Here is a 54,443-nt window from a genome sequence, read left to right on the forward strand (position 1 = left end):
CTCCTCGTGTGCACACGGTACACGATTGACTCGACACGCTATCACTAGTTCAACGAACTTCTAACTCACGACACTAGGTCGCCACCCGCGCACGCCGGCTGGCCCAGGCCAGCAGCGCCCACCCTGCGAGCACGACGACGACCGCGATTCCCACTGCATAGACTGCCACGCCGCCGTACCCACCCACCTGCGCCGGATTCAGGAAGGGGTAGGGGTACCACCCCACGGCAGCGCCGCGCACCATCGAATACGCGAGGTACAAGCCCGCGAAGCCCACTACCCAGCGCAGCGGCCGCACGCCCACGGCCGGGCGCGGCGGCCACAGCAGCCAGTCGAGCAGCACCACGACGGGCATCACATGGTGCACTACCGAGTTCACCCAAGGCCTCAGCTCGCCCAGATCCACGCCGCGCAGCAGCAGCGCGAACACGACGCCGACCACCAGCATGCAGGTGGCGGTCACGGCGCGCAGCGATTCGAAGGCGGCCGAGGGCCGCGCGTGCGTCCACTGGCGGCATGCACCCGCGATCAAGACGCCAGCGGCCAACAGGTTCGACAGGTTGGTGAAGTAGCTGAAGAAGTTGAGCACGCTGTAACCCAGCCCCACATGCAGCCACAGTTGCCAGCCGACGGCAGCGAGCGTGAGGAGGGCGAAGGCCAGGCGGAGAACGGCGGTGAGGGGTGTGGGGGTCATGGTGGATCGACGTTGGTGGCGACGAAGCTGCCGCGTGGTCGAAATTGCGCAATCGATGCATTCAGCCCGTTAATTTAAGCCCATCGAGGCGACCGTTTGCTCCCACTTTGCGCGTGCAGGGTTGACGGAGGCTTGTGTGCGCGCGCAGCCCCTTGCATCAAACCCGCCACGCCGGCAGCTCCCAATTGCGCCACAGCGCCAGGCCGCGCAGCCCGGCCGTGGCCAGCACGCAGGCCAGTAGCGGGGCCCAGGGGGGCATGTCCATCTGGCGCAGGGCCATGTCGATCCAGCCGCCGGCAAAGGCGCACAGCGCATAAGGCCGGTGGTCGCTGAAGGCCTGGGGCACTTCGTTGCACAGCACGTCTCGCAGCACGCCGCCGAAGACGCCGGTGGTCACGCCCATCATCACGGCAATGATGGGCGGCATGCCCACGGCGGTGGCGGTGTCGATGCCCACGGCGGCGAACAGGCCCAGGCCGATGGCGTCGGGCAGCAGCATGGCGCGCTCGGTGGGCTTGAAATGGCGCTGGCGCATGAACAGCATGGCGCACACGCACAGTGCCAGCAGCCCCCAGATGAAGCCGGTGTGGCGTATCCAGAAGAAGGGACGCTGGTCCAGCAGCAGGTCGCGCAGCGTGCCGCCCCCGAAGGCCGCGACAAAGGCCACCACGCACACGCCGACCACGTCCATGCGCTTGCGCGCCGCGGCGATGATGCCCGACAGCGCGAAGGCAATCGTCGCCGCCACTTCGATGAAAAAGCGCAGCGTGTGAATCCAGGGGGCGTCGAGCAGGTCCATGGGCGCGATTGTGCCGCGCGCTGCCCGGTCCGGGGGCTACGCCAGTGCGTGCACCAACAGGCCCAACACACAGCCGGCCCAACCCAGGGCACCGATGCGCCGCGCCCAGCGCAGGCTGCCTTGAGGCCTTTGGTTCATGGTCAGCACCAGGCCCCAGCCCAGCACCATCCACGAGGCGAGGGCGATGGCGATGCCTGCGGCCAGGCCGGCGGCCACGGTGGAGGCCGTGGCCTGCAGCGCCAGCGTGGCCAGCGCAAGGCCCCAGGCCTTGCGCTGCGTTGGCGGGCCCGCGAGGGCGTCGCCCCAGGCCCGGGTGGCGGTGGCCTGGGCCCAGTGCACCAGGGCCAGCAGGCAGGCGGCGGCCGCGCAGGCCAGGGCGAGGGTGTCGTTCATGCTGCCGGCTCCGCGTGCTGCGTGGGCTGGGCGGGTTGGGTGGCGGGCACCGATGCTGTGTGCTGCCGCCGTTGCCGCCACAGGCGGTGCAGCACTGCGACGCCCATGGCCAGGCACAGGGCCGCAGCGATGCCCCACACCACCATGCCCGATCGCCAGGCCAGACCCGCCAGCGCTGAGGCTGACAGGGCCGCCAGCACGGCGGCGGCACGCGGCCACCAGGCCTGCAGCGTGGCAGCGGGCAGCACCAGAAAGAAGGCCGTGAGCAGGCCCAGCATGCCGGCCCCGCGCGCGGGCTCGCCCGCCGCAAGGGCGATGCGCAAGGACTCGGCCGCCAGCAGGCCCGCAAGCCAGAACGAAAGGGCCTGCGTGGAAGGCATGGAGGGCCAGCGCCACCGCCAGTGCGCGGTGCGGCGGTGTTGGTTGTGATGCGCTCCGTGGCTGCCACCGCTGCTGTCGCGGCGGCGATTCGCCTGCACCCGCGCCCGGCCGATGAAGGCGGCCAGCCCCGCCAGCACAACACCCTGCGTCACCAGGCTGGCCAGCATGGGCCACTGCAGCGGCGCACCCAGCACCAGGCCCGCCGCGCCGGCCAGCCCCAGCAGCACGCCGGCCGCGCCCAGTGACACGCGCCACAGCGCCAGGTGGCGCAGCGCCCAGGCCGCGAGCAGCGAGGTGATGAGCCAGGTGGCGATCAGCGTCCACACGGCCCACACCGGCCGCTGCGCCAGCGGCGGCAGGCCGGCCGGTGGCCACAGGTGCACGAGCACGGCCACCAGCACGGCAGCGGGCACGGTGGCGTGCAGCGCGAGGAAACAGCGCACCACGAAAGAGGTGGCAGTGGCGCCAGGAGTGGCGTGCTTGGTCATGCCTGCAGCCCTGGCGGCACGCCCGCCTGTTGTTGCGCCTCGCGCCGCCGCTGCTGGCGCGAGTCCAGCCAGATCAGCGTGCCCGAGATCGAAAGAAACGCTGGCGTCATGCCCAGAATGAAGTACAGCCACTTCAAGGCCAGCCCGCCGAAGTCACCAAAGTGCAGCGGCTCCATGAGCCCGTTGACCAGCGACCAGAAGCCGGCCGTGCGCGGGTCCAGCGCCTTCTTGGGCGCGCCCGTGGCCGCGTTCATGTCCACCCGCGCCGTGCTGGCCAGGTGGCCGGCCAGGGCGCCGGTGAAGCTGGCCTCGGCCGCGCTGGTGCCCCAGCGGCGCAGCGATACATAGCGTGCCTCCAGCCCCGGCACGGCCTGCTGCGCGCTGCGGTACAGGGCGTCGAGCGACTGCATGAGCGCAGGTTCTGCCGCGGGCGGCTTGCGCGCGGCACTGGCCGCAGGCGCGCTCGCCATCACATACTTGGTGCCTTGCTCAAACAGCGGCGCCAGCCCCAGTCAGGCGCCCGTGGCCGCGATCAGGATGTGAAAGCCCAGCCCCCAGATGCCGGCGGACTTGTGCAGGTCCGACATCACCACCCGAAAGCTGCGGCCCCAGCGCTGGGTGAACAGCTCGGCCAGGATCTTGCGGTGGATGACGATGCCGGTGGCTATCAGCACCAGCATGGCCACGCCCAGGAAGCCCACGATCCAGCGCGGCCCGAAGAACAAGAACACATGCAGCATGCGCAGGTACTGGCCGAGCTGGCTGTCCACCGGGCCCACCACGGCGCCCGTGTCCGAGCGCAGGGCCACCTTGGTGCGCTGGCTGGCGGGGGCGCCGCGCTCGCGCACGTGGGCGAAGTAGTTGGGGTTCACCTCGTCGGGCAGGGCGATGGTCTCCACCGTGGCGCCCGGGTAGCGCGCCTGCAGCTGGGCCAGCACCGCATCGAGCGGCGCGGGCGGCTGCGTGCGCGGCAGCCCGGCCAGCGAGGGGTTGGCCCACAGGTCGATCTCGTTCTTGAACACCACCACCGCCCCCGAGAAGCAGACGATGAACATCAAGAGGCCCGTGACGATGCCCGCCCACGAGTGCAGGACGAAGAGGCGGTTCAGGGTGCGCTGGCTGGTCATGTCGGCTGGCGGTGGGGAGTGAACGGCTTCAGAAGAAGTACGTCAGCCCCAGGCTGAAGTTGCGCGGCAGTGCGGGCGAGACCACGTTGGCGTTGATCGCGCCGTCGTAGTACGCCTTGTTGAACAGGTTCTTCACCCCGGCCGTCAGGCGGTAGTTCGGCCCCGCGTAGCTGATGGAGGCATCGGCCACCACGTACGAGGGCAGGGTGAACGGGTAGGAGCCGATCTGCTCGCTCACATAGCGCCCGCCCAGGCCCAGCGTCACGCGTTGGTACTGCGGCAGCTTGTAGGTGGCCCAGGCCGTGAGCGTGTGGCGCGGCGTGAGGTTGAGCGGCAGGCCCACGATGGCCGCGTTGTTGTCGCGCGTGACCTTGGTCTGCGTGTAGGTGTAGGCGCTGGTCAGCTTCCAGCCGTTCTTGAGGTCGGCGCCCAGCTCCACCTCCAGCCCGCGCGCACGCTGCTGGCCGGTCTGCACGCTGAAGCCGGTGTTCACCGGGTCGGCCGTGGTCACGTTCTCGCGCACCAGGTCGAAGAGGGCCAGCGCACCCGTGAGCTGGCCGCCCGGGGCCTCGTACTTCACGCCCGCCTCCCACTGCTTGCCGGTCTCGGGTACGAACGGCGTGCCGTTGAAGGCCAGGCCCGAGGTCGGCAAGAAGGATTCGCCATAGCTGCCGTACGCTGCCCAGCCGGGCGTGAACTCGTACACCAGGCCGGCCGACAGCGTGGTGGCGCTGTCCTTTTGCTGCGTCTGCACGCGCGTGAGGCGGTTGTCGGTGTCGTTCGTGGACCAGTCGCGGCGCAGGCCCACCAGGGCCGTCCAGCCCTGGCCGAACTTGATCTGGTCCTGCGCATACAGGCCTGCTACGGTGAGCTTGCCGGGCGCATCGCTGGTCAGCGCCGCCGGGCAGTTGGCCTGCACGCCGTAGGCCGGCGCGAACAGGTCCAGCGCCGCGATGGAGCAGCTGCGGCTGGCCAGCAGGCTGTGGCCGCTGCGCACATCCAGGCCCGTCACCAACTGGTGCTTGGCGCCCAGCGCCTCGAAGCGCGTGAGCAGAGAGGTGTCGGTGGCCAGCAGGTCGTAGTCCATGTACTGGCGCGAGGCGCTGCGGTTCTGCAGCCGCTGGTTGGCCTGCAGCGCCTGGTTGGAGACAAAATTGCCCGTGCCCTTCTCGGTCTCGTAGCGCACGTTCTGGCGGAAGGTCATCGCGGGCGAAACCTGGTGCTCCAGCGCATAGCCCAGCGTGGTGCTCTCCACGTCGTACACGCCGAAGGCCGGCTCGCCCGTGAACAGGGTGCGCGACAGCGTGCCGTTGCGGTTGGGCAGCAGCGTGCCATAGGGCGTGATGCCCTGCTGGCGCATCCACTCGCTGCGGCTGTAGGTGGCGAACAGCACCAGGTCGGTCTGCGCACCCAGGTCGACGGACAGCGACGGCGCGAACCAGCGGTCCTTGCGGTAGACGAACTGCGTCGGGTCGTCGGCATCGGTCACCTGCGCATTGATGCGCAGCGCCGTCTTGCCCGACTCGGACAGCGGCCGGTTCACATCGGCCTGCAGCGTGCGCTGGCCAAAGCTGCCCACCTCCACCCCCACCTCGCTCAAAGGCTCCTTGCGCGGGCGCTTGCTCACCGCATTGACGATGCCGCCCGGCTGCACCTGGCCATACAGCACCGAGGCCGAGCCCTTGAGCACCTCGAAGCGCTCGTAGCCATAGGGCTGCAGCTTGGCCCACATGCCGGGGCTCTGCACCAGGCCGTCGACCAGGATCGATTCGGTGGAGCGAAAGCCGCGGATGTTCAGGTCATCAAAACCCCGGCGGCCAAAGTTCACGGGGCTTACCCCCGCCACGGTCTGCAGCGCCTGCTGCACATTGGTGATCTGGCGCGACTCCATCTGCTCGCGCGTCACCACGCTCACCGACTGCGGCGTCTCCAGCCGCCGCATGGGCGCCTTGCCGGCCGTCTGGGCTTCGACCGGGGCAAAGCCCATGTCCTTCTCGGTGCTGGCGTTGATGCGCACCTCTTGCAGTTGGGGGGCTATGGTGGCTGACGTGTCAGCGGCTTGGGCAAAGGCGGATTGCGCCAGGCACAGCGCCAGCGGTGTCAGGGCGAACAGGCCGGCGGTGCGGGCGGGTGTGCGGGAAGCAACAGGCGCGCGCGAACGCAGCGCGGCGCGGGAGGACAAAGAGGGCATGGAAAGGGTCCGAGATGACAACAGGAGCAGCGGGCGCTGGCGGGCATCCTGATGGCGGGACACTTGGCTTGCGAGAGGGTATGAATTGTAATGCGAATGAATCGCGTTTGCGAAGAATTGTAAAGTCGATCTGCTGGCCGGTGGGGCCAACAGCAAGGCGCTATCGCTTCGACCCTTCGGATACTGTCGGCGCTACTCCGTACAAAGGACAACGATGGACCGCGAACACAGGGAGGCACGCTACACAACGCTGATGGTCAGCGATGTCCAGCGAGACGGCATGGGGCTGGAACTGCATTGGACTGTGCGGGGGCAAGCCTCTGTCGTTGCCGAAATCTTCTATTCAGAGGCTGAGCACACCTGGACGTTGAATACGTTTGACTGCGATGTTCCATTGGAAATCATCGAGGAACTGATCGCCGAAGCGAGGCGTCGGCTTCCGCCCAAGGCGGCGGCCTAACCGATCTTCAGCCTTTGTGGGTGTCGGGCGCTCCATCGGCAGGGGGCTCCCCCACCCCATACCCCGGATACCCAGCATTCCCTCCCGCCTCCGCAGCCTCCTGCCGCTCCCTGGCCATCTGCTCCGCCAGCTGATTTCGCCCCTCGCGCGCCACGGCGATCATCTTGGCGCGGTCGCGGTGGTGCGGGTACATGCGGTCGGACAGGGCGATGTTGTGCTCCCTGAAGCGCCGGGTCATCTCGGTGGCCTCGTCGGGTGGCAGGCCCATGAGTTCGAGCACGGTGCGGGCGCTGTGCATGCTCGACTCGAACAGCTCGCGCTGCACCAGGGTCACGCCTTCGTCGCGCAGATTGTTCCAGTGGGTGAGGTCGCGCGCGCGGGCCACCACGGTGAGGTGCGGGAAGTGCTTGCGCGCCAGCACGGCGATCTTCACGGACTGTTCGGGGTCGTCCACCGCGATGACCAGGATGCGTGCCTGGCCGGCACCGGCGATGCGCAGCAGGTCGAGCCGGGTGGCGTCGCCGTAGTGCACGCGGTAGCCGAAGGTGCGCGCCACCTCCAGCATTTCCACGCTGTGGTCGAGCACGGTGGTGCGTATGCCCTGCATCAGCATCACGCGCGCCACGATCTGGCCGTAGCGGCCGAAGCCGGCGATGAGGATGGGCGCGTCCTGCGGCTCCGAGATTTCTTCGGCGGCGGGCGCCTTGAGGTTCGCATAACGGCGCAGCAGCACGCGGTCCAGCACCACCAGCAGCAAGGGGCTCAACAGCATCGACAGCGCCACGGCGCCGATCAGCAGCGAGGCGGTTTCGGCGGGGAACACCTGGGCGCCGGCGGCGGCCTGGAATACCACGAAGGCGAACTCGCCGCCCTGGGCCAGCAGCAGCGTGAACACGGGGCGCTCCTGGTAGGGGATGCCCACCGCGCGCGCCAGCGCATAGATCACCACCGCCTTGCAGGCCAGAAAGCCCAGCAGGATGCCAGCCATGAGCCAGGGCGAGCGCATGAGCACGCCAAAGTCGATGCTCATGCCCACGGCAATGAAGAACAGGCCCAGCAGCAGGCCCTTGAAGGGCTCGATATCGGCCTCCAGCTCGCGCCGGTACTCGCTGTCGGCCAACAGCACGCCGGCCAGAAAGGCGCCGAGCGCCATCGACAGCCCCACCATCACCATCAGCATGGCAATGCCCACCACCAGCAGCAGCGCGGCAGCGGTGAAGACCTCGGGCGTGCGGCTCTTGGCGATCCAGCGCAGCAGGGGGCGCAGCAGCAGGCGGCCGCCAAGGATGATGGCGGCGATCACGCCGACGATCTTGCCCACCTCGAGCAGCACCTCGACCGGTGAGTGGCTGGCGGTGTCAGCGCCCGCTGCGGCGCCCAGCAGCGGCAGCAGCGCCAGGATGGGGATGGCCGCCACGTCCTGGAACAGCAGGATAGAAAAGCCCGCCTGTCCGCTCGCGGTGCGCATCAGGTTGCGCTCGGCCAGGCTTTGCAGTGCGATGGCGGTGGACGACAGCGCCAGCCCCAGCGCGCCGACCAGGCCCACGCGCCAGGGCAGCCCCACCAGGCAGGCCAGAGCGAACAGCACGGCCGCGCAGCCCAGCACCTGGGCCGTGCCCATGCCGAAGATGGGGCGGCGCAGCGCCCACAGCCGGCTGGGCTGCAGCTCCAGCCCCACGAGGAAGAGCATGAGCACCACGCCGAACTCGGCGAAGTGCAGGATGTCCTGCACATTGCTCACCAGGGCCAGGCCCCAGGGCCCGATGGCGATGCCCGCCGCCAGGTAGCCGATGATGGCGCCCAGGCCCAGGGCCTGGGCAATGGGCACGGCGAGCACGGCCGCCGTGAGGTACAGAAAACCGTAGGTGAGCCAGGTGGGTGCGTGTTCCATGGGAGGGTCGGGCGGCTTGTTGTGGTTGGCGATTTGCTGCAGCCTCGCCGCCCATTCTGGCATCGCTTGCGGGTGATCTGCCCATCCCGTCGGAATGCTCCTGTTTTGGTAGCGCGATAGGCCCGCAAACGCCTTGGGCGGCTGGGCATTGATAAGATGCGTGCCCTTGCTTTTTTGTGTGGTGCTTGCTCCATGGAATTCCAGACCTGGTTGGCTTTTTTCGCGGCCTCGTGCCTGATTGCGGTGTCTCCGGGCTCGGGCGCGGTGCTGTCCATGAGCCACGGCCTGTCGTTCGGCGTGCGCAAGACGGGCGCCACCATCCTCGGCCTGCAGCTGGGGCTCTTGCTCATCCTGCTGATCGCAGGGGCGGGCGTGGGCTCGCTGCTGCTGGCGTCGGAGCTGGCCTTCAGCGTGGTCAAGGTGCTGGGCGCCTGCTATTTGATCTATGTGGGCTTCAGCCAGTGGCGCGCGGGCGATGCCTCGCCGCTGCAGGGCGACGAGAAGGAGCCGGCCGGCACCTGGCAAAAGCGCTGCCTCACGGGCTTTCTGACCAATGCCACCAACCCCAAGGGCATCATCTTCATGGTGGCCGTGCTGCCCCAGTTCATGACCGACACGCGCCCGCTGTGGACCCAGCTGCTGGTGATGGCCGCCACCACGGTGGCCGTGGACGTGACCGTGATGCACGGCTACGCGGCAGGCGCCAGCGCCATGCGCCGCCTGATGCGCAGCGCGCGTGCCGTGCGCACGCAGAACCGGGTGTTCGGCGGGCTGCTGATGGCGGTGGGTGCCGGCCTCTTCTTCGTCAAGCGCGGCGGCCAGCACGCATGAGATGAAGCACCCCCTGAGTCGCTTCGCGCCTTCCCCCTCTCTCTCCTCGCTGCGCGAGTCGGGAGGGGGACGCCCCCAGTGCGGCGGGGCGGCCCTTGCACGGGGGCACTGGCCTCGGGCGCGCCAGTTTTTACGGGCAGGGGGCTCACTCGCGGCGCCCTGCAGACCTAAATGCCTTGCGCCTTGCTATCGTTTGGGTAGCATGGCGCAGAGCCGCACCCCGGTGCGCACTTCTTTCCAGCCGATTTCATTGCCAGACCCAACGCAAGGAGTTTCGTGATGCCAGTGATCGTCGTTGCCAACCCGAAGGGGGGCGTGGGCAAGTCCACGCTGTCGACCAATGTGGCGGGCTACTACGCCCGCCAGGGCCACCCCGTGCTGTTGGGCGACACCGACCGCCAGCAATCCGCGCGCCTGTGGCTGGGCCTGCGCCCGCCGGCTGCGCGGCCCATAGGGGTGTGGGACGTGAGCTCCGATGTGATCAGCAAGCCGCCCAAGGGCACGACGCATGCCGTGCTCGACACCTCGGCCGGGCTGCACGGCTGGCGCCTGACCGACGTGCTCAAGCTGGCCGACAAGATCATCGTGCCCTTGCAGCCCAGCGTGTTCGACATCTTCGCCACGCGCGGCTTCCTGGACCAGCTGACCGAGCACAAGCGTGCCGACGGGGTGCAGGTGGGCATCGTGGGCATGCGCGTGGATGCGCGCACGCGCGCGGCCGACCAGCTGCACCAGTTCGTGGACAACCTGGGGTTTCCGGTGCTGGGCTACCTGCGCGACACGCAGAACTACATCCACCTGGCGGCGCACGGGCTCACGCTGTTCGACGTGGCACCGGGCCGCGTGGCGCGCGACCTGGAGCAGTGGCAGGGCATTTGCACATGGCTGGACGAATGAGTGCTGGACGCATGAGGGTTAGTACCTGTCACTCGGCCGACATGGGACGGCGGGGCCCGGCGCTACATTGGGGCCATGAAAATCTTCCGCTCCTACTCCGAAGTCAGCGCCTGCGTGGGCCAGGAGGTCGCCGTGACCGACTGGATCACCATCACGCAGGAACAGGTCAACCTGTTTGCCCAGGCCACGGGCGACCACCAGTGGATCCATGTGGACCCCGAGCGTGCCAAGGCCGGGCCCTTCGGCGCGCCGATTGCGCATGGCTTTCTCACGCTGTCGCTGATTCCGCGCTTCTTCGAGTCGGGCCTGTCCATCGAGGGCGCGCGCATGGGCGTGAACTACGGCCTGAACAAGGTGCGCTTCACCTCGCCGGTGCCTGTGGGCAGCCGCGTGCGCGCACGCCTGACTTTGCAGGCCGCCGAGCCGCTGGCACCCGATGGCATGCAGATGACCTGGCTGGTGACGGTGGAGCGCGAGGGCAGCGACAAGCCGGTGTGCGTGGCCGAGTCGCTCGCGCGCAACTACGGCGCAGCGCCCTGAGCACAGGGCGCCTGGCGCCTTGCAACCACCTGCAGGAGGGCTGAACGATGGACCGCCTGCAAGCCATGAAAGTCTTCGACCGCGTGGTCGACGAGGGCGGCTTTGCCGCTGCCGCGCGCGCGCTCGACATGTCGCCCCCCGTGGTCACCCGCATGGTGGCCGAGCTGGAGCAGCACCTGGGCACGCGCCTGCTGCAGCGCACCACGCGCAAGGTGGCGCTCACCGATGCGGGCGAGGTCTACCTGCAGCGCGTGCGCAGCATCCTGGGCGAGATCGACGATGCCGAGGCCGAGGCCGTGGCCAGCACGCGCGACCTGCGCGGCACCATCCGCATCGTGGCGCCGCCGGTGCTCACCACCAATTTTCTCGCGCCGCTCACGGCGCTGTGGCATGCGCGCTACCCCAAGCTGATGCTGGACATCAGCGTGGACGCGCTGGCCCTGCGCCGCATCGACGAGTTCGACGTGACCATCATGGTGGCGGGCGAGGACTTCGACGCCAACATCGTGGCCCGCGCGCTCATGCATGGCGAGGCCATCGTCGTGGCGTCGCCCGAGTACCTGGCGCGCAAGGGCGTGCCCCAGGTGCCCATGGACCTGCTGCAGCACGAGTACCTGCGCGACACGGGGGCACCCGCGCGCTCGGAGATGGGAGGCGGGCGCAAGCTGCGCCTGCACCCGGCCGTGGGCGACGGCGACTGGCAGGAGGTGGATGCGCCCGCGGTGCTGCAGTCCGACAGCAACGGTGTGCTGCTGCGCGCGGCCATCGATGGCGCGGGCGTGGCGGTCACCGCGCGCCTCTTGATCGAGGAGCAGCTGGCCAGCGGTGAGCTGGTGCAGGTGCTGCCCGAGTGGATCGTGTCGCGCTACACGGTGTATGCGGCGCTGCCCTCGGGCCGCATGCTGCCCGCTCGCACCAAGGTGTTCCTGGACTTCATGTCCGAGCAGGGGCCCCAGGCCATCGCCGACCAGCGCTATCAGCCTGGTTGAACCATCGCCAGCTCGGCCGCCAGCGGGGCCGGTGCCGAGGCGCCCGCGGCACCAAAGCTGTTCTGCCGCCAGGCCTCGAACACCGACACCGCCACCGCGTTCGACAGGTTCAGGCTGCGCTGCCCTTCGATCATCGGCAGGCGCAGCCGCTGGGCGGGCGGGAAGGTCTCGCGCAGCTCGGGCGGCAGGCCGCGCGTCTCGGCGCCGAACACCAGCCAGTCGCCGGGCAAGAAGCAGTTGTCGAACAGGTCCTGCGAGCCATGCGTGGTCATGGCGAACATGCGCGCCGGGTCGGGCTGGGCATCGCGCAAGAAGGCCGTCCAGCCCGCGTGGCGCAGCACGGCCGTGTACTCGTGGTAGTCCAGGCCGGCGCGGCGCATGAGCCGGTCTTCCATGGAAAAACCCAGGGGCTCGATGAGGTGCAGCGTGCAGCCTGTGTTGGCCGCCAGCCGGATCACATTGCCGGTGTTGGGCGGAATCTCGGGCTCGACCAGGACGATATGGAACATGCCTGGTATTTTGCTGCGAACCACGCGCTTTGCGGCCGAGGGTTGTAACAAATTACGGAGGGCTCGCGGCGCCGTCGCCCGGCGCCTCGGTGCGTGCGAACACCACGGCGCACAGCGCTGCCACGCCGGCCCCGCGCAGCGCGGTGGCGGCGGCATGCAGCGTGGCGCCGGTGGTCATCACATCGTCGACGAGCACCACCTGCCGGCCGCGCAGGGCGGCGGCCTGCGCGGGCTCCACCGCAAAGGCGCCGCGCAGGTTGCGCAAGCGCTCGGCGCGCGTGAGCTGGGCCTGGTGTGCATGGGCATCACCCGCGTGCAGGCGCAGCAGCAGGCCGGGGTGCGCCTTGGTCGGCGCCAGCTGCCGGGCCAGCAGCAGGGCCTGGTTGAAGCCGCGCTCGCGCAGCCGCTCGGCTGACAAAGGGATGGGCAGCACCAGGTCGGCCGCGTCGAGCGCGGGCGCCAGGCCCGGGGTGCTGTGCACCAGCGCCGCCAGCGCGGCGGCCCAGCCGGGGTCGCCGCGGAACTTGAAATCGGCCAGCAGCCCGGACCAGGGGTAGGCATAGTCCACTGCGGCCAGGCAGCGGTCGAGCGGCGGTGGTGCCCGCAGGCAGGCGCCGCACACCTGCACGCCCTCGGGCACACGCAGTGCGCAGTGCGTGCAGCGCGGCACCCGCTGCGCGAAGCGGGCCGTGCAGGCCGGGCAGATGCGCGTGGCCGGCCAGGCGTGGCACACGGCGCACTGGCTGGGCAGGGCGCCCGCCAGCGCGCCGAGCCCGCGGCCCAGCCCCCATCGCCTGGATAGCCCCGTGAACGCCTTGAACTGCATGAGTCAATATACTCGTTGGACCCCGCCGGTTCCTACGACATGCCCACAGAGCGCCCCCCCACGATCGACCCCCTTGCCGCGGCCCGCTGGCATGCCACCGCGCCCACCGCCGCCCCCTGGCTCCATGAAGAGGTGGCGCGCCGCATGGAAGACCGCCTGCAGTGGATACGCCAGGCCCCCGCGTCCTGGTGCCACTGGGACCCCGTGCGCGGCGGCCTGCAGGGCCATGCGCTGGTGAGCACCCGCTATCCCAAGGCGGCCTGCCAGGTGGCCGAGACCGCGGCGCACTGCGTGCCCGTGGCCGAGCAGGCGCTGGCCCGGCCCTGGTGGAGTCCGGCGCGCTGGACCGGGCCGGCACCGGCCTTCGGCCTGCCGGCCGACGCCAGCGTGCAGATGCTCTGGGCCAACATGGCGCTGCACATGGCGGCCGATCCGCAGGCCCTGATCGGCCAGTGGCATCGCGCGCTGGCGACGGATGGCTACCTGATGTTCTCGTGCCTGGGGCCCGACACCGCGCGCGAGCTGCACGGCGTGTACGCCGCCATGGGCTGGCCGCCGGCCGGCCATGCCTTCACCGACATGCACGACTGGGGCGACATGCTGGTGCACGCCGGCTTTGCCGAGCCGGTGATGGACATGGAGCGCATCACGCTCACCTTCGCGACGCCAGAGCGCCTGCTGCAGGAGCTGCGCGAACTGGGCTGCAACCTGCACCCCGGCCGCTTCGGCGCATTGCGCGGGCGCGGCTGGCGCGAGCGCCTGCACGCCGCCCTGGTGCAGCACCTGGCCGACCCGGCGCAGGATGGGCAGCTGGCACTGACTTTCGAGATCATCTACGGCCATGCCTTCAAGCCCGCGCCGCGCCTGAAAATGAGCGCCAGCAGCGCGGTCTCGCTGCAGGACATGCGCGCCATGCTGGCCACCGGTACAGGTAGAAGTACCGGGTAGCTGCGTGTCAATGACATGGAACAAGGCACGCTACAATTCAGGGTTATTGGGATTTCGGGCATCTTCCCGCGCAACGTGGCGGGCTGCGCATGCTGCGCCAGTGGCTTTCCTGGTGTGGTCTGCAGCCGGCAGTCTTGTGGGCACCTCCGGTGACAGGCTTGGTTTTTCGTTTTGCCACTGTCTCGGGTCAGCGCATCGATTGGCGCCTGGCCCGCAACTGCTCGGTCACCCCCGCGCAGATGGGCTGGATGTACCTGTCGCTGTGTTCGGTTTCACTGGGCATTGCAACGTTCTTCTGGATGCTCGGAGCCCGTCTGGTCATGCCCTTCGCATGGCTGGAGATGGCAGTTGTAGGTTTGGCATTCGCCATGTACGGACGTCATGCGGCCGATGGCGAGAGGATTTCACTGCAGGGCTCGCGCCTGGTGGTGGAGTTGGAGACAGCAGGCAAGCTCGAGCGCGCCGAATTCGACCGGAGCTGGGTTCGCGTAGAACCCAAGACCGGCGACCGGTCGCTGATCACCTTGTCTGCACAGGGCCGATCGGTGGAGGTGGGGCGCTATGTGCGCCCCGAGCTTCGACCGGCCCTGGCATCGGAGATCCGCATGGCCTTGCGCGCAGCCTGACCCCACGCAGGCGCGCCAGCAGGGATTGGTTAATTTGAGGCTTAGAAGTAAGTGAGAACTATGAAGAGCATTTCCAATAAGCTGGCTTCTCTGCTGCTGATTGCCGGTACATGGGTAGGCGGCGTGGCCCATGCCGTTCAAGACCTGCCTGGCGGTCCCGCAGTCAACCAGCTCAATCTGCATCCTCCGGTCACCAAGATTGCCGAGGAGCAGCATTTCCTGCATTGGATGATGCTCGTCATCTGCACGGTGATCTTCGTAGCCGTCTTCGCCGTGATGTTCTATTCCATCTGGAAGCATCGCAAGTCCAAGGGCGCCAAGGCCGCCAATTTCCATGAGTCCGTGACCGTCGAAGTGGTCTGGACCATCATCCCCTTCATCATCGTGATCCTCATGGCCCTGCCCGCCACCAAGGTGCTGGTGGCGCAGAAGGACACGACCAATGCCGACCTCACCATCAAGACCACGGGCTACCAGTGGAAGTGGGGCTACGACTACATCACCGGCGAGGGCGAGGGCCTGGCCTTCATCTCCACGCTGGACAGCAGCCACCGCGTGATGTCCGACAGCGGCAAGGTCGCCGACGCGCCCGCCGACTACCTGCTCAAGGTGGACAACCCGATGGTGGTGCCGGTCAACAAGAAGATCCGCATCATCACCACCGCCAACGACGTGATCCATGCCTTCATGGTGCCCGCCTTCGGCATCAAGCAGGACGCGATCCCCGGCTTCGTGCGCGACACCTGGTTCCGCGCCGAGAAGATCGGCGACTTCTACGGCCAGTGCGCCGAGCTGTGCGGCAAGGAACACGCCTACATGCCCATCCACGTGAAGGTCGTGTCCGCCCAGGACTACACCGTTTGGGTGGCCGACCAGCGCAAGAAGGCCGCCGCCAAGCTCGACGACCCGACCAAGGTCTGGACGCTGGAGGACATCCTCAAGCGCGGCGAGAAGGTTTATGCCGCCAACTGCGCCGCCTGCCACCAGGCCAACGGCAAGGGCGCAGGCCCGATCAAACCGCTGGACGGCTCTGCTGTGGTGCTCGATGCCGACCATGCCAAGCAGATCCAGATCGTGCTCAAGGGCGCGGCCAACGGTGCCATGCCCGCCTGGGGCCAGCTGAGCGACACGGACATCGCCGCCGTGGTCAGCTACACCAAGAACACCTGGTCCAACAAGACCGGCCAGCTGGTGCAGCCCGCCGAAATCGTCGCCCAGCGTGGCAAGTAATCACCGCCCCAACGTATTGAGGAATTCACAATGAGCGCAGTTCTCGACAACCACGGGCACGGTGGCGACCACGCACACGACGACCATGGCCACCATGGCCCCACCGGCTGGCGCCGCTGGGTGTATGCCACCAACCACAAGGACATCGGTACCCTGTACCTGCTGTTCGCCTTCACCATGCTCATGGTCGGCGGCGTGCTGGCCCTCTTGATCCGCGCCGAGCTGTTCCAGCCCGGCCTGCAGTTGGTCAACCCCGAGCTGTTCAACCAGCTGACCACCATGCACGGCCTGATCATGGTGTTCGGCGCCATCATGCCGGCCTTCGTGGGCTTTGCGAACTGGATGATCCCGCTGCAGATCGGTGCATCCGACATGGCCTTCGCGCGCATGAACAACTTCAGCTTCTGGCTGATGATCCCGGCCGCAGCGATGCTGGTGGGCTCGTTCTTCATGCCCGGCGGCGCACCGGCTGCCGGCTGGACGCTGTACGCACCGCTGACGCTGCAGATGGGCCCCTCGATGGATGCCGGCATCTTCGCCATGCACATCCTGGGTGCTTCGTCCATCATGGGCTCGATCAACATCATCGTGACCATCCTGAACATGCGCGCCCCCGGCATGACGCTGATGAAGATGCCCATGTTCGCCTGGACCTGGCTCATCACCGCCTACCTGCTGATCGCCGTGATGCCCGTGCTGGCCGGCGCCATCACCATGACGCTGACGGACCGCCATTTCGGCACCAGCTTCTTCAACCCCGCCGGCGGCGGTGACCCGGTGATGTACCAGCACATCTTCTGGTTCTTCGGCCACCCCGAGGTCTACATCATGATCTTGCCGGCCTTCGGCATCGTGAGCCAGATCGTGCCCGCCTTCGCGCGCAAGAAGCTGTTCGGCTACGCCTCCATGGTGTATGCCACCTCGTCCATCGCCATTCTGTCGTTCATCGTGTGGGCCCACCACATGTTCACGACCGGCATGCCCGTGACCGGCCAGCTGTTCTTCATGTACGCCACCATGCTGATCTCGGTGCCCACGGCCGTGAAGATCTTCAACTGGATCGCCACCATGTGGCGCGGCTCCATGACGTTCGAGACCCCCATGCTGTTCGCCGTGGGCTTCATCTTCGTGTTCACCATGGGTGGCTTCACCGGCCTGATCCTGGCCATGGCGCCGATCGACATCCAGCTGCAGGACACCTACTACGTGGTGGCCCACTTCCACTACGTGCTGGTGGCCGGCTCGCTGTTCTCGATGTTCGCCGGCGTGTACTACTGGCTGCCCAAGTGGACGGGCCACATGTACTCCGAGACGCGCGGCCAGATCCACTTCTGGGGCTCGTTGATCACCTTCAACATCACCTTCTTCCCGATGCACTTCCTGGGCCTGGCCGGCATGCCCCGCCGCTACGCCGACTACCCCATGCAGTTCGCCGACTTCAACGCCATCGCCTCGGTAGGTGCCTTCGGTTTCGGCCTGATGCAGGTGTACTTCTTCCTGGCCGTGGTGCTGCCCGCCATGATGGGCAAGGGTGCGGCTGCTCCCGCCAAGCCATGGGACGGCGCCGAGGGCCTGGAATGGGAAGTGCCATCGCCCGCACCGTTCCACACCTTCGAGACCCCGCCCAAGCTGGACGCTACCGCGACCCGCGTGATCGGCTGAAGACTATGCCCACGACCCCCGAACAGAAGAAGAGCAACCTGCGCCTGGGCCTGATCCTGGCGTCGATCGCTGCTGCCTTCTTCATCGGGTTCATGGTCAAGATGGTCCTGCTGTCCTCCCGCTGAAGCAGTAGAAGGCCCTGGACCCACGCCATGAACCTGCGCCGCGAAAACGCCAAGATGGTCGGCAAGCTGGTCGTGATCGCGGCCGGCATGTTCGCCTTCGGCTACGTGCTGATCCCCATCTACAAGCACATCTGCGAGATGACGGGGATCAACATCCTGTCGCTGTCCGAGCGCCAGGTGCCCGGCAACGGCGTGGCCGGCAAGGACGTGAAGGTGCCCGCCAACACGCAGGTGGACAAGAGCCGCACCATCACCGTCGAGTTCGACGCCAATGCGCGCGGCCCCTGGGACTTCAAGCCCGCCCAGCGCTCGGTGCAGGTGCACCCCGGCGAGCTGACGACGGTGATGTACGAGTTCCAGAACGTGCAGAACCGCCGCATGGCCGCCCAGGCCATCCCGAGCTACGCACCGCGCCAGGCGGCAGCGCACTTCAACAAGCTGGAGTGCTTCTGCTTCAACCAGTATGTGCTGGAGCCCGGCGAGAAAAAGGAATGGCCCGTGGCCTTCGTGATCGACCCGCGGCTGTCCAAGGACGTCACAACGATCACCCTGTCCTACACCTTCTTCGAAGTCGGAGGCAAGACGCCCGCGGCGCCCGAATCCACGGCGGCAGCCCCCGTGCTGCAGCACCCTGCGCAAGGAGCCGGATCATGAGCGCCCCCTCGCCGGTGCAGCGCAAGGGCTCGCTGCTGCGCACTATCCGCGCGGTGGCCTGGTCCTTCGTCGGCATGCGCAAGGGCAGCGAATATGCGCAGGACGTCGAGAAGCTCAACCCGGTGCACATCATCGTGGTTGGGCTGGTCGCGGTGTTCCTGCTGGTGATCGGGCTGATTGCCCTGGTGAATTTCATTGTGTGACGACGCGGCATAGGCAAGACAGATACCGAGCGTCCCCACGAGTACCGATAACAAAAGATTTTGAGATTCAGGAGCTGAAATGAGTGCATCAACCCCCGGAACGACACCGTACTACTACGTGCCCGCCGAGTCGCGCCATCCGGCGATGGCGGCTGCCGGCCTGTTCTTCGTGATCCTGGGCGCGGGCCAGTGGATCAATGGCCACGACTGGGGCAAGTACTCCCTGGCGCTGGGCCTGGTCTGGTGGCTGTTCGTGCTCTACCAGTGGTTCGGTGATGCCATCCGCGAAAGCGAAGGCGGCCTGTACGGCCACAAGATCGACCTGTCGTACCGCTGGAGCATGAGCTGGTTCATCTTCTCGGAGGTGATGTTCTTCGGCGCCTTCTTCTCGGCCCTGTGGTGGGCGCGTTCGCACTCGGTGCCAGCCCTGGGCAGCCTGGACAATGCGCTGCTGTGGCCCGACTTCAAGGCCGTGTGGCCCAGCATCGCCGCCGGTGCCACGGCCTCGCCCGCCGGCATCGTCGAGCCCTTCCAGACCGTGGGCCCCTTCTGGCTGCCCACCATCAACACCGCGCTGCTGCTGACCTCGGGCGTGACGCTGACCATCGCCCACCACGCGCTGCGCGAAAACCACCGCGGCAAGACCATCGCCTTCATGTGGGCCACCGTGCTGCTGGGCTTCGTCTTCCTGTGCGTGCAGGGCTACGAGTACTACCACCTGTACACCGACCTGAACCTCAAGCTCAGCTCGGGCGTGTTCGGCTCCACCTTCTTCATGCTCACCGGCTTCCACGGCTTCCACGTGTTCCTGGGCATGCTGATGCTGCTGTTCATCACCCTGCGCCTGCAAAAGGGCCACTTCACCCCCGAGAAGCACTTCGGCTTCGAAGGCGCTGCCTGGTACTGGCACTTCGTGGACGTGGTCTGGCTCGGCTTGTACGTGCTGGTCTACTGGATGTAATGTCCGGCACCCATGAAAAAAGCGCCGCGAGGCGCTTTTTTTGTGCCGGCCAGGCGGATAGGGTCAGCGTGTGCTGGCGGGCAGGCCGGTGGGCTGGATATAGCCCAGTTGCCATGCGACGAGAATGCACAGGAACAGTGCGATGGACAGCCCCACCCGGATGGCCAGCGCCCACGCCATGCGGTGGCCCTTGGCCTTGTCGTCGCTGGCATCCTTGCCGCCGCGCATCATGAAGAACAGGGCCGAGGCCAGGCTGGCCAGGATAGCGATGAAGGCCAGCACAACGAGGTATTTCATGGAGCACATTATCCCGTGACCCACACGCAACGCGCCCTGGGCCCGCTTTTCTGGCTGATCCTGCTGGCGGCGCTGGCCGGCATGCTGGCCACGGCCTCGCTCGGGCGCTGGCAGCTTTCGCGCGCGGCCGAGAAAGAGGCATTGCAGGCCCGCATCGACGAGCGCACGCGCCAGCCGGCCATCGGCGGCCAGGCGCTGCTGGCCCCGGCCTCTGCCGAGGCGCAGCAGGCCCTGGTGCACCGCGCCGTGGCCCTGCAGGGCCGCTGGCTGGCCCAGCACACCGTGTACCTGGACAACCGGCAGATGCAGGGCCGGCCCGGCTTCTTCGTGATCACGCCCCTGCAGCTGGTCGATTCCGGTGCCGTGGTGCTGGTGCAGCGCGGCTGGGCGCCGCGCAATTTCCAGGACCGCATGCAGCTGCCGCCGGTGCAGACGGATGCAGGCGTGGTGCAGGTCGCGGGCCGCGTGGCGCTGCCGCCTTCGCGCCTGTACGAGTTCGAGGGCGGCGACAGCGCCAAGGGGTCTTCCCGCATCCGGCAAAATCTCGACCTGGCTGCCTTCGGGGCAGAGACGGGCCTTGCGCTGGCGCCCCTCACGGTCTTGCAGACCGGGGTTGCCGCCGAAGGGCTGCTGCGCGACTGGCCCGTCATCGGCGCGGGCGTCGACAAACACTACGGTTACGCATTTCAATGGTTCGGGCTCTGCGGCCTGATTGCACTTCTCTATGTCTGGTTCCAAATCGTCCGACGCTTCCTTCGCCCACGCCGCCAGCCAGGCGCCTGAGCGCCCTGGCAGCGGCGCGGCCCACCCGCTGGGGCTCACGGTGCACAGCCTGCCCGAGGCGGGCGATGCCGTCGCCGGCAGCCAGCGCACGCGCCATGGCCGCCTGAAGATGTTCGGCGTGCTGCTGATCTGCGCCGCCCCGGTGGTCGCCTCGTACTTCACCTACTACGTGATCCGGCCTGAGGGCCGCCGCGTCTACGGCGAGCTCATCAACCCCCAGCGCACCATGCCCGAGCTGGTGGGCACCTCGCTCGAGGGCAAGCCCGTGCCGCTGGCCTCGCTCAAGGGCCAGTGGCTGCTGGTCAGTGTGGCCGGCGGCGACTGCAACGAGCCCTGCCAGAAGCACCTGTACCTGCAGCGCCAGCTGCGCGAAACCCTGGGTCGCGAGAAGGACCGCGTGGAGTGGGTTTGGCTCGTCAATGACGCCGCCCTGCCGCCGCCGCTGCTGGCACCGGCCCTGCAGCAGGCCACCGTGCTGCGCTTGGCCCCCGAGGCCGTGGCCGGCTGGCTGGCGCCCGCCGCAGGCCAGGCGCTGCCGGACCACCTGTACGTGGTGGACCCCATGGGCAACTTCATGATGCGCTTTCCCGCCGCGATGGACCGCAGCGGCGCGGCCAAGGCCAAGCGCGACCTCGACCGCCTGCTGCGCGCGTCCTCTTCGTGGGACGAGGCCGGCCGGCCCGCCAAGCCATGACCGACGCCCAGCCCCTGTACGACCTGGCGCCGCTGGCCCGGCTCATGCTGCTGGGCGTGCTCATCGCCCTCGGCCCGCTGGTCTGGGTGTGGCTGCGCAACCGCAACAGCACGCCGCTCAAGCGCCTGCAGGCGCTCACCGTGCTCACGCTGTTCCTCACCTTCGACCTGGTGCTGTTCGGCGCCTTCACGCGGCTCACCGATTCGGGCCTGGGCTGCCCTGACTGGCCCGGCTGCTACGGCAGTGCCAGCCCGGTGGGCGCGCGCGCCGAGATCACGGCCGCGCAGGAGGCCATGCCCACCGGCCCCGTCACCCACGGCAAGGCCTGGGTGGAGATGGTGCACCGCTACCTGGCCACGGGCGTGGGCGTGCTCATCATCGCCATCACCGTGTCCTCCTGGGTGCAGCGCCGCCAGGCCAGGCAGCAGGGCGTGGCCGAGCCGCCCCTCAGCCCCTGGTGGTCCACCTTCACGCTGTTCTGGGTGTGCCTGCAGGGAGCCTTCGGCGCGCTCACGGTCACCATGAAGCTGTTCCCGGCCATCGTCACGCTGCACCTCATTGGCGGCCTGGTGCTGCTGGCCCTGCTGTGCGTGCAGGCCGTGCGCCATGCCCACTGGGCGCAGGGCCGGGTGGCCGAGCGCGTCACGCCCAGGCTGCGCCAGGGCCTGGTGTGGGCCACCGTGCTCGTGTCCGTGCAGATTGTGCTCGGCGGCTGGGTGAGCACCAACTACGCCGTGCTGGCCTGCACCAGCTTCCCGACCTGCCAGGACAGTTGGTGGCCGGCCATGGACTTTGCCCAGGGCTTCCAGGTCTGGCGCCAACTGGGCCTGCTGCAGGACGGCAGCCACATCAGCTTTGCCGGCCTCACCGCCATCCACTACGTGCACCGGCTCATGGCCTATGTGGTGCTGGCCGCGCTGCTGGCGCTGGTCTGGCGCATGCGCAAGACCGCCGTGCTGCCGGTGCATGCGCGCTGGCTGCTGGCGCTGTCGCTGGCACAGCTGGCCACCGGCCTGTCCAACGTCGTGCTCGGCTGGCCGCTGGCGGCTGCCGTGCTGCACACCGGCGGCGCAGCCGCCATGGTGGTGGTGCTGACCTGGGCGCTCGCGTCCAGCCGTGCGGCCACCGCGCCGCAAGAAGAAGAGTCCCAAGCGCCATCGCGCGCATCGAGAAGAGTGTCCGCATGAGTGTCGCCCCCGCCGCCCTTTCGTCGCCGCCCTCGCGCGTGGCGCAGTTCTATGCCTTGACCAAGCCGCGCGTGGTGCAGCTCATCGTGTTCTGCGCGCTCATCGGGATGGTGCTGGCCGTGCCCGGCCTGCCCACCGGTGCGCAGTTCGGGCGCATGGCCATCGCGTGCCTGGGCGTGTGGCTGGTGGCCGGTGCTGCCGCCGCCTTCAACTGCATCGTGGAGCAGGGCATCGACGCCAAGATGAAGCGCACCGCCTGGCGCCCCACGGCCAAAGGCGAGCTGTCCAATTCGCAGACCCTGCTGTTCTCGGCCGTGCTGTGCGGCGCCGGCTCGGCCCTGCTGTACTTTGCCGTGAACCCGCTGACCATGTGGCTCACGTTCGCCACCTTCGTCGGCTATGCGGTGGTCTACACCGTGATCTTGAAGCCCCTGACGCCGCAGAACATTGTGATCGGCGGCGCCTCGGGCGCCATGCCGCCGGTGCTGGGCTGGTCGTCGATGACGGGCGACGTGGGTCCCGAGGCGCTGATCCTGTTCCTCATCATTTTTTTGTGGACGCCGCCGCACTTCTGGGCGCTGGCCCTGTACCGCGTGGAGGACTACCGCAAGTCCGGCCTGCCCATGCTGCCCGTGACCCACGGCAACGAGTTCACGCGGCTGCAGGTGTTCCTGTACACGCTGATCCTGTTCGCCGGCTGCCTCATGCCCTTCGTCTACGGCATGAGCTCGTGGATCTATCTGATCGCCGCCGTGCTGCTCTCGGCGGGCTTCTGCGGCTATGGCTTTGCGCTGTGGCGCAAGTACTCTGACGAGCTGGCGCGCAAGACCTTCCGCTTTTCCCTCATCCACCTGAGCGTGCTCTTTGCAGCGCTGCTGGTGGACCACTACGTGCTTTGAAGCCCCACACCATGATGCAGAAACGAAACGCCTTGAAAGCCATCGCCCTGGGCGCCGCCGCACTCGCCGGCGGCACGCTGCTCACCGCCTGCTTCGACAAGAAGGAGCAGGCGCTGCAGTTCCGCGGCGTGGACGTGACCGGCGCCGACTACGCGCGCGACCTGCCGCTGACCGACCACAACGGCCAGGCGCGCAGCATGAAGGACTTTGCCGGCAAGGTGGTGGTGGTGTTCTTCGGCTTCACCCAGTGCCCGGACGTGTGCCCCACGGCCATGGCTGAGCTGGCCGAGGTGAAGAAGGCCCTGGGCAAGGACGGCGAGCGCCTGCAGGGCCTGTTCGTCACCGTGGACCCGGACCGCGACACGCCCGAGGTGCTCAAGGCCTACATGGCCAACTTCGACCCGAGCTTCCTTGCCCTGCGCGGCACCCCCGAGCAGCTGGCCGCCGTGGCCAAGGACTTCAAGATCTACTACAAGAAGGTCGAAGGCAAGACCCCCACCAGCTACACCATGGACCACTCGGCCGGCAGCTACATCTACGACCCGGCCGGCCGCCTGCGCATCTACAACCGCTACGGCAGTGGCGCCCAGGCGCTGACCGAGGATGTGAAGGCGCTGCTGAACGCCGCAGCCTGAACGCTGCTACCTGAAAGGCGCCCCTGAAAAAAAGCCCTCCCTCGCCATGCTGGCGTGGGAGGGCTGCTGGGGCCGGTGGGCTTATTCGGCCTTGATCCCGCGCATGGCGATCACGCCGCCCAGCAGGTTGGTATCGGCCTTGATGCGGTTGGCCAGGCCTTCGGGCGAGGTGCCCACCACCTGCCAGCCCTGCTGGAACAGCTTGCTGCGCACGTCGGCGCTGCGCGCGATCTCGCTGATGAGCGCGGCCACCTTGGCCTGGATGGGCTTGGGCATGGTGGCCGGGGCCGCAAACGCATTCCAGATCTCCAGGTTGTAGTTGGTGATGCCGGCCTCTGCCAGGCTGGGCACGTCGGGCACCAGCGGGCTGCGGCCGGAGGAGGTGACGCCGATGGCGCGCAGCTTGCCGGCCTTGATCTGGGCCTGGGCCAGGGCCGGGGGCAGCAGGGCCATTTGCAGCTGGCCGCCGAGCATGGCCGTGGCCACCTGGGGGTAGCCGGGGTAGGGCACGTGCACGGGGTTGATGTTGCTGCGCGACTTGAGCAGCTCGGTGCCGATGTGGCCCACGGTGCCCACACCGGGGGTGCCGTAGCTCCACTTGTCGCCGCCGTTGCGTGCGGCCACAAAGAATTCGCGGGCGTCGGCCGTGGCCGGCACGCCGGGCTGGCTCACGGGCGCAGTCAGCACCAGGGGCGAGGTGCCGATCAGGCTCAGCGGCGCCAGGTCCTTGATGGGGTCGTAGGGCACGGCGGGGTTGAGCATCTTGGCGATGGTCATGTTGCCGTTGATCATCAGGCCGATGGTGTGGTCGTCACGCGCCTTGGCCACGGCATCGGCGCCGATGTTGCCGCCCGCGCCCACCTTGTTCTCCACGATCACCGGCTGGCCCAGCGCTTTGGACAGGGGCTCGGCGATGGTGCGCGCCGTCAGGTCGGGCGAGGAGCCGGCCGGGAAGCCGACGATGATGCGCACCGGCTTGGTCGGCCAGGCCACGGGTGCTGCTGCAGCTGCCGCCACCGCGGGGGCGGCAGGCTTGGCGGCAGGTTTCTGTGGGGCTTGCTGGGCGATGGCCCAGGGGGACGACAGGGCAGCGATCGCCAGTGCCAGGGCAGCGCGGCGGGGAACAACAGGGCGTGACAAGAGCATCTCCTTGAAAGTGATCTGCAGCGGCTGCAACGCCAAAGCAAAAGGGCCCCGACGGGGCCCTTTTTGGTGGAGGAGCTTCAGCCGCGAAGCAGCGATGGTAACGCGCTCCCTGCGGTGACCGGCGCCGATGCTTATGCGTATTCCGCCAGCGCCTTCTTCATCTTCTTCATGGCGGCGACTTCGATCTGGCGGATGCGCTCGGCGCTCACGCCGTATACGGCTGCCAGCTCGTGCAGCGTCATGCCGCCCGAACCGTCGTCGTTCACCTTGAGCCAGCGCTCTTCCACGATGCGGCGGCTGCGCTCGTCCAGGTCGGCCAGGGCGGCGGCGATGCCATCGGTGGCAAGGTAGTCGCGCTGGCGCGATTCGATCATGGCGGTTGGCTCATGGGCGGCGTCGGCAAGGTAGGCGATGGGGCCGAAGGCCTGCTCGCCATCGTCGGAGGGGCTCGGGTCTAGCAGCACATCGCCGCCCGACAAGCGGGTTTCCATCTCGATGACTTCTTCGCGCTTGACGTTGAGCTGCTGCGCCACCGAATCGATCTCGCTGTCCGACAGCGTATCGCGGTGCGTGGCTGCATCGGCTGCAGCGGCATCGGCCTTGAAACCCTGCTTCATGGACCGCAGATTGAAGAACAGCTTGCGCTGGGCCTTGGTGGTCGCCACCTTGACCATGCGCCAGTTCTTGAGGATGTACTCGTGGATTTCCGCCTTGATCCAGTGCATGGCGTAGCTCACCAGCCGCACGCCCTGGTCGGGATCGAAACGCTTGACGGCCTTCATCAGGCCCACGTTGCCTTCCTGGATCAGGTCGCCGTGCGGCAGGCCATAGCCCAGGTACTGGCGCGAAATGGAGACCACCAGGCGCAGGTGCGACATCACCAGCCGGCCGGCGGCGTCCAGGTCGTTGTTGTCCTTGAGCGCGCGTGCGTAGCTTTGCTCTTCCTCGTGGGTGAGCAGGGGCAGGCGGTTGACGGCCGAAATGTAGGCGTCCAGGTTGCCCAGCGGGGGCACCAGCGCCCACGGGTTTGCGGGCGCCAAAGTCGTCGTAGCGGTTCCAGATTGAATGTTCATTCCGGGAATCCTTTCCTCTAAGGCATGATATTAGCACTCTCTTGGAGTGAGTGCTAAGGCCGAAGTTCCCCTGCTGCGGTTGGGTGATTGCCGGGGTGTCCGGGCACGATTTGCCATGGAGTGGCGTGCGTCCCCAGGGTTCCTTCCACCGGGCTTTGTCCAGCCAAGCCGGCCGAAAATCGCTTGTCTCCAGTCTAGGGAGCGTGCCTGGGCCCGGCTGTAGGAGCCCGGCCCAAGTCCGTGTCGTGATCGGCGACGGATGCGGGACCGGAGGCGGGTATCGCTACCATCGGCGGCCTCAGAACCGGACAAGTCCATGGATTCCACACCCGCCGCAGATACCCCTCCCGCCGCCGCCCCCTGGATCGCCCGCATCCCCCTGTCGCCCGACCGTGGCCGCCAGGCCCTGGTGATCGTGCATGCCGACAGGGCCACGCGCCCGGCCGAGGGGCTGCAGACGCTGCTGGGCTTTCATGCCGATGGGCAGGGCGGCTGGATATCCGCCGCTCAGGCGGATGATGGGCGCTGGGGCCTCATCGATGCCGAGGGCCGCTGGAGGGTGCCGCCCACCTTGGAGAATGCGCGCGGCTATTCCGTCGATGGCCTGGCGCGTTTCCAGCAGGGCGGGCTGTGGGGCTTTGCGGACCTGGCGGGGGCGGTGGCGATGGCGCCGCGCTTTCTGGACGTGCGGCCGTTCCGGCACGGCCTGTCGGCGGCGCGGGTGGGCGAGGACGAATGGCGCATCCTCGACCGCGAAGGGCGCTTCACCTCGGAGGCGCGTTTCCACCACCTTAGCGAGTTCGGCGCCAACGGCCTGGCCTGCGCGACCCCGTGGGACCCGCAGAACGGTGAGCGTCTGCACGGCTTTGTGGACCGGAAGGGCCGCTGGGTCATCGCGCCGCGCTTCCAGGCGGCCGAGCCCTTCGACGAGCTGGAAGTGACCCCCGCCTCGGTCGATGGTGACCTCTGGGGCCTGATCGACGCGCATGGCGGGTGGGTGCTCACACCCAACTATGCGCTCATCGACGCCTTCAACGGCGACGGCCTGGCGTACTGCGAAGGGCCCGACGATGGGGGTAGGGACGATTGCGCCTACCTGGATGCCCAGGGCCGGGTCGTCGTGCAGGGCGACGCCCACCTGGCACGGTACATGGCCTGCGGCCGGGTGGCCGGCAATGCCGAGGGCAGCCGCTTCCTGTGCGCCGACGGCACGCCGCTGGCCACCCCGGCCCTGGCCTGGGGCACCCATTTCCGGCCCGCCTGCGGCTTTGCGGTGGTGCGCACCCGCAGCAGTGGCGATGGCGGCGAGGCAGTCCCCGCGGCCTGGGGCCTGTTGCACACCGATGGCCGGGTGCTGCCGGTGGATGCTGCGCTGCGGGAGCCGCTGACCGACGCCGAGGGCTGGATACCCGCCGAGGAGCGCGGCACGCCGCTGGTGCCGTTTATCACGCGCGATGGCCAGGTGGCCTGGATCGACGGGGCGGGCGCCGTGGTCTGGCGTGCCGTGGCCGAGGGGGCGCAGGTGGTGCTGCAGGCCGCCGATGGCCGCCCGCTGTGGCGCAGCGCTGCGCAGGAGGGGCCCGTCGGGCCGCTGCAGCCGTTCTTCCACCCCCAGCCCGTCGCGCACCAGGATGCGGTGGCCCTGGCCCGTGGCCTGCTGGCCGATGCCGAGGCCGGCCTGCACGGCCTGGCGGCGGGCGCGGCGCTGGAGGGCGGGCCCGCCTATGACGAGGAGGAGGAAGCGGACGAGGACGCCGCCCCTGTGCGCCATGCCGTGCGCATGCGGCGGCTGGCGCGCACCTACCTGGGCGAAGAACACAGCGGGCACTACGAGTTCCTGGGCCCGCTGCTGGCCGGTGCCGTGGACCAGGCCCACGCGGCGGTGCTGCAGGCCCTGACCGGGCACCACGGCCCGCCCGTGCGGGACCCCGAGCACAAGGTCCCCTGGTGGTTCCCCGCCGGCCACCTGCCGCCCGCCTGGGCCGTGCCGATGGACCGTGCCCTGCCGGGAGACAGCGGTGTGCTGCGCGAGTCGCGCGAGCAATGGCTGTCGCTGTACAAGGTGGATGGCACGGGCGACGGCGACGCCTGGTGGGAGCTGTGGCTGATGGCGGCGCCGAGCGTGGACGCGCTGCAGACAGCGCAGCGCGCACGCCAGCAGGCCTTGCCGGCCGGGGAGGGCGGTGGGGGCATGCCTGGCGCGGGCGTTGACGGCCAGGCCGATGCGTCCCGCGAGCCGCAGACGCGCGAGGAATGGTTGCAGACCGTGGCCAGCAGTGGCCGCTCCATCGGCCGGGTGCCGGCCCAGTGGCTGGACGACGCCATGGTGGACGCGGCCGTTGCCGACTGGACCGCGGCGTTGGAAGACGTGCCCGCCCGGTTCCAGACGCCCGAGCGCCTGGCGGCCCTGGTGCACCAGGGGGTGGACAAGGCCACGCAGATCCCGCCCCGCTGCATGACGGCCGAAGGCCTGGCCCTGGCGCGCGCGCTGTACGCGGGCCAGCCCGACTGGGACGGGCGCGACCAGGAGCACAGCCGCGTGCCCCGGCAGTGGAACCACAACAGCCTGTACGGTGTGTGGGCTGGCCTGCTCACGCCGGCGATGGCGCTTGCGGCCGTGCGCGCGCATGCGCCCCTGCGCAGCGTGGCGCACTGGCTGCGCACCGATGCGGTGGAAGAGGCCGCCCTCAGCACCAGCCTGGACAACATCCGCGACCTCGACCCCGCCAAGATCACGCCCGCCCTGGCCGAAGCCGCCGTGCGCTACAGCGGTGACCGGATCAGTGCCATCCCGGCCCACCTGCTGACCCCCCAACTGTGCCTGATGGCGGTGCGCAACAACGGCCAGTCGCTGGCCCTGATTCCCGAGGCCCTGCGCAGCGTGGAGGTCTGTGTTGCGGCGCTCAAGGAGTCCTGGAACCAGTTCATGGAAGTGCCCGCGGCCTTGCGGGTGGAGGTGACCACGCAGCTCATCGACGAGGAGCTGGCGAAAACCGCGCGCAGGAAGAAGAAACCCGGCACGCCAGACGAGCGCAGCGAGTGGCATGCCAACCGCGCCTGGGCCAAGCTCTGGGCAGGGGACTGGCTGGGCGCCATTGCCGATGCGCAGCGCGGGGCGGGAAGGTCGGTGGACATGCACTACGTGCAGGCCAGCGCCTGGCGCGCGCTGGGCCGCCGCGACGAGGCCGCGCAAGAGGCCGCGAACGTGCTCGCGCGCGAGTCGCCCTACATCGCGATGTGGAACCGCGCCGAGGACACGCGCTGGCTGAAGGCCCTGGCGCAGGAGCACACCGCCAGGGCGCTGGCGGTCGACGATGCGGCCCTGGTGGAACTGCTGCGCGCACAGCCCGACATGCTGGGCGAGATTCCGCGCGAGCGCATCACCCACGCCATGGTGGACGCCGCGCTGCAGGCCGATGAGCGCACCGTGCGCTTCGTGCCGCGCCGCCTCCTGACGCCCGAGCGCTATGCCATCGCACTGGAGCGCAAGGCCAAGCAGTTCGGGCAGATCCCTGTCAGCATGCTCACCGAGGCGGCCTGCATCGCGCATGTGCGCAACGCGGGCTGGAACCTGGGCGCGGTGCCCCAGGCCCTGCGCACGCTCACCGTCTGCGCCTACGCGGTGCGCCACAGCGCCCGCGCCATCGAGGAGGTGCCCGAGGCCCTGCGCGAGCGGGTGCCGGCCGCGGTCCGCAAGCTGCCGCGCCAATAGGGATCTGTCCCGCACAGAGGGGGACTGGCGGTGATCCCGCTAGCGGCTGGTCGGCAGCAGCCGCTCCACCAGCGGGTGCAGCACTTTCTTGTGCGCGGCGATGGCAAAGAAGTACTCCTCCACGCCCGCGCAGGCACCCACCCGCTTGACCCCGTAGTGGGCCGTCAGCTCGTCGTGCACCAGGCCGGCCATCGGGAACACGCCCATGCCCGCCGCGCCGAAGGTCTTGAGCAGGGCGCTGTCCTCGAACTCACCGGCGAGGTTCGGCCGGATCGCCATGCGTTCGAACCACTGGTCGAGCCGGGTGCGCACGGCGGCATGGGTGGTGGGCAACAGCACGGGCACCTTGGCCAGGGACTGCGGAAAGCCGCGCCGGGCCGCTGCGTACAGCGCAGGCGGCGCATACCAGGCCAGGGCCGAGGAGGTGAGCGGGTGGCTGTAGACCTTGAGGCTGGGGTTGGGCGGTGCGGGGCGGTCGGCCAGCACCACGTCGAGCCGGTGCAGCGCCAGGTCGCCGAGCAGGTCCTCGAACTCGTCCACCAGGCACAGCAGCTTGAGGTGTGGTGCCTGCATCACCGGCTGCATCAGGCTGCGCACCGCCAGCTTGGGCAACTGGTCGGAGATGCCCACCACCAGGCGCACCGTGGGGGCGCCGGCCGCATCGCGCACGGCGGCTGGCAACTGCTCGCCCAGCTGGAAGATCTGCTCGGCCTGGCGCATGGCGGCCAGCCCCGCGTCGGTGAGCGCCACTCCGCGCCCCGAGGGTTTGAGCAGGGCATAGCCGAGCGCGCGCTCGAGCTCGCGCACCTGCGTGCTCACGGTCTGCACCGCCATGCCCAGGCGCTCGGCAGCGCGCGCGACACCGCCCTCCTTGGCGACGACCCAGAAGTAGTAGAGGTGCCGGTAGCTGAAGTCGGGGCCCATGCACTGTCCGGTTTTTCAGAACTGTCGCTTCCCAATTCGCTGCTTTCACAAAGCTGCCACCTGGCTATCGTGGTGCCAGGCACGCAGACCACAGGGTGGCCGTGGGGCGGGCCACCACACCGACCCGTCGGAAGGAGACAGCCATGTTGAGAGTCCTTGTTCCATCGGATGGTTCCGCCAATTCGCTGCATGGCCTGCGCCATGTGATGGGCGAGTTTGCGAAGAACCGGGATCTGGCGATCCATGTCCTCAACGTGCAGCCGCCGTTCTCCCAGCATGTCTGCGATTTCAGCAGCAAGAGCGACCGCACGGAGTTCCACCAGGAGCAGGCCGAACGCGCGCTGGCGCCGGTGCGCCAGGCGCTGGACGGCGCCGGCATCCCTTACACCGTGCACATGGAGGTCGGCGACAAGGCCGACTGCATCGTGGCGGCCGCGCGCCGGCTCGGCTGCGATTGCATCGTCATGAGCACGGCGCGCAAGAGCTCGCTGGTGCGCATGGTCGAGAACTCGGTCACCAACCAGGTGATCGAGCGCACGAGCGTGCCTGTGGAGGTGATCGCCGGCGAGCCCGCATCGAAGCTGGAGCGCTTCGGCATCCCCGCGGGCGTGGGCGCGGGCATCCTGGTGCTGTGGATGGCCGCCAGCTGAGCGGGCACAGGGCCTGGTGATGACCAGCAGCATCGACACCCTGGCCACCGGCCCGATGTGGGCCGGCTTCATCGCCTTCGTGCTGGCCATGCTGGCGCTGGACCTGTTCGTGCTGGGCGGCAACAAGGCGCACCGCGTTGCGCCGCGCGAGGCCGCGGGCTGGGCGCTGGCCTGGGTGGCCCTGGCCTGCGGCTTCGGCGCGCTGCTGTGGTGGTACCTGGACGGCGTGGCCGGGCGCGAGGTCGCCAACCGCAAGGCGCTGGAGTTCTTCACCGGCTACCTCATCGAGCAGGCCCTGTCGGTGGATAACATGTTCGTGTTCGTGATGGTCTTCGGCTACTTCGCCGTGCCGCCGCCGCTGCAGCGCCGCGTGCTGCTGTACGGCGTGTTGGGCGCGATCGCCATGCGCGCCGTGATGGTGCTGGGGGGCGTGTGGCTGGTGTCGGAATTCGCCTGGGTGCTCTACGTCTTCGGCCTGTTCCTCGTGGTCACCGGGATCAAGATGCTGGTGCTGGCCGAGCGCAAGCCCGACCTGGAGCACAACCCCCTGCTGCGCTGGCTGCGCGGCCACCTGCGCATCACGCCGGGCTTCCACGGCCAGGCCTTCTTCGTGCGCATCGGCGGGGTGCGCCATGCCACGCCGATGCTCCTGGTACTGCTGATGATCGAGGCCAGCGACCTGGTCTTCGCGGTGGACAGCATCCCGGCCATCTTTGCCGTGACCACCGACCCCTTCATCGTCTTCACCTCCAACATCTTCGCCGTGATGGGCCTCAGGGCCCTGTACTTCCTGCTGGCCGACATGGCCGAGCGCTTTCGCCTGCTCAAGTACGGCCTGGCGCTGGTGCTGGTCTGCATCGGCACCAAGATGCTGGTCGCGCCCTGGTACCACCTGCCCACGCATTGGTCGCTGGCGATCGTGGGCGCCATCATTTTGGTGTCCATGGTGCTGAGTCTGAAGCTCCCCGGCACCAAGCCGTCCACGCGCGCGGGGTGAGCGCCGGGATCGGGATGCACTTGTCCGATCCGAGCCTGGAACTGGCCAGAACGATCATTCTCACGGCCGGACCTGCGGGCGATAGTGGCAGCCCTCCCATCCACTGTCCCCCCGCGAGAACCTACCGTGCCCCTCATCAGAAACTGGCTTCCCCTTCTTCTTGTTGTTGTTGTGTCGACCGCCCTGTGCTGCACCGCGCAGGCGCAGCAGACCTACCCTACGCGGCCCATCACCCTGCTGGTGCCGTTTCCAGCCGGCGGCCAGGCTGACGCACTGGCCCGGGCCACGGCACCGGCGCTGCAAAAGGAGCTGGGCCAGCCAGTCATCGTGGAGAACACGGCGGGCGTGGGCGGTGCGCTGGGCGCGCAGCGCGTGCTCAACGCGCCGCCCGACGGCTACACGCTGATGTTCGGCACGCCCATTGAGCTGATCCAGACGCCCATGGCCGTGGCCGGTGCCAGGTACCAGCCCGACGCCTTTCGCATGGTGGCGCCCGTGCTGTCCACCTACCTGATGATGGTGGTGCGCTCCGAGCTGCCGGTGAACAACGTGGCCGAGTTCGTGGCGCTGGCCAGGTCGCGCGCCGCCAACGAACTCAATTACGGCAGCGTGGGCCGCGGCTCGGCCTACCACCTGGTGGCCGAGCGCTTTGCCCAGGACACGGGCGTGAAGATGGTGCACGTGCCCTACCGGGGCGCGCAGCAGATGATCACCGACCTGGCGGGCGGCCAGATCGACATGGGTTTCCTCGCGATGGGTGGGCCGGTGCCCGGGCTGCTGCAGACGGGCAAGTTCAAGGCCATCGGCTACACCGGCACCACGCGCCACCCGGCCTTCCCGAACGTGGCGACCCTCAACGAGAGCAAACTCGTCAAGGACTTCAACTTCGACCTGTGGGGCGCCGTCATGGCCCACCGCAACGTGCCCGAGGCCGTGGTCGCCAAGGTGCATGCGGCCGTGAACACGGCGCTGCGCCAGCCGCAGTTCCGCAAGAACCTGGAGGCCACGGGCGTCATCCCTGCCGAGCCCACGAGCCTGGCCAGGGCGGCCACCTTCTACGCGTCGGAAACCGTGCGCTACCAGCGGGTGGGCAAGTCGATCGACCTGCAGCCCGAGTAGGGCCCCCGGGGGGCCGGGCGTCGCTAAGGGACTTTCCGGGTAGCCGCAGAGGCGCCCACAGGGCACCATCGCGGCATGTACTCCGACATTGCAGAGGGCACGCTTCGCGCGGACCCGGCCCGGGCTGCCATGGCGGCGGTCCAACTCCCCTGGAGCCAGGCGTCCTCGGCCGCGGCGGGCGAAAAGCGCTTCGCCCCCTCCAAGCTCTCGGTGCTGGTCGAGGTGGCCCAGGAGCTGGGCTGGCCCGTGGATGCCGTGCTGGCCGGCACGGGGCTCGACGCGGCGGCCATCCGCGACCCGTTCACGCTGACTTCGCCGTCCCAGTTCCTGCATGCCGCGCGCAATGCCGTGCGGCTGCCCCGCGGCTACGAGGCCGGGGTGCGCGTGGGCGCCCGGCTGCACGCCTCGTGCTACGGCATGTACGGCTATGCACTGCTGTGCTCCGAGTCCATGCGGCAGATGTTCGACACCGGCGTCCGCTTCCACCAGCTGGCCAACGGCATGCTGCAGATCAAGTGGGTCGAGCAGCAGGGCCTGGCCACCTGGCTGCTGCCTTCGCACGACACCCTGCTCGTGCGCGACGTGGACGAAGCGCTGTACCGCCTGCTCATCGACCTGCAGTTCGCCGTGCATGTCACCCTGTTCAAGGACACCATGGGGCCCTGGTGCCTGCCCCAGGGCGCCAGCTTCACCTGCCCAGAGCCACCCCACGCGGCACTGCTGGCGCAGCTGCTGGAGTGTCCGCTGGCCTTCGGCCGGGCGCAGAACACGCTGAGCTACCCGGCCGCCTGGCTGGACCGCGCGCCGCAGCTGGCCAACCCCATCACGGCGGCCCATGTCTCCAGCCAGTGCCTGCGGCTGCTGGAGGATTTCCGCTGGCATGCGGGCATTACCCGGCGCGTGTACCAGGAGCTCACGCGCACGCCGGGCCAGTTCCCGGACATCGAGGTCGTCGCCGAGGCGCTGAGCATGACCTCGCGCACCCTGCGGCGCAAGCTGGAGGCGGAGGGCACCTCGTTCACCGACCTGCTGGCCAGCGTGCGCAAGGCCCTGGCGATCGACTACCTGAGCACCACGCGCCTGGGCGCCGACGACATCGCCGCGGCCATCGGCTTCAGCGACGCGGTGAGCTTTCGCCACGCTTTCAAGCGCTGGACCGGCAAGTCCCCCAGCGAGTACCGCCGGAAGGCGGGCTTCCTGCAGGGCTGACCGACCGGTCCGGCAGGGGTGTCCGCAGCGGACACCCATTGGCCGATGGCGTCATTCCGGCGCGCGCCGGGTCCTTCGATACTGGGGTGGGCATCTTGCGATGCACACATAACCAAGAAGGAGACAACGAGATGATGGCGATGAAACGCAATGCACTGTGGTGCGCGATGGCGGCCGCATCGGCAGGGCTGCTGTCGGCTTGCGGCGGTGGCAGCGATGACGGGCCGCAGCGCGGCGCGCTGCTGGAGGCGCCCGCCAGCGTGGCCACGCTCTCGGCCGCGCAGATCGATGCCGCCATGGCCGCCGGCGGCCTGCAGGCGCTGACCGGCAAGGCGCGCTGCGACGTGAAGATCGTCGCGCTGAACTACCGCACGGTGGACCCGAAGACCGCCGACGCCAACGTATCGGGCGCCATGCTGGTGCCCACGGGCACCGCCTGCAGCGGGCCGGCGCCGCTGGTGGCCTACGCGCGCGGCACCGACGTGGCCCAGGGGCGCACCATGGCCAGCGCCACCGATGCCGAGACCGGCATGGCCATGGGCTTCCTGGCCGCGCAGGGCTATGCCGTGGTGCTGACGGACTACCTGGGCTACGCCAAATCGACCTTCCCCTACCACCCCTACCTGCATGCCGATTCGGAGGCTGCGTCGGTGATCGACTCGATCCGCGCGGCGCGCAATGCGGCGGCGGGCGTGGGCGCCAACCTGTCGGGCAAGGTCATGCTGGCCGGCTACTCGCAGGGCGGGCATTCAGCGTCGGCCGCGCAGCGCAACGGCGAGCGCGACAACGCGGCCGAGCTCAACATCGTCGGCGCCGCGCTCATGGGGGCACCGTTCAACGTGTCGGACTCGGCCCGCCAGCCCATCGCCGGGGTGCAGGTCTTCGTGCCCCTGGCCATCACGGCCTGGCAAAAGACCTACGGCAACATCTACACGGATGTGAACACGGTCTTTCGCAAGCCGTATGCGGACACCATCGAGAACCTGATCCCCTCGCGCACGCTGAACGTCGCCACCATGGTCGCCAGCGGTGCGCTGCCCGGTGCCAACGGCGAATCGCCCGAGCAGGCGCGCGCCGCCATCCTGCAGCCGGCCTTCCTGGCCGACTATGTATCCAACAACCAGAACCCGGTCTACCTGGCGGCCAAACGCAACGACCTGATGGACTGGACACCGCGCGCCCGCACCCTGCTGTGCCAGGGCTCGGGCGACCCGACCATCCCCTACGCGCTCAACCAGAAGGCCTTCAAGGCCCTGCTCGACGCGCGCGGCGCCACCCACGTGACGGCGGTGGACGTGGACGCCCAGGTGCAGGCCACCTTCGGCACCAACGGCGCGGCGCCCACCGACCCGGCCAACCCGGCCTTCGCCAAGTACTACGGCGGCTACCACGGCAGCTACGCGCCGCCGTTCTGCTTTGCGCAGGCGCGTGCGCTGTTCGATACGGTGAAGTAAACAGACCGCCCCCCAAGGCCATCCCGCCCCGGGTCCGGTGACCTGGTGGTGTCAGGTCGTGCGGAACTGCCTGCGGTAGGCCAGCGGCGAGACCTTGAGCGCCGCCGCGAAATGCTGGCGCATCGAGGCCGGGGTGCCGAAGCCGGCCTTGTCGGCCACCGCGTCGATGGATTCCTCGGTGGTCTCCAGCAGGCGCTGGGCCAGGGCCAGGCGCTGGTGCAGCAGCCACTGGCCCACGGTGGTGCCCATGGCCTCGCGGAAGTTGCGCGTGAAGCTGCGGCGGCTCATCAGCGCCTTGCCGGCCAGGGCATCGAGGTCGTGCGGCTGCTGCAGGTTGTGCAGCATCCAGGCGACCACAGGGCCCAGGCGGTCGCGCTCGGGCGCGGCGCGCACGGGGGTCTCGATGTACTGCGCCTGGCCGCCCTGGCGGTGCGGGGCCACCACCATGCGGCGCGCCGCGCGGTTGGCCGCATCGGCCCCGTGGCGCACGCGCAGCAGGTGCAGGCAGCAGTCGATGCCGGCGGCCGTGCCGGCCGAGGTGAGCACGTCGCCATGGTCCACGTACAGCACCTCGGGCTGTAGCACCACGTGGGGATAGCGCTCGGAAAAGCGCTCGGCCAGGTACCAGTGGGTGGTGGCCGTGCGGCCTTCGAGCAGGCCCGCCTCGGCCAGCACGAAGGCCCCCAGGCACAGGCCCACGATGGTGGCGCCGCGGTGGTGCGCGCGGCGCAGCGCGTCCAGCAGTTCCGGTGGTGCCGCGCGCGTGTCGTCGAACCACGAGGGCACGACGATGATCTGCGCCTTGCGCAGTATCTCGAGGCCGTGCGCGACATGGATCGCAAAGCCCGCATTGGTGCGCAGCCCGCCGGGCACTACGGCGCAGACCGAGAGCGCGAAGCGGTGGCTGCGGTCCTCGTCGCGGTCCTCGCCGAAGACCAGGCACGGCACCGACAGGTGGAAGGGGCTGATGCCGTCGAAGGCGACCACGGCGACGGTCTCGGGCCGGGCGGGGGGCGGTAGGGTCAGCATGGCCCGATTCTATCGATGATTGGCATTCGGGCCGCTATCGGCCAAGAGCGGTGATGCCTAAGATTCACTCCATCGCAACCCCAATGGAAACACCGACCATGTCCACCGCACCCCGCCGCGCCCTGATCGTCATCGATGTCCAGAACGAATACTTCGACGGCGGCCTGCTGCCCATCGAATACCCGCCCGTGCAGCAAAGCCTGCCCCGCATCCTGCAGGCCATGGACGGCGCACACGCCGCCGGCGTGAAGGTGGTGGTGGTGCAGCACCATGCGCCCAAGGGCGCGCCGGTGTTCCAGGCCGATGCCCACAACGGCCAGCTGCACCCCGAGGTGGCACGCCGCCACCGCGACCACCTGATCACCAAGGCCACGCCCAGCGCGTTCACGGGCACCGACCTGGCGCAGTGGATCGCCGACAACGGCATCGACACGCTCAGCGTCATCGGCTACATGACGCACAACTGCGATGCCTCCACCGTCTTCGAGGCCATGCACCGCGGGCTGTCGGTGGAGTTCCTGGCCGATGCCACGGGCGCACTGCCCTACGAGAACGCGGCGGGCTATGCCAGCGCCGAGGAGATCCACCGCGTGTTCAGCGTGGTGTTTCAGAGCAACTTCGCCGCGGTGGCCAGCACCGAGGGCTGGCTGGCGGCGGTGCGCGATGGCCAGCCCCTGGCCAAGGACAACGTGGTGGTGTCGAACCAGCGCGGCCGCGCACGCGCAGCCCGCGCCTGAGTTCGCCTGGCCACCGCCACCATCAACCGGCCAGGTCGCGCAGCGCCCCTGCCAGGGTCGGGTGCTCGAAGCGGTAGCCGGCCTGCTGCGCGGCCCGGGGCTCCAGGTTCTGCCCGTCGAGCAGCAGGGTGGCCATCTCGCCCAGCAACCAGCGCAGCGGCGCCCCCGGTATGCGCAGCCAGACCCGGCGGCCGAAGGACTGCGCCAGCGCCAGGCTGAAGCCCGCCTGCGACGGGGTGTCCGGCGCCACGGCGTTGACCGCGCCCTCCAGCGCCGGGTGTGCCAGGCCGAAGCGGATCAGCCCCAGCGCATCGGCCAAGTGGATCCAGGGCGCCGGCTGCCGGCCCGAGCCGAGCACCGCGCCCAGCCCCAAGCGGGCGCTCCATGCGAGCATGGGGTAGGCGCCATCGCCCTGGCCCAGCACCACGCCCAGGCGCAGCCGCACCACACGCACGCCCAGGGCCTCGGCGCGCCGGGCCTCGTGTTCTATGGCCACACACAGGTCGGACTGGAACTCGCCTGGCCGGGGCGGGCCGTCCTCGGCCAGGGCCGCGCCATCGAAGTTGTTGGCCGCACCGTAGTAGCCCACGGCCGACGCGCTGACCAGCACCTGCGGCACCTGCTGCAGCCGGCGCATCAGCTGCACCAGGGCCATGGCCACCTGCGTGCGGCTTTCTACCAGCTCCCGCCGGCGCGCGGCCGTCCAGGGCCGGCCCAGCACCCGGGCGCCTGCCAGGTGCACCACGGCGCCGATGTGGGTTTCGCTAGGGATCTGGTCCAGCTGCTCCACCACCCACACGCCGGGGCCGAACATGCCCTGCGCCTGGCGCGCATCGCGCGACAGGGCGATGACGCGCCGGCCCTCGGCTTGCAACTGCCGCACCAGGGCGCTGCCCACGAAGCCGGTGGCGCCGGTGACCAGCACGGCCGGCCCAGATGGCCCAGGTGGCGGCGTGTGCGCCCCAGGGGCGGGCGTCGATGCCTGCTGCGCGACCGCGCGCCCGAGTCGGCGCACGGCGCGCGCATTGCGCACGCTCCACGCCAGCACGCCCACGCCGTACAGCGTGAACAGCCAGGAGACCCAGCCGTGGGGGTGGAAGTGCAGTGCGGTGTTCATCGAAGCCCAATCTTGCAGCACCGGCACCATCAGCGCCACAAAGCCCCCATAGCTGATGGTGAGCACGGTGTGCAGCAGGCGCTCGAAGGGCGGCAGCCGGCGCGTGCGGTCCTCTTCCAGAAAGTCGGCCAGGGTGATCAGCACCTCGGCCGCCAGAATCAGCGCCAGCACGCCGGCCATGGCGCCGCGCCATTCGAACCAGGCCAGGCCCAGGAAGACCAGCCCGTACAGGGCCTCGCGCGCGGCATGCAGCGCGAGTTCGCGGCGCGCCGATACGCGCTGCGGCAGGCGCGCCTCCCACTCGTGGTGCCAGAGGTTGTCGAAGGCACCGAGCACGGACTGGAAGGACAGGAGCAGAAAGACGGTATTCATAGTGGACTCACTCACTTATTCATTCAACTTGCAGGGGGTCGGTGAAGACACCCGACTGGTAAAAGGTCTCGCCCCACAGCGGGTGCGCCATGGACAGCGTGAAGCGGAAGTCGCCGCCACCCAGGTCGGTATGGGTCACGCGGCACTGGCCGGGCGACAGCCATTGCGGTACCGGGATGCGCAGCCGGCCCAGCGCCAGGAAGAAGCGGCGGCTCTGGAAGACCAGGCTGCCGTCCTCCTCGAACACGTCGAGGGCCATGGCCAGGCCGCCGTCGGTGCGCTCCGTGAGTTGGCCGCCCGTGCCGGGCTCCTTGGTCGAGCGCACGGTGGCCGCGCCAGCTGCTTCTCCGAACACCCGTTCCCACACCACGCCGCCCTGGCCGTTGCTGCGCACCCGCACGGTGGCCGCCAGGCCCCAGGCCTGCAGGCCGGTAAGTGGGCTCCCGAAGGCGCGCGACAGGCCGGCGTACACCCGGCCGATGCCGGAGCAGCGCAGGTCCATGCGGCCGGTGAAGTCCACGTCGGGGTGGCCGGCACCGAAGCGCCGCCGCACGGCGGCCGGCAGGCGGGCCCAGCCCGCGGCACCCACGTAGTCGGCCAGGTCGAGGTGCCGCACGGCGTCGGCTGCGGGGGCGAAGGAGGGCAGGGCGGTGGAGGGCATGGCGGGTTTCCTGTGGGGGCTGTCTGCTCCTTCTTCTGCGAAAACCGGGCCAGCCCGCCGCGCTACCGCAAGTCGTTGATTCATTTGGCTTTTTGCCAGTGACTTGCATACTTCGTTTACAGTACGCGCAGGCCCTGTTGTCAACGCTGGCGACAGGTCTTTCGCACCGCCTGCCTGCACGCCATCCCATGCTCATCCGCGCCGTCCTTGGCTTCTCGATCGTCGAAACCCTGGCCCTGGCCGGCATGCTGCTGTGGTGGGCCGACCGGGTGGCCGGCGCCCGGCTGCTGGCCGCCTTCCTGACCGGCATCGCCATCTGGATCACGGGCAACGAGCTGCCCAACTGGATCGGGCCGGAGCACCAGCCGCTGACCTTCGCGCTGCTGGCCTTTGCGCCCCTCACCTCGGCCTTCTTCTTCCACTTCTGCGTGGTGTTCTGCCGCGTGCCGCTGCCGCGCTGGGGCGTGGCGGCGGCCTATGTGCTGGGTGGCTCGGCGACCCTGGTGGCGCAGGTGCTGCTGCCGGCCGAGCTGGTCCACAAGCCCCATGTGGGCTACATCGCCATCGCCAACACGGTGGGCTGGACGGCCAGCCTGGCTTGGGTCGTCCTGGGCACCGGCGGGGTCGCCGTGCTGCTCACGGCGCTGGCGCGCGCCCGGCGGCCGGCCTTCAACCAGATCGCGGCGGTGACCGCGTCCTGCCTGTGGGGCCTCTTGTGCCTGGCCGGCTACGGCATCGTGATCCTGGACCTGCCGGTCTACCCTTACCCGCTGCTGGGGCTGCCGTTCTATCCCGTGATCCTGGTCTACGGCATCCTGCGCTACGGCGTCTTCGTGTCCAACGCCTGGGCGCGCCGTGCGCTCGCCTGGGCCCTGCTGCTGGCCGCGGGCGCGGCCATGGTGGCGCTGATTCCGCTGCTGCCCATCGAATCGCGCTGGGCCGGTGGCCTGGTGGTGGCGGCCAGCTGCATTGCGCTGAACGGCCCCGTGCGCCAGTTCGCCGAGCGCCTGGTCTACCCGGGCGGCGCGGTCTCGGCGGCCGACCTGCAGTCCTGGCGCCAGGCGCTGCAGTCGGCCGACAGCATGCCGGCACTGGAGAACGAGGCCAGCACCTTGCTCAGCCGCCGCACGGGCACCCAGGTGCGGGTGCTGCTGGACGACGGCGCTGCCCCGCCCCCCGGCGACATGCCCTGCCTGCTGGGCACGCGCTCGGGCTCCGGCTGGGCCATCACCCTGCACGGCTGGGAGGCCGCGCCCCCGGGGCCGCGGCGTGTGGCCGAGCTGTTCGGCACGGTGGTCGCCGATTCCGCCGAGCGCGTGGCCCAGGGCGAGCAGATCGCAGCGCGCGAGCGTGAGCGCCAGCTGCAGGCGCGCCTGGCCGAGCTGGGCTCGCTGGCCGCCACCGTGGCGCACGACATCCGCAACCCGCTCAACATCATTGCCATGGCGGTGGCCACGGCCTCGCCCGAGGTGCGCCGCGAGGTGGCCAGCCAGGTGGGGCGCATCGCCCACCTGAGCAACGACCTGCTCGACTATGCCAAGCCCTGGAAGCTGGTGCCCCAGCGCTACGACCTGGCGGCCCAGGTGCGCGCTGCCGCCGCCAGGCTGCCGCACTGCACGCTGGGCGCTGCCCTGCAGGAGCCGCTCATGATCGATGGCGACCCGCGGCGCGTGGACCAGGCGCTGACCAACCTGCTTGAGAACGCACGCGCCGCATCCGGCGCCGAGGCCCCGGTGGCCGTGCACATCGACGCCGAGCAGCGCGCCGATGCCGTGCTGCTGCATGTCTGCGACGACGGCCAGGGCGTGCCCGAGGAGATCCGCCACCGGCTGTTCGAACCCTTCGCATCGCGCAGCCCCGGCGGCACGGGCCTGGGCCTGGCCATCGTGGCGCGCACCCTGTCGGCCCACGGGGGCACGGTGGCGCTCACGCAGCGGCCGCCCTGGACCACCTGTTTCACCCTGAGCTTCCCCCTGAACCATGCACACCCCTCCTGACGCTGCGGACAGCGGTCGCATCCTGCTGGTCGACGACGAGCCGGCCTTCCAGCGCCTGGGCGCCAACTTCTTGCGCGGGCTGGGCCACGAGGTGCTGGTGGCGGGCGACGCCGAGCAGGCCTTGGCCGCCTTCGCCACGCAGCCGGCGCCCGACCTGGTGCTGCTGGACCTGGCCATGCCGCCGTCGATGGACCCCGAAGCCGGGCTGGCGCTGGTGCCCCGCTTCGCGCGGGTGCCGGTGATCGTCTGGTCCGGCCACGGCGACCACGAGCTGGCCCTGCGCGCCGCCGAGCTCGGTGCCTGGGACTTCCTCACCAAGCCCATCGACCCGGACATGCTGCGCTTCGTCATCGGGCGGGCGCTGCGCAAGGCGAAGCTCGATGCCGAGCTGCGCGCCCTGCGCGCGGTGCAGGCCGGCGACGACATGGGCCTCATCGGCCAGGCCCAGGCCACCGTGCAGCTGCGCGCCATGGTGCGGCGCGTGGGGCCCACGCGGGTCAGCGTGCTGGTGCTGGGCCCCACCGGCAGCGGCAAGGAGCTGGTGGCGCGCGCCCTGCACGCCTGCAGCCCGCAGTCGGCCAGCGGCTTTGTCGCCATCCACTGCGGTGCGCTGTCGGCCGAGCTGCTGGAGAGCGAGCTCTTCGGCCACCTCAAGGGCAGCTTCACCGGCGCCTACCGTGACCAGCCGGGCCTGGTCGAGGTGGCCCATGGCGGCACCCTGTTCCTCGACGAGGTGGGCGAAATGCCGCCGCCCATGCAGGTCAAGCTGCTGCGCTTTCTGCAGGAGGGCACCTTCGTGCCTGTGGGGGGTCGCAGCCAGAAGAAGGCCGAGGTGCGCGTGGTGGCCGCCACGCACCGCGACCTGGAGGCCATGGTGCGCGACGGCAGCTTTCGCGAAGACCTGTACTACCGCCTCAAGGGCGTGGTGCTGCGCACTCCGGCGCTCAGCGAGCGGCCGGCCGACGTGCCGCTGCTGGCCACGCGCTTTTTGCACCGCGTGGCGCCGCGCGCCGGCTTGTCGGGCGATGCCCTGGCCTGGCTGGCCGCGCGCGAATGGCCGGGCAATGTGCGCGAGCTCAAGGCGCTGATCGAGGCCGCGGGCGCGCTGCTGCTCCAGGACCAGCCCGAGGTCGACGCACCGCTGCTGCGCCTGGCCGCAGGCGAGGCGGACGAGGGCCACCACGGCGCCGCCGAATCCGCAGCCCCGCTGGAAGGCTTGGGGCCGCTCGACGCGGCGCTGGCCGAGCTGGAGCGCCGGCTGGTGCGCGACGCCATGCAGTCGGCCGGTGGCAACCAGTCCGAAGCCGCGCGGCGCCTGGGCATTTCGCGCGTGGGGCTGATCAAGAAGCTGGCGCGCCTCGGCCTGCGCTAGCTTTCCCGGGCAAACGGCCCACGCGCTCGCTCAAAAATTCCACCAGCACGCGCACGCGCTGGGGCTGGTAGGGGCGCGCGGCGTAGAGCAGGTGCGCCTGCTGCGCCGGGCCTGTGTACCGGGGCAGCACGCGCACCAGCCGGCCATCGGCCAGCAGCTCGGCCACCATCCAGGTGGGCTGCAGCGAGATGCCGGCACCGGCCAGCACGCTTTCGAGCAGGGCCACGGCATGGTTCACGCGGTAGCGGCTGTGCACCGGCACGTTCACGGGGCCGGCCGGGCCCTGCAGCACCACCCCATCGTCGCCGGCCGCGTAGCGCAGGTAATCGTGCACCAGCAGGTCCTGCGGCTGGCGCGGTTTGCCGCGTGCGGCCAGATAGGCCGGCGCGGCCACCAGCACGCGCGGCCAAGTGCCCAGGTGGCGGGCGACCAGGTCCTGGGGCAGGGGGCCGCCCAGGCGCAGCGAGACGTCGATGCGCTCCTCCAGCGGGTGGATGAAGCGGTCGTCCAGGACCAGCTCCAGCGCGATGTCGGGGTAGGTGGCCAGGAACTCGCCGGCCATGGCGTTGAGCCGGCACTGGCCCAGGGCCACCGGCGCGCTCACGCGCAGCAGGCCGCGGGGCTGTGCGGTGCGCTGGTGCACATCGGCCACGGCCTCGTCATGGGCTTCGAGCATGCGCCGCGCGTGCTCGTGAAAGCGCTGGCCTTCTTCGGTCAGGCTCAGCCCCGCCGGGGCCCGGCGCAGCAGGCGCACGCCCAGCGACTGCTCCAGCCCCGCCAACAGCTTGCTCACCGTGGGCTGGGTGGTGTGCATGGCGCGCGCCGCGCCCGACAGGCTGCCCAGCTCCACGCTGTGAACGAAGGCCGCGAGCGCACGCAGGGTGTCCATGGGTATTCTTAAATCGAATGATGAGCATGCCATTTTGCCGTCTGTTCATGAATCGTGGAATGCAAGACAGTGGCACCTCTTTCAGCCCATCCGAGGATTTGTACCCATGAAGCCCCCTTCGAAAATCACCGCACGCATGCGCCACGCCATGCTGGCACTGGCCGTTGCCGCAGGCCACGCCGTTGCTGCACCCCCGGCTGCAACCGCGGAACACTGGAGCCCGAGCTGGATGGCCGCCCCCCAGCCCCTGTGGGGCGGCGACTTCGTGCTGCCGCTGGGCCTGCCCTTCCAGCACCACCGGCAGACCATCCGCCAGGTGGCGCGCCTGAGCATCGGCGGCACGCAGCTGCGCGTGGTGCTGAGCAACGAGGGCAGCAGCGTGCCGCTGCACATCGGCGCGGCGCGCGTGGCGCGCCATGCCCAGGGTGCTGGGGGATCGGCCACCGTGCCGGGCACGGACCGCCCGCTGCTTTTCGGCGGCCAGGCCGCCACCGTGGTGCCGCCCGGTGCGCGCTGGGTCAGCGACCCGGTGGACCTGCCCCTGCCTGCGCTGGCCGAGGTCGCCGTGTCGCTGTACCTGCCCCAGCCCAGCGCGCCCGCGGGCTTCCACTTCGATGCACGCCAGACGGCCTACGTGGCCGAGGGCGAGCACACCGCCGCCCTGCAGCTGCCGGCTACAGCCACCGCGTGGAGCACCCGCGTCTATGTGAGCGGCCTGGCGGTACAGACCCCGGCACCCGCCGCCGCCGTGGTGGTGCTCGGCGACTCCATCACCGATGGCAACGGCGCCACGCCCGGTGCGAATGCGCGCTGGCCCGATGCGCTGGCCGAGCGCCTGGCCGGGCAGGGCGTGGCCGTGCTCAATGCCGGCATCTCCGGCGGCAGGCTGCTGCGTGACGGCATGGGCCGCGCAGGCCTCACGCGGGCCACGCAGGACGTGTTCGCCCAGCCGGGTGTGCGCGCCCTCGTCGTGCTGCTGGGCACCAACGACATCGGCTGGCCCGGTGGCCCCTTCGCGCCCGGGGAGCCGGCGCTGCGCGCCGAGGAACTGGTGCAGGGCTACCGCCAGCTCATCGCCATGGCCCGCACCCACAATGTGCGTGTGGTGGGCGGCACCATCCCGCCGTTCGGCGATGCGCTGGCCGGCACGCCGCTGGCGGGCCATTACTCGCCCGAGAAGGACGCCGTGCGCCAGGCCGTGAACCGCTGGATCCGCGAGGCCGGGGCCTTCGACGCCGTGGTCGACTTCGATGCGCTGCTGCGCGACCCGGCCCGTCCCTCGCACCTGCGCGCCGAGATGGACTCCGGCGACCACCTGCACCCTGGGGATGCAGGCTACCGCGCCATGGCCGCGGCCGTCGACCTGGAGGCGCTGCTGGGGCGCTGAGGTCCGCCCACCAGGAACCTGCTACAACCGGTGGACAGCTGCGCCCGGGTGGCAGCGTTTTTCTGGAGAAGCCCGATGTCCCAGCACCCCCGCTTCAACGTCTTTGGCCGCATCGTCGAAGTGCAGCGCCACGGCGCACAGTGGCAGTCGTTCCTGATCGGCGCGGACGGCAAGCGCGCGCCGGCCGGGTGGGTGGTGCCCGATTTCATCGAGGCCGACGAGCTGGCCCAGTACCTGGCCGACCTGTTCCACGAAAGCGCCATGCCGCACAACGGCGAGGTGCACCGCATCAGCTAGCGGCGAGGTGCGGGATCATCCTGCTTCGGCAAGGTACACATACAGCCGGTTGCGCCCCATGGTCTTGGCCTGGTACATCGCGTTGTCGGCCTGGCGCAGCACCTCGTCCACCGTCAGGGTGTGGCCGGACACCAGGCTCACGCCGATGCTGGCCTCGCAGTGGTAGGGCTGCCCGCCGAGGTCGTAGGGTTCGCGCAGGGCGGCCAGCATGCTCTCGCCCACGGCCCGTGCCTTGTCGGTGGCCTCAGGGGCGTCCTGGCCCAGGCTTTGCAGCAGCACCACGAACTCGTCCCCGCCCAGGCGGGCCACGGTGTCCTGCTCGCGCACGCAGGCGCGCAGGCGCGTGGCCACCTCGCGCAGCAGCAGGTCGCCCACCGCGTGGCCGCGGCTGTCGTTGAGGGCCTTGAAATGGTCCAGGTCGATGAACAGGGCGGCCGCGATCTGGCCGCTGCGGCTGCTGGCCGCCATCACCTGCTCCAGCCGGTCGGTCAGCAGGCGCCGGTTGGGCAGCTGGGTCAGGGTGTCGTACAGGGCCAGGCGGCGCGCCTCTTCCTCGGCGGCCTTGCGCCGGGAGATGTCGATGTCGATGCAGAACATCTCCGGCTCCTGGCCTGGCACATGCACGTAGGCGTGGCTTGAGAACACGTCCACCGGCGAGCCGTCCTTGCGTTCGAGGCGCAGCTCGCCCGCGGGAATGGGTTCGCCCGAGCTGAACATGTGCGCGACCTGGGCCGCCACGGCCTCGTGCATGGGCTCGGGGATGATCAGCTCCAGCAGGTTCTTGCCCAGGGCCTCCTGCTCGGTGTAGCCGTACAGCTCCTCCGAGGCCTTGTTCCAGTAAGTGGTGGTGCCATCGGCCCGGTAGCCCTGCACCGACACCGAAGGGATGCCCAGCAGCAGCGAGCGAAAGCGCAGCTCCGATTCGTGCAGCGCCTGCTGCGCCTGCCAGCGCTCGGTGATGTCGCGCGCCAGGAAGAGCACGGCCGCCTGGCCATCGACTTCGGTGCCCAGGGGCTGCGCCCGCCCTTCGAAGTAGCGGATGCCCGAGGCCGTGTACACCGTGTATTCGAGCTTGCGCGGTGCGCCCGCGGCCAGCGTGTCCTGCAGCAGCTGCCCCAGCCGCTGGGCCTCGCTGGAGGGCAGCATGTCGTGCATGCGCTGGCCCACGCGCTGCGGCGCCCCTGCGGCATGCATGCCTTCGTGGTGTGAAAAAAGCTCCATGCAGCGGCCCTGGGCGTCGAGCACCACCAGCGCATCGGGGATCGCCTGGGTGATGGCCCGCAGGCGGGCGGCGCTGCCCACCAGGGCGAAGTCGGTGGCCTGGCGCTGCTCCACGTCGCGCAGCAGCAGGCCCAGCATGGCGGTGGCCACCGGAAAGATCATCAGGTAAGGCACGGCCACGGTGTCATTGATGCGCGCCGCCACCTCGGCTGGCAGCGCCTGGAACAGCCCGACCACCGCCAGGTGCAGCAGCACGCCGAAAACCAGCAGCGGCCAGATGCCCACGCCCAGTTGCCAGCGCTGGCGCGCATGGCGGTAGGCGAGGCCGGCGGCCACGCAGGTGGCAATGCTCAGCACCCCGACGAGGGCCCCGGCACCGCCCAGCCACATGCGCCAGGCGGCCGACAGGGCCCCGGCGATCAGCGCCACCGTGGTGCCGCCGAACAGTCCCGCCATGCACAGCACCACCGAACGCGCATCGATGATGACGCCGGGCGAAATGGTCAGGGGCGAGAGCATGCCCACGATGCAGATGCCGCCGAACAACAGCCCCGAGAAGGCCTTGCCCACCCGGGGGTGCCTGCGCCACAGGCGGATGTTGGCCCCGTGCAGAAAGCACAGTGCCAGCAGCAGGGCCGCGCCTTTGACCAGTTCGACGAACAAGGAACCTCCCCGCAGCCCGTGAGCGAAGTTCCATCATGTGGCAATTGCTGCCAGCGGTAAATGCTATTTTTGCCCGGGTTTTCCGCCATGCCGTCGGCCATGGCGCCCGGCTCCTCCTCAGGTCAGCAGCGCCTGGGCGAATTCGCGGGCATTGAAGGTTTCGAGGTCTTCGAGCTTTTCGCCCACGCCGATGAAGTACACGGGGATCGGGCGCTCCTGCGCGATGGCGGCCAGCACCCCGCCCTTGGCGGTGCCGTCGAGCTTGGTGACGATCAGGCCGGTGAGCTGCAGCGCATCGTCGAAGGCACGCACCTGGGCCAGAGCGTTCTGGCCAGTGTTGCCGTCGATCACCAGCAGCACCTCGTGCGGGGCCGTGGCATCGGCCTTGGTCACCACGCGGCGGATCTTCTTGAGCTCTTCCATCAGGTGCAGCTGCGTGGGCAGGCGCCCGGCCGTGTCGACCAGCACCACGTCCTTGCCCCGGGCCTTGCCGGCGGTCACCGCGTCGAAGCTCACGGCGGCAGGGTCGCCGCCCTCCTGGCTCACGATCTCCACCGTGTTGCGGTCGGCCCAGACGCCGAGCTGCTCGCGCGCCGCCGCACGGAAGGTGTCGGCCGCCGCCAGCAGCACGGCCGCGCCTTCGCCCGAGAGGTGGCGCGTGAGCTTGCCGATGGAGGTGGTCTTGCCCGCGCCGTTGACGCCCGCCACCATGATCACGGTGGGCGTGAACTGGCCGATCACCAGGGATTTCTCCAGCGGGCGCAGCAGGTCGGCCAGGGCATCGGCCAGCAGGCCCTTGACCAGGGCCGGGTCGGTGGTCTTGCTGTCCTTGACGCGGCGCTTGAGGTCGGTCAGCAGGTGCTGTGTCGCCTTGACGCCGGTATCGGCCATGAGCAGGGCTTCTTCGAGCTCTTCGTACAGGGCATCGTCGATCTGCGTGCCGGTGAACACGGTGGCGATGCTGCTGCCGGTCTTGCGCAGGCCGAGCTTGAGCCGGTCGAGCCAGCCCTTGCGCTCGGCCACCACGGGCGCAGGTGCGGGTACGACGGGTACGGGTGCGGGCAGGGGCGCCGGTGGGCGCACCACGGGGGCTGGAGCCGCCACGGAAGGGGCCACCGGGGCCGGTGCAGGGGACGGCACCCAGGGGGCCGGTGCTGCCGGCGTGGGCGTTGGCACGGGGGCGGCCACCGGCGCAATGGTGGCAGGGGGTGCCCAGGGGGCTGGCGCCGCAGGCACGGGCGCTGCCGTGGGGGCAGGGGGCAGTGCAGGGCTTGGGACAGGCGTGGGTGCGGGGGCCGGTACCGGCGCAATGGGCTGCGCCGGCGCAGGCTCCGCCTTGCCGCCAAAGGGGTTGCGCAGCCAGCCCAGGCCGGGGATGGCCGGTGCGGGCGCCGGGGCCGGGGCCGGCTGGGGCGCAGGTGGCTCGGGCTGGGCCGCGGGTGAGGAAGCAGGTGCCGGGGCTCCGGGCGCGGCCACCGATGGGGGCTCATCGGCAGGGGCGGGCGAGGTGGGGGGCTTTTTCTTGAAAAAACTGAACATTGGCGGGTTCTTAGAATCAGCCATTCTATGAAACGTGCTTTCACCCTACTGGGCCTGCTGGCCTGCTTCGGCGCCGGAGCCACCACCGCGGTGGTTTCTCCGGGTTCCCATCCATCGTCTGCAGCGGGCGGGGCCGTTGTGGCGCCGTCCGGGCCGGGAGGCGGCGGGCCGCGTGCCACGGCCTCCGGGGCGCAGCAGTTCACGCTGGCCAACGGCATGCAACTCATCGTGCAGCCCGACCACCGCGCCCCCACGGCGGTGCACATGGTCTGGGTGCGGGTGGGCTCCATGGACGAGGTGGACGGCACCTCGGGCGTGGCCCATGTGCTCGAGCACATGATGTTCAAGGGCTCCAAGACCGTGCCGCCGGGTGACTTCTCGCGGCGCGTGGCGGCCCTGGGCGGGCGCGAGAACGCCTTCACCAGCCGCGACTACACGGGTTACTACCAGCAGATCCCGGCCAACCGGCTCGAGGACGTGATGCGCCTGGAGTCGGACCGGTTTGCCCACAACCAGTGGCCCGACGCAGAGTTCAAGAAGGAAATCGAGGTGGTCAAGGAGGAGCGCCGCATGCGCACCGAGGACCAGCCGCGGGCCATGCTGGCCGAGCAGCTGTTTGCCGCCACCTTCACCGCCGCGCCCTACCGCCGCCCCATCGTGGGCTGGATGAGCGACCTCGACGCCATGACGCCGGACGACGTGCGCGCCTTCCACCGCCAGTGGTACACGCCCACCAACGCCGCCGTGGTGGTGGCCGGTGACGTGGACGTGGCCAAGGTGCGCGCGCTGGCCGAAAAATACTATGGCAAGCTGCCCACCCACGCGCTGCCCGTGCGCAAGCCCCGCGTGGAGCCGGTGCAGCAGGGCCTGCGCCGCATTGCGGTGAAGGCACCGGCCGAACAAGGCTATGTGGCCCTGGCCTTTCGCGTGCCGGCCCTGGAGCGCCTGCAGGACCTGCAGGAGTCCGACACCGACGCGCTGGCCCTGTTGATGTTGTCGGCCGTGTTCAGCGGCTACGACGGTGCGCGCCTGGAGCGCGCCCTGAGCCAGGGCGAGAACCGCGTGGCCGACAGCGTGGGCAGTTCGGCCATGGTCACGGGGCGCGGGCCGGCGCTGTTCATGTTCACCGGCGTGCCCACCGGTGGCAAGACCGCGCAGCAGGTCGAGGAGGGCCTGCGCGCCGAGGTGGCGCGCGTGGCGCGCGATGGCGTGAGCCAGGCCGAACTGGAGCGCGTGAAGACGCAGTGGATCGCCTCCACCGTCTACGAGCGCGACTCGGTCCACAGCCAGGCGCAGGAACTGGGCAGCAACTGGGTGCAGGGCTTCCCGCTCGACGCCGAGGAGCGCCTGCTGGAGCTGGCGCGCAAGGTCACGCCAGAGCAGGTGCAGGCCGTGGCCGCCAAGTACTTCGGCGACGACCAGCTCACCGTGGCCACGCTGCTGCCGCAACCGCTCGATGCCCCCCGTCCCCGCCCGGCCCCCAAGGCCGGTGCTGCTCGCCACTGAACCCCGGTCCCCCACCCATGATCAATTTCAAGAAACTGGCGGTCGGCACCGTGCTGGCCAGCAGCAGCGCGCTGTTCTACTGCGGCTCGGCCTGGGCCCTGCTGCCCATCCAGCACTGGACGGAGCCCAATGGCGCCCGCGTGTGGCTGGTGGAAAGCCCCGTCATCCCCATGGTGGACGTGCAGATCGACTTCGACGCCGGCAGCCGCCGCGACCCGGCGGCGCAGGCCGGCCTGGCCAGCGCCACGGCCTCCATGGCCTCCAAGGGCGTGAAGGCGCAGGGCGCAGAGCCCGCGCTCGACGAGAACGCCCTGGGCGAGGCCTGGGCCGACCTGGGCGCGAGCTTCGAGGCCGGTGCCGACAGCGATGCCATGCACTTTTCGCTGCGCTCGCTGACCGAGGCGCCGCTGCTGGACAAGGCCGCGCGCCTGGCGGCACGCCAGATCGCCGAGCCGAGCTGGCCGGGCGACATCTGGGCGCGTGACCGGGCGCGCTGGAGCGCGAGCATCAAGGAGTCGAACACCCGCCCCGCCACCGTGGCCGAAAAGGCCTTTGGCGCTGCGGTGTACGGCAGCCACCCCTATGGCGTGCGCACCACGGAAGAGACGCTGGCGCGCATCAACGTGGCCGACATGCAGGCCTTCCACGCCAGCGCCATCGCGGCCTGCCGCGCCAAGGTGAGCATCGTCGGTGCCGTCACGCGGGCCCAGGCCCAGACCCTGGTGGCCACGCTGCTGGCGCGCCTGCCCGCGGCATCGGCCTGCGCGCCCCTGCCCGCCGTGGGCGAGATCGCCGCGCTGACCGCGCCCGAGGAAAAGAACATCCCGTTTGCCTCGGCGCAGGCGCATGTGCTGATCGGCCAGCCCGGCTTTCCCCGCCGCGACCCCGACTTCATCGCGCTGCTGGTGGGCAACCACATCCTGGGCGGCGGCGGCTTCGTCTCGCGCCTGACCGAGGAGGTGCGCGAAAAGCGCGGCCTGAGCTACAGCGTGTACAGCTACTTCGCGGGCGGCCTGCATGCCGGGGCCTTCACCATCGGCCTGCAGACGCGCCCCGACCAGGCGGCCCAGGCCGTGAAGGTCTCGCGCGACGTGCTGGCCCGCTTCGTGGCCGAAGGCCCGACCGAGGCCGAGCTGCGCGCCGCCAAGGACAACCTGATCGGCGGCTTCGCGCTGCGCATCGACAGCAACAAGAAGCTCCTGGGCAACGTGGCCAACATCGCCTGGAACGACCTGCCGCTCGACTATCTGGACCGCTGGACCCAGCGCGTGGATGCGCTCACGGTGGCCGACATCCGCGCCGCCATGCAGCGCAAGCTGCAGCCCGAGCGCATGGTGACCGTGGTGGTGGGGGGCAAGCCATGAGCCGCTCGACCCTGCGCGGCGGCGCCATCAATGCCGAGATCCGCAAGGCCCAGGCAGCGGCCGCCGCGCCTGCCCCCAAGGCCGGTGCCAAGGCGGTTGCCAAGGACAAAAAGGCGGCCGCCGCGGCCCCCAAGGGTGCGGGCGAAATCCGCATCATCGGCGGGCAATGGAAGCGCACGCGCCTGCCCGTGGCCCAGCGCCCGGGCCTGCGGCCCACTCCTGACCGCGTGCGCGAGACCCTGTTCAACTGGCTCGGCCAGGACCTCGCGGGCTGGCGCTGCCTGGACGCCTTTGCCGGCACCGGCGCCCTGGGCTTGGAAGCCGCCTCGCGCGGTGCGGCCGCCGTGCAGCTGGTGGAGAGCGATGCGGCGCTGGTGGCGCAGCTCAACACCCTGCAGCAGCGCCTGGAGGCCAAGGCCGTGCGCGTGCAGCGCGGCGATGGCATTGCCGCGCTGCGCCAGGCCGCACCGGCCAGCCTGGACCTGGTGCTGATCGACCCACCGTTCGACGGCAACCTGTTCGATTCGGCACTGCAGGCGGCCGGCAAGGCCGTGGCGGCCGGCGGCTATGTCTACCTGGAGGCGCCCGTCGCCTGGACCGACGAGGGCCTGGCCGCCAGCGGCCTGGTGGTGTACCGCCACCTCAAGGCCGGTGCGGTGCATGCGCACCTGCTGCGGCCCGTGGGCGCCGCCAGCACGCCGGGCGACGCCAGCTGAGCTTCGTTCGCGCCGGCGTGCGCCTTGAGCCGTCGGGTGACAGGGCGGGAGTCTGGCTGCAGTCTTTTCGGCGCTGCGCAAGTGCCTTGCCGGGATGGGATGCTAGGCGCGGTGCGCAGTTGATAGCCCGGCTATCAACAAGCGCCGCAACGCCGCAGACCGCCCGGCAAGTCGCTTGCCCGAAGGGTTGGGGCGAAATCGGGCGATTGAACGTCTTGGCTGTTTGAACGAGCACGGTCCATGCGGCGCACCCCGCGCATCCACCCTTACCGATTTCGCTCCAACGCAGCGCCGAAAAGGCTGCAGCCAGGCTCTATGTTGCAGTGCACTGCATAATGCGGCCAAGCGGCCCGGCAGGCCCACAAGAGGCCGGGGCCAGTGCCCATTTCGCCGTACAGGAGACAACCCGCCATGGCCCAGAACGTGCTCGCCGTCTATCCCGGAACCTTCGATCCCATCACCCTGGGCCATGAGGACGTGGTGCGCAGGGCCACCCAGTTGTTCGAACGCGTGATCGTCGCCGTGGCTGCGGGCCACCACAAGAAGACCCTGTTCAGCCTGGACGAGCGCATCGACATGGTGCGCGAGGCGGTCAAGGCCTACCCCCAGGTGCAGGTGGAGAGCTTTTCGGGCCTGCTGCGCGACTTCGTCGTCTCGCGCGGCGGCAAGGCCATGGTGCGCGGCCTGCGCGCCGTGACCGACTTCGACTACGAATTCCAGCTCGCGGGCATGAACCGCAGCCTGATGCCCCAGGTGGAAACCGTGTTCCTGACCCCCAGCGACAAGTACCAGTTCATCAGCAGCACCTTCGTGCGCGAGATCGCGGTGCTCGGCGGCGAGGTGACCAAGTTCGTCTCGCCCTCGGTGGAGGAGCGGCTGGCCGTCAAGGTCCGCAGCCTGGCGCCCCAACCATGATCTGGCCGGTTTGCGTACGGCTCTTGCGTTACCAGCCAACATTTGAACGGCGCGCTGCCTAAGCCAAGACCGCCGCGCAAGGGCCGCCCCGCCGCGCTGGCGGTGTCCCCCTTCCCGAATGGCGCAGCCATTCGAGAGAAGGGGTGAAGGCGCGCAGCGCCTCAGGGGGTTGTACCCTATGCAGTCCAGCCGCCGCGCTGGAGCCATTGTGTCAACAGGGTGTTGACCACCTCGGGCCGTTCCATGGTCAGCATGTGGCCGCAGTCGGCCACCACCTCGAACTCGGCGCCGGGGACCAGGCCTGCGATTTCCTCGGAGCAGGTCAGGGGCGTGAGCTGGTCGGCCTCGCCGCAGACCACCAGCACCGGGCATTTCACCTCGGGCAGGTGCAGCCGGGCATCGGGCCGCGCGATGACGGCGCGGTTCTGCCGCACCAGTTGTTCGGCGCCCGCGCGCA

52 protein-coding genes and 1 pseudogene (1 of these 53 running past the window's edge) are annotated in these 54,443 nt (G+C 69.5%); 33 read left to right on the forward strand and 20 right to left on the reverse strand.

Annotated elements, in window-relative coordinates:
- Positions 1–73: 73 nt before the first annotated feature.
- The 6 genes and pseudogenes from AC07PA_RS03330 to AC07PA_RS03355 form a co-directional block, all read right to left on the reverse strand.
- Positions 74–694 (reverse strand): Pr6Pr family membrane protein, encoded by a 621-nt coding sequence (locus AC07PA_RS03330; RefSeq protein ID WP_494604149.1) that lies wholly within the window; start codon positions 692–694, stop codon positions 74–76.
- Between the two features lie 157 nt (positions 695–851).
- Positions 852–1,493, reverse strand: a complete 642-nt coding sequence (locus tag AC07PA_RS03335; protein WP_494604151.1) for a trimeric intracellular cation channel family protein — start codon at positions 1,491–1,493, stop codon at positions 852–854.
- A 36-nt stretch (positions 1,494–1,529) separates the two neighbouring features.
- On the reverse strand, positions 1,530–1,886 hold the full coding sequence (locus tag AC07PA_RS03340) for a hypothetical protein (protein WP_494604153.1): 357 nt from the start codon (positions 1,884–1,886) through the stop codon (positions 1,530–1,532).
- Entirely contained in the window at positions 1,883–2,755 is an 873-nt protein-coding gene (locus tag AC07PA_RS03345; protein WP_494604155.1) for a hypothetical protein, read from the reverse strand. The genes AC07PA_RS03340 and AC07PA_RS03345 overlap by 4 nt, the downstream gene beginning before the upstream one ends.
- Positions 2,752–3,882, reverse strand: a pseudogene (locus AC07PA_RS03350) (PepSY-associated TM helix domain-containing protein). The gene AC07PA_RS03345 and the pseudogene AC07PA_RS03350 overlap by 4 nt, the downstream one beginning before the upstream one ends.
- Before the next feature lie 28 nt (positions 3,883–3,910).
- Complete coding sequence (locus AC07PA_RS03355; protein WP_494604157.1) at positions 3,911–6,073, reverse strand: TonB-dependent siderophore receptor; 2,163 nt, start codon at positions 6,071–6,073, stop codon at positions 3,911–3,913.
- A gap of 214 nt (positions 6,074–6,287) precedes the next feature.
- On the opposite strand from AC07PA_RS03355, the gene AC07PA_RS03360 reads away from it, so the two are divergent.
- On the forward strand, positions 6,288–6,533 hold the full coding sequence (locus AC07PA_RS03360) for a hypothetical protein (RefSeq protein WP_494604159.1): 246 nt from the start codon (positions 6,288–6,290) through the stop codon (positions 6,531–6,533).
- Between the two features lie 7 nt (positions 6,534–6,540).
- Here AC07PA_RS03360 and kefC read toward each other — a convergent pair whose 3' ends face one another.
- The gene (kefC, locus tag AC07PA_RS03365; RefSeq protein ID WP_494604161.1) at positions 6,541–8,424 is read right to left on the reverse strand and encodes a glutathione-regulated potassium-efflux system protein KefC; all 1,884 of its coding nucleotides are present in this window, start codon (positions 8,422–8,424) and stop codon (positions 6,541–6,543) included.
- 192 nt (positions 8,425–8,616) lie between these two features.
- Between kefC and AC07PA_RS03370 the strand changes: the two genes are divergently transcribed.
- The 4 genes from AC07PA_RS03370 to AC07PA_RS03385 all read left to right on the forward strand — a co-directional run bounded on the left by AC07PA_RS03370 (position 8,617) and on the right by AC07PA_RS03385 (position 11,681).
- Positions 8,617–9,255: a LysE family transporter gene (locus AC07PA_RS03370; RefSeq protein WP_145695666.1), complete on the forward strand. Its 639-nt coding sequence runs from the start codon at positions 8,617–8,619 to the stop codon at positions 9,253–9,255.
- A gap of 279 nt (positions 9,256–9,534) precedes the next feature.
- A complete protein-coding gene (locus AC07PA_RS03375; RefSeq protein WP_007859064.1) occupies positions 9,535–10,152 on the forward strand; it encodes a nucleotide-binding protein in 618 nt (205 codons plus the stop codon).
- A 75-nt stretch (positions 10,153–10,227) separates the two neighbouring features.
- A complete protein-coding gene (locus AC07PA_RS03380; RefSeq protein WP_145695664.1) occupies positions 10,228–10,692 on the forward strand; it encodes a MaoC family dehydratase in 465 nt (154 codons plus the stop codon).
- Between the two features lie 47 nt (positions 10,693–10,739).
- On the forward strand, positions 10,740–11,681 hold the full coding sequence (locus tag AC07PA_RS03385; protein WP_007859059.1) for a LysR family transcriptional regulator: 942 nt from the start codon (positions 10,740–10,742) through the stop codon (positions 11,679–11,681).
- Here the strand turns inward: AC07PA_RS03385 and AC07PA_RS03390 are convergent.
- Both AC07PA_RS03390 and AC07PA_RS03395 read right to left on the reverse strand, forming a co-directional pair.
- On the reverse strand, positions 11,669–12,190 hold the full coding sequence (locus AC07PA_RS03390; RefSeq protein WP_007859057.1) for a tRNA (cytidine(34)-2'-O)-methyltransferase: 522 nt from the start codon (positions 12,188–12,190) through the stop codon (positions 11,669–11,671). The two genes, AC07PA_RS03385 and AC07PA_RS03390, sit on opposite strands and share 13 nt — an antisense overlap.
- A 52-nt stretch (positions 12,191–12,242) precedes the next feature.
- Positions 12,243–13,016, reverse strand: coding sequence for a phosphoribosyltransferase family protein (locus AC07PA_RS03395; protein ID WP_494604165.1), 774 nt, complete (start codon positions 13,014–13,016; stop codon positions 12,243–12,245).
- 39 nt (positions 13,017–13,055) lie between these two features.
- On the opposite strand from AC07PA_RS03395, the gene AC07PA_RS03400 reads away from it, so the two are divergent.
- The 8 genes from AC07PA_RS03400 to AC07PA_RS03435 all read left to right on the forward strand — a co-directional run bounded on the left by AC07PA_RS03400 (position 13,056) and on the right by AC07PA_RS03435 (position 19,425).
- On the forward strand, positions 13,056–13,964 hold the full coding sequence (locus tag AC07PA_RS03400) for a biotin synthase (protein WP_494604167.1): 909 nt from the start codon (positions 13,056–13,058) through the stop codon (positions 13,962–13,964).
- Positions 13,965–14,053: 89 nt separating this feature from the next.
- On the forward strand, positions 14,054–14,590 hold the full coding sequence (locus AC07PA_RS03405) for a DUF2244 domain-containing protein (protein ID WP_007859054.1): 537 nt from the start codon (positions 14,054–14,056) through the stop codon (positions 14,588–14,590).
- Positions 14,591–14,650: 60 nt separating this feature from the next.
- Positions 14,651–15,820: a cytochrome c oxidase subunit II gene (coxB, locus tag AC07PA_RS03410; protein ID WP_494604169.1), complete on the forward strand. Its 1,170-nt coding sequence runs from the start codon at positions 14,651–14,653 to the stop codon at positions 15,818–15,820.
- Positions 15,821–15,850: 30 nt separating this feature from the next.
- Positions 15,851–17,482, forward strand: a complete 1,632-nt coding sequence (ctaD, locus tag AC07PA_RS03415; protein WP_007859052.1) for a cytochrome c oxidase subunit I — start codon at positions 15,851–15,853, stop codon at positions 17,480–17,482.
- Positions 17,483–17,487: 5 nt separating this feature from the next.
- A complete protein-coding gene (locus AC07PA_RS03420) occupies positions 17,488–17,607 on the forward strand; it encodes a cytochrome oxidase small assembly protein (RefSeq protein ID WP_007859051.1) in 120 nt (39 codons plus the stop codon).
- A gap of 27 nt (positions 17,608–17,634) precedes the next feature.
- Positions 17,635–18,261, forward strand: a complete 627-nt coding sequence (locus AC07PA_RS03425; protein WP_007859049.1) for a cytochrome c oxidase assembly protein — start codon at positions 17,635–17,637, stop codon at positions 18,259–18,261.
- Entirely contained in the window at positions 18,258–18,464 is a 207-nt protein-coding gene (locus AC07PA_RS03430) for a DUF2970 domain-containing protein (RefSeq protein ID WP_007859048.1), read from the forward strand. Before AC07PA_RS03425 ends, AC07PA_RS03430 begins: the two co-directional genes overlap by 4 nt.
- Before the next feature lie 79 nt (positions 18,465–18,543).
- Complete coding sequence (locus AC07PA_RS03435; protein ID WP_007859047.1) at positions 18,544–19,425, forward strand: cytochrome c oxidase subunit 3; 882 nt, start codon at positions 18,544–18,546, stop codon at positions 19,423–19,425.
- A 63-nt stretch (positions 19,426–19,488) separates the two neighbouring features.
- On the opposite strand, the gene AC07PA_RS03440 is transcribed toward AC07PA_RS03435, so the two are convergent.
- Positions 19,489–19,722, reverse strand: coding sequence for a twin transmembrane helix small protein (locus AC07PA_RS03440; protein WP_007859046.1), 234 nt, complete (start codon positions 19,720–19,722; stop codon positions 19,489–19,491).
- 15 nt (positions 19,723–19,737) lie between these two features.
- Here AC07PA_RS03440 and AC07PA_RS03445 point away from each other — a divergent pair, with 15 nt between their 5' ends.
- The 5 genes from AC07PA_RS03445 to AC07PA_RS03465 are packed head-to-tail and all read left to right on the forward strand — an operon-like array spanning position 19,738 to position 23,920.
- Positions 19,738–20,505 carry an SURF1 family protein gene (locus tag AC07PA_RS03445; protein WP_007859045.1) on the forward strand — a complete coding sequence of 256 codons (768 nt, stop codon included), beginning with the start codon at positions 19,738–19,740 and terminating at the stop codon, positions 20,503–20,505.
- The gene (locus tag AC07PA_RS03450) at positions 20,447–21,199 is read left to right on the forward strand and encodes a redox-active disulfide-containing membrane protein (RefSeq protein ID WP_494604174.1); all 753 of its coding nucleotides are present in this window, start codon (positions 20,447–20,449) and stop codon (positions 21,197–21,199) included. Before AC07PA_RS03445 ends, AC07PA_RS03450 begins: the two co-directional genes overlap by 59 nt.
- Positions 21,196–22,386, forward strand: coding sequence for a COX15/CtaA family protein (locus tag AC07PA_RS03455; protein WP_494604175.1), 1,191 nt, complete (start codon positions 21,196–21,198; stop codon positions 22,384–22,386). Before AC07PA_RS03450 ends, AC07PA_RS03455 begins: the two co-directional genes overlap by 4 nt.
- A complete protein-coding gene (gene cyoE / locus AC07PA_RS03460; protein WP_494604177.1) occupies positions 22,383–23,285 on the forward strand; it encodes a heme o synthase in 903 nt (300 codons plus the stop codon). Before AC07PA_RS03455 ends, cyoE begins: the two co-directional genes overlap by 4 nt.
- Positions 23,286–23,299: 14 nt before the next feature.
- Positions 23,300–23,920, forward strand: a complete 621-nt coding sequence (locus AC07PA_RS03465) for an SCO family protein (protein ID WP_494604718.1) — start codon at positions 23,300–23,302, stop codon at positions 23,918–23,920.
- Between the two features lie 81 nt (positions 23,921–24,001).
- On the opposite strand, the gene AC07PA_RS03470 is transcribed toward AC07PA_RS03465, so the two are convergent.
- On the reverse strand, positions 24,002–25,066 hold the full coding sequence (locus tag AC07PA_RS03470) for a Bug family tripartite tricarboxylate transporter substrate binding protein (protein ID WP_494604179.1): 1,065 nt from the start codon (positions 25,064–25,066) through the stop codon (positions 24,002–24,004).
- A 131-nt stretch (positions 25,067–25,197) separates the two neighbouring features.
- Complete coding sequence (rpoH, locus tag AC07PA_RS03475) at positions 25,198–26,139, reverse strand: RNA polymerase sigma factor RpoH (protein WP_007851592.1); 942 nt, start codon at positions 26,137–26,139, stop codon at positions 25,198–25,200.
- A gap of 316 nt (positions 26,140–26,455) precedes the next feature.
- Here rpoH and AC07PA_RS03480 point away from each other — a divergent pair, with 316 nt between their 5' ends.
- Positions 26,456–29,851, forward strand: a complete 3,396-nt coding sequence (locus AC07PA_RS03480) for a WG repeat-containing protein (protein WP_494604181.1) — start codon at positions 26,456–26,458, stop codon at positions 29,849–29,851.
- Positions 29,852–29,890: 39 nt separating this feature from the next.
- Here the strand turns inward: AC07PA_RS03480 and AC07PA_RS03485 are convergent, their stop codons facing one another.
- Positions 29,891–30,775, reverse strand: a complete 885-nt coding sequence (locus tag AC07PA_RS03485) for a LysR family transcriptional regulator (protein ID WP_494604183.1) — start codon at positions 30,773–30,775, stop codon at positions 29,891–29,893.
- Between the two features lie 143 nt (positions 30,776–30,918).
- Between AC07PA_RS03485 and AC07PA_RS03490 the strand changes: the two genes are divergently transcribed.
- From AC07PA_RS03490 to AC07PA_RS03510, 5 genes are all read left to right on the forward strand, one after another.
- Positions 30,919–31,425: a universal stress protein gene (locus AC07PA_RS03490; protein WP_007850625.1), complete on the forward strand. Its 507-nt coding sequence runs from the start codon at positions 30,919–30,921 to the stop codon at positions 31,423–31,425.
- 19 nt (positions 31,426–31,444) lie between these two features.
- Positions 31,445–32,422 carry a TerC family protein gene (locus tag AC07PA_RS03495; RefSeq protein WP_494604185.1) on the forward strand — a complete coding sequence of 326 codons (978 nt, stop codon included), beginning with the start codon at positions 31,445–31,447 and terminating at the stop codon, positions 32,420–32,422.
- Between the two features lie 171 nt (positions 32,423–32,593).
- A complete protein-coding gene (locus AC07PA_RS03500; protein WP_052024331.1) occupies positions 32,594–33,541 on the forward strand; it encodes a Bug family tripartite tricarboxylate transporter substrate binding protein in 948 nt (315 codons plus the stop codon).
- A gap of 75 nt (positions 33,542–33,616) precedes the next feature.
- Positions 33,617–34,750: an AraC family transcriptional regulator gene (locus AC07PA_RS03505; RefSeq protein ID WP_494655363.1), complete on the forward strand. Its 1,134-nt coding sequence runs from the start codon at positions 33,617–33,619 to the stop codon at positions 34,748–34,750.
- A gap of 131 nt (positions 34,751–34,881) precedes the next feature.
- Positions 34,882–36,204 carry a lipase family protein gene (locus tag AC07PA_RS03510; RefSeq protein ID WP_494604189.1) on the forward strand — a complete coding sequence of 441 codons (1,323 nt, stop codon included), beginning with the start codon at positions 34,882–34,884 and terminating at the stop codon, positions 36,202–36,204.
- A 51-nt stretch (positions 36,205–36,255) separates the two neighbouring features.
- Here the strand turns inward: AC07PA_RS03510 and AC07PA_RS03515 are convergent, their stop codons facing one another.
- Positions 36,256–37,233, reverse strand: a complete 978-nt coding sequence (locus AC07PA_RS03515; RefSeq protein ID WP_007850613.1) for a GlxA family transcriptional regulator — start codon at positions 37,231–37,233, stop codon at positions 36,256–36,258.
- 98 nt (positions 37,234–37,331) lie between these two features.
- On the opposite strand from AC07PA_RS03515, the gene AC07PA_RS03520 reads away from it, so the two are divergent.
- A complete protein-coding gene (locus AC07PA_RS03520; RefSeq protein WP_494604192.1) occupies positions 37,332–37,970 on the forward strand; it encodes a cysteine hydrolase family protein in 639 nt (212 codons plus the stop codon).
- 22 nt (positions 37,971–37,992) lie between these two features.
- On the opposite strand, the gene AC07PA_RS03525 is transcribed toward AC07PA_RS03520, so the two are convergent.
- On the reverse strand, positions 37,993–39,459 hold the full coding sequence (locus AC07PA_RS03525) for a TIGR01777 family oxidoreductase (RefSeq protein WP_494604194.1): 1,467 nt from the start codon (positions 39,457–39,459) through the stop codon (positions 37,993–37,995).
- A 19-nt stretch (positions 39,460–39,478) separates the two neighbouring features.
- Positions 39,479–40,120: a DUF4166 domain-containing protein gene (locus AC07PA_RS03530; RefSeq protein ID WP_494604196.1), complete on the reverse strand. Its 642-nt coding sequence runs from the start codon at positions 40,118–40,120 to the stop codon at positions 39,479–39,481.
- A 188-nt stretch (positions 40,121–40,308) separates the two neighbouring features.
- On the opposite strand from AC07PA_RS03530, the gene AC07PA_RS03535 reads away from it, so the two are divergent.
- Both AC07PA_RS03535 and AC07PA_RS03540 read left to right on the forward strand, forming a co-directional pair.
- Positions 40,309–42,117, forward strand: coding sequence for a sensor histidine kinase (locus tag AC07PA_RS03535; RefSeq protein ID WP_494604198.1), 1,809 nt, complete (start codon positions 40,309–40,311; stop codon positions 42,115–42,117).
- A complete protein-coding gene (locus AC07PA_RS03540) occupies positions 42,101–43,489 on the forward strand; it encodes a sigma-54-dependent transcriptional regulator (protein WP_494604200.1) in 1,389 nt (462 codons plus the stop codon). Before AC07PA_RS03535 ends, AC07PA_RS03540 begins: the two co-directional genes overlap by 17 nt.
- Here AC07PA_RS03540 and AC07PA_RS03545 read toward each other — a convergent pair.
- Positions 43,458–44,378 carry a LysR family transcriptional regulator gene (locus tag AC07PA_RS03545; RefSeq protein ID WP_494604202.1) on the reverse strand — a complete coding sequence of 307 codons (921 nt, stop codon included), beginning with the start codon at positions 44,376–44,378 and terminating at the stop codon, positions 43,458–43,460. The two genes, AC07PA_RS03540 and AC07PA_RS03545, sit on opposite strands and share 32 nt — an antisense overlap.
- 106 nt (positions 44,379–44,484) lie before the next feature.
- Here AC07PA_RS03545 and AC07PA_RS03550 point away from each other — a divergent pair, with 106 nt between their 5' ends.
- Together AC07PA_RS03550 and AC07PA_RS03555 are read left to right on the forward strand one after the other, a co-directional pair.
- Positions 44,485–45,765: an SGNH/GDSL hydrolase family protein gene (locus AC07PA_RS03550; protein WP_494604204.1), complete on the forward strand. Its 1,281-nt coding sequence runs from the start codon at positions 44,485–44,487 to the stop codon at positions 45,763–45,765.
- Positions 45,766–45,840: 75 nt separating this feature from the next.
- On the forward strand, positions 45,841–46,062 hold the full coding sequence (locus tag AC07PA_RS03555) for a DUF7661 family protein (protein ID WP_007861526.1): 222 nt from the start codon (positions 45,841–45,843) through the stop codon (positions 46,060–46,062).
- Positions 46,063–46,077: 15 nt separating this feature from the next.
- On the opposite strand, the gene AC07PA_RS03560 is transcribed toward AC07PA_RS03555, so the two are convergent.
- The gene (locus tag AC07PA_RS03560; RefSeq protein WP_494604206.1) at positions 46,078–47,946 is read right to left on the reverse strand and encodes a diguanylate cyclase domain-containing protein; all 1,869 of its coding nucleotides are present in this window, start codon (positions 47,944–47,946) and stop codon (positions 46,078–46,080) included.
- 117 nt (positions 47,947–48,063) lie between these two features.
- The gene (gene ftsY / locus AC07PA_RS03565) at positions 48,064–49,485 is read right to left on the reverse strand and encodes a signal recognition particle-docking protein FtsY (RefSeq protein ID WP_494604208.1); all 1,422 of its coding nucleotides are present in this window, start codon (positions 49,483–49,485) and stop codon (positions 48,064–48,066) included.
- Between the two features lie 27 nt (positions 49,486–49,512).
- Between ftsY and AC07PA_RS03570 the strand changes: the two genes are divergently transcribed.
- The 4 genes from AC07PA_RS03570 (at position 49,513) to coaD (ending at position 53,986) form a co-directional block, all read left to right on the forward strand.
- Positions 49,513–50,991: a M16 family metallopeptidase gene (locus AC07PA_RS03570; RefSeq protein WP_494604210.1), complete on the forward strand. Its 1,479-nt coding sequence runs from the start codon at positions 49,513–49,515 to the stop codon at positions 50,989–50,991.
- Between the two features lie 17 nt (positions 50,992–51,008).
- Positions 51,009–52,355 carry a M16 family metallopeptidase gene (locus tag AC07PA_RS03575; protein ID WP_494604212.1) on the forward strand — a complete coding sequence of 449 codons (1,347 nt, stop codon included), beginning with the start codon at positions 51,009–51,011 and terminating at the stop codon, positions 52,353–52,355.
- Positions 52,352–53,071: a 16S rRNA (guanine(966)-N(2))-methyltransferase RsmD gene (rsmD, locus tag AC07PA_RS03580; RefSeq protein WP_007861532.1), complete on the forward strand. Its 720-nt coding sequence runs from the start codon at positions 52,352–52,354 to the stop codon at positions 53,069–53,071. Before AC07PA_RS03575 ends, rsmD begins: the two co-directional genes overlap by 4 nt.
- A 411-nt stretch (positions 53,072–53,482) precedes the next feature.
- Positions 53,483–53,986, forward strand: a complete 504-nt coding sequence (gene coaD, locus AC07PA_RS03585) for a pantetheine-phosphate adenylyltransferase (protein WP_007861533.1) — start codon at positions 53,483–53,485, stop codon at positions 53,984–53,986.
- A gap of 176 nt (positions 53,987–54,162) precedes the next feature.
- Here coaD and AC07PA_RS03590 read toward each other — a convergent pair whose 3' ends face one another.
- Positions 54,163–54,443, reverse strand: the final stretch of a protein-coding gene (locus AC07PA_RS03590) for an alpha/beta fold hydrolase (RefSeq protein ID WP_494604215.1). Its footprint extends 469 nt past the window's final position; 281 of the gene's 750 nt are visible here — the last part of the coding sequence; the start codon falls outside the window, past its right edge; it ends in the stop codon at positions 54,163–54,165.

The organism is Acidovorax sp. GW821-FHT09B03, assembly GCF_059418305.1.

Excerpts from the sequence above, each read along its gene's own strand:
- AC07PA_RS03330 (WP_494604149.1), bottom strand. The coding sequence starts at position 694 with ATGACCCCCACACCCCTCACCGCCGTTCTCCGCCTGGCCTTCGCCCTC.
- AC07PA_RS03335 (WP_494604151.1), bottom strand. The coding sequence starts at position 1,493 with ATGGACCTGCTCGACGCCCCCTGGATTCACACGCTGCGCTTTTTCATC.
- AC07PA_RS03340 (WP_494604153.1), bottom strand. The coding sequence starts at position 1,886 with ATGAACGACACCCTCGCCCTGGCCTGCGCGGCCGCCGCCTGCCTGCTG.
- AC07PA_RS03345 (WP_494604155.1), bottom strand. The coding sequence starts at position 2,755 with ATGACCAAGCACGCCACTCCTGGCGCCACTGCCACCTCTTTCGTGGTG.
- AC07PA_RS03355 (WP_494604157.1), bottom strand. The coding sequence starts at position 6,073 with ATGCCCTCTTTGTCCTCCCGCGCCGCGCTGCGTTCGCGCGCGCCTGTT.
- AC07PA_RS03360 (WP_494604159.1), top strand. The coding sequence starts at position 6,288 with ATGGACCGCGAACACAGGGAGGCACGCTACACAACGCTGATGGTCAGC.
- kefC (WP_494604161.1), bottom strand. The coding sequence starts at position 8,424 with ATGGAACACGCACCCACCTGGCTCACCTACGGTTTTCTGTACCTCACG.
- AC07PA_RS03370 (WP_145695666.1), top strand. The coding sequence starts at position 8,617 with ATGGAATTCCAGACCTGGTTGGCTTTTTTCGCGGCCTCGTGCCTGATT.
- AC07PA_RS03375 (WP_007859064.1), top strand. The coding sequence starts at position 9,535 with ATGCCAGTGATCGTCGTTGCCAACCCGAAGGGGGGCGTGGGCAAGTCC.
- AC07PA_RS03380 (WP_145695664.1), top strand. The coding sequence starts at position 10,228 with ATGAAAATCTTCCGCTCCTACTCCGAAGTCAGCGCCTGCGTGGGCCAG.
- AC07PA_RS03385 (WP_007859059.1), top strand. The coding sequence starts at position 10,740 with ATGGACCGCCTGCAAGCCATGAAAGTCTTCGACCGCGTGGTCGACGAG.
- AC07PA_RS03390 (WP_007859057.1), bottom strand. The coding sequence starts at position 12,190 with ATGTTCCATATCGTCCTGGTCGAGCCCGAGATTCCGCCCAACACCGGC.
- AC07PA_RS03395 (WP_494604165.1), bottom strand. The coding sequence starts at position 13,016 with ATGCAGTTCAAGGCGTTCACGGGGCTATCCAGGCGATGGGGGCTGGGC.
- AC07PA_RS03400 (WP_494604167.1), top strand. The coding sequence starts at position 13,056 with ATGCCCACAGAGCGCCCCCCCACGATCGACCCCCTTGCCGCGGCCCGC.
- AC07PA_RS03405 (WP_007859054.1), top strand. The coding sequence starts at position 14,054 with ATGCTGCGCCAGTGGCTTTCCTGGTGTGGTCTGCAGCCGGCAGTCTTG.
- coxB (WP_494604169.1), top strand. The coding sequence starts at position 14,651 with ATGAAGAGCATTTCCAATAAGCTGGCTTCTCTGCTGCTGATTGCCGGT.
- ctaD (WP_007859052.1), top strand. The coding sequence starts at position 15,851 with ATGAGCGCAGTTCTCGACAACCACGGGCACGGTGGCGACCACGCACAC.
- AC07PA_RS03420 (WP_007859051.1), top strand. The coding sequence starts at position 17,488 with ATGCCCACGACCCCCGAACAGAAGAAGAGCAACCTGCGCCTGGGCCTG.
- AC07PA_RS03425 (WP_007859049.1), top strand. The coding sequence starts at position 17,635 with ATGAACCTGCGCCGCGAAAACGCCAAGATGGTCGGCAAGCTGGTCGTG.
- AC07PA_RS03430 (WP_007859048.1), top strand. The coding sequence starts at position 18,258 with ATGAGCGCCCCCTCGCCGGTGCAGCGCAAGGGCTCGCTGCTGCGCACT.
- AC07PA_RS03435 (WP_007859047.1), top strand. The coding sequence starts at position 18,544 with ATGAGTGCATCAACCCCCGGAACGACACCGTACTACTACGTGCCCGCC.
- AC07PA_RS03440 (WP_007859046.1), bottom strand. The coding sequence starts at position 19,722 with ATGAAATACCTCGTTGTGCTGGCCTTCATCGCTATCCTGGCCAGCCTG.
- AC07PA_RS03450 (WP_494604174.1), top strand. The coding sequence starts at position 20,447 with ATGTCTGGTTCCAAATCGTCCGACGCTTCCTTCGCCCACGCCGCCAGC.
- AC07PA_RS03455 (WP_494604175.1), top strand. The coding sequence starts at position 21,196 with ATGACCGACGCCCAGCCCCTGTACGACCTGGCGCCGCTGGCCCGGCTC.
- cyoE (WP_494604177.1), top strand. The coding sequence starts at position 22,383 with ATGAGTGTCGCCCCCGCCGCCCTTTCGTCGCCGCCCTCGCGCGTGGCG.
- AC07PA_RS03465 (WP_494604718.1), top strand. The coding sequence starts at position 23,300 with ATGCAGAAACGAAACGCCTTGAAAGCCATCGCCCTGGGCGCCGCCGCA.
- AC07PA_RS03470 (WP_494604179.1), bottom strand. The coding sequence starts at position 25,066 with ATGCTCTTGTCACGCCCTGTTGTTCCCCGCCGCGCTGCCCTGGCACTG.
- rpoH (WP_007851592.1), bottom strand. The coding sequence starts at position 26,139 with ATGAACATTCAATCTGGAACCGCTACGACGACTTTGGCGCCCGCAAAC.
- AC07PA_RS03480 (WP_494604181.1), top strand. The coding sequence starts at position 26,456 with ATGGATTCCACACCCGCCGCAGATACCCCTCCCGCCGCCGCCCCCTGG.
- AC07PA_RS03485 (WP_494604183.1), bottom strand. The coding sequence starts at position 30,775 with ATGGGCCCCGACTTCAGCTACCGGCACCTCTACTACTTCTGGGTCGTC.
- AC07PA_RS03490 (WP_007850625.1), top strand. The coding sequence starts at position 30,919 with ATGTTGAGAGTCCTTGTTCCATCGGATGGTTCCGCCAATTCGCTGCAT.
- AC07PA_RS03495 (WP_494604185.1), top strand. The coding sequence starts at position 31,445 with ATGACCAGCAGCATCGACACCCTGGCCACCGGCCCGATGTGGGCCGGC.
- AC07PA_RS03505 (WP_494655363.1), top strand. The coding sequence starts at position 33,617 with ATGTACTCCGACATTGCAGAGGGCACGCTTCGCGCGGACCCGGCCCGG.
- AC07PA_RS03510 (WP_494604189.1), top strand. The coding sequence starts at position 34,882 with ATGATGGCGATGAAACGCAATGCACTGTGGTGCGCGATGGCGGCCGCA.
- AC07PA_RS03515 (WP_007850613.1), bottom strand. The coding sequence starts at position 37,233 with ATGCTGACCCTACCGCCCCCCGCCCGGCCCGAGACCGTCGCCGTGGTC.
- AC07PA_RS03520 (WP_494604192.1), top strand. The coding sequence starts at position 37,332 with ATGTCCACCGCACCCCGCCGCGCCCTGATCGTCATCGATGTCCAGAAC.
- AC07PA_RS03525 (WP_494604194.1), bottom strand. The coding sequence starts at position 39,459 with ATGAATACCGTCTTTCTGCTCCTGTCCTTCCAGTCCGTGCTCGGTGCC.
- AC07PA_RS03530 (WP_494604196.1), bottom strand. The coding sequence starts at position 40,120 with ATGCCCTCCACCGCCCTGCCCTCCTTCGCCCCCGCAGCCGACGCCGTG.
- AC07PA_RS03535 (WP_494604198.1), top strand. The coding sequence starts at position 40,309 with ATGCTCATCCGCGCCGTCCTTGGCTTCTCGATCGTCGAAACCCTGGCC.
- AC07PA_RS03540 (WP_494604200.1), top strand. The coding sequence starts at position 42,101 with ATGCACACCCCTCCTGACGCTGCGGACAGCGGTCGCATCCTGCTGGTC.
- AC07PA_RS03545 (WP_494604202.1), bottom strand. The coding sequence starts at position 44,378 with ATGGACACCCTGCGTGCGCTCGCGGCCTTCGTTCACAGCGTGGAGCTG.
- AC07PA_RS03550 (WP_494604204.1), top strand. The coding sequence starts at position 44,485 with ATGAAGCCCCCTTCGAAAATCACCGCACGCATGCGCCACGCCATGCTG.
- AC07PA_RS03555 (WP_007861526.1), top strand. The coding sequence starts at position 45,841 with ATGTCCCAGCACCCCCGCTTCAACGTCTTTGGCCGCATCGTCGAAGTG.
- ftsY (WP_494604208.1), bottom strand. The coding sequence starts at position 49,485 with ATGTTCAGTTTTTTCAAGAAAAAGCCCCCCACCTCGCCCGCCCCTGCC.
- AC07PA_RS03570 (WP_494604210.1), top strand. The coding sequence starts at position 49,513 with ATGAAACGTGCTTTCACCCTACTGGGCCTGCTGGCCTGCTTCGGCGCC.
- AC07PA_RS03575 (WP_494604212.1), top strand. The coding sequence starts at position 51,009 with ATGATCAATTTCAAGAAACTGGCGGTCGGCACCGTGCTGGCCAGCAGC.
- rsmD (WP_007861532.1), top strand. The coding sequence starts at position 52,352 with ATGAGCCGCTCGACCCTGCGCGGCGGCGCCATCAATGCCGAGATCCGC.
- coaD (WP_007861533.1), top strand. The coding sequence starts at position 53,483 with ATGGCCCAGAACGTGCTCGCCGTCTATCCCGGAACCTTCGATCCCATC.